This is a genomic window from Streptomyces sp. SID9727, from assembly GCF_010550605.1.
GTDB lineage: Bacteria > Actinomycetota > Actinomycetes > Streptomycetales > Streptomycetaceae > Streptomyces.
Genome location: NZ_JAAGNI010000363.1, coordinates 56,933 through 105,441 on the forward strand (window position 1 = coordinate 56,933; position 48,509 = coordinate 105,441).

Genomic DNA, 48,509 nt, shown 5'->3' on the forward strand with positions numbered 1-48,509 from the left:
CGGCCCGGCCCGCCCCTGCGGCGAGCCGGTCGAGGACCATGTCGGGAGAGGGGCGGGAGCCCCCACTCCCCGGGGGTCGACTGGGGCGTTGATTCTTGGCCATCGGCACCGAGTGTGTCACTGGCGAGGCGGACAATGGTCCGAAGGCGTCGTGCATGGCTGCCGGTAAGTGATTGAATGCCATCGCGGCTGGCGATCCGTCCCCCGGCTCCGTCGGGGAGACCGAGGGGCGACCGCTCGATAGCAAGGTGCTGGAGGATCCGTGGACCTGTCCTTGTCGACTCGCAATGTGTCCGGCCCTGGTGGCGACCGTACGGTCGTCGAGGTCGGTGGCGAGATTGATGTGTATACCGCGCCCAAGCTGCGCGAGCAGTTGGTCGAGTTGGTGAATGACGGCAGCTACCACTTGGTTGTCGACATGGAAGGCGTCGACTTCCTCGACTCCACCGGCCTCGGCGTGCTCGTGGGCGGCCTGAAGCGGGTGCGGGCCCATGAGGGCTCGCTGCGCCTGGTGTGCAACCAGGAGCGCATTCTCAAGATTTTCCGGATCACCGGTCTGACCAAGGTGTTCCCCATCCACACCACGGTCGACGAGGCCGTCGCGGCCACCGACTGACCTACCGGTCCGGCGCCGGGCCGGTTCGTGCCGGTCCGGCGGCGGGCGGCCCGCGGCGGCTCCGGAGGGAGCCTGCCGGGGCGGGTTGCCTCTGTACCGCCGTGAGCAGTGCGGTTGCCCTGGCTGCCGGGATCACCCGGTCGGCGGCCCGCGGCCGGTTTGTTTGTCAGCCGTCCGACCCGTCCGGGCGGGCCGCTCCGGTGCCGGGAGCCGACGGCCGCAGGTCTGGCCGGGGCTTCGAGCCACGGCCTGGCCGGGGCATGCACATACGTACGTTCGAGGGGGATCGCATGGCCACCGTTGAACTCCGCTTCAGCGCCCAGCCCGAACACGTCAGGACCGCCCGTCTCGTGGCGGCGGCCGTGGCGCGCAGGGCCGGAGTCGACGAGGCCGTGCTCGACGAGGTCCGCCTCGCCGTGGGCGAGGCGTGCAGCCGTGCCGTCGGCCTGCACCGTAGCCACGGCATCACGGCTCCCGTCATGGTCCGCCTGATCGAGGAGGAGAAGGCCTTCGCCATCGAGGTCGGGGACGAGGTGCCGGGCCCCGGCGCTGACGGCTCCGTTCCCGGAGGCGTCTCCGGGCGACGCGGCGCCACCTCCGGGGGAGGGCTGGACGAGCCCGAGGCCGAGGCCGACGACGAGGACGAGATGGGCCTCGCGGTCATCAGCGGTCTCGTTGACGACGTGGAGGTCCGGTCCGGTGCGGACGGCGGAGTGATCCGGATGAGCTGGCCGAAGACGCCGGTCGCCGTCCTTCCCTGAGCGGTGCCGGTGCGCCTCGAGGGCGACGTGTGATCAGTTCGTGTGCAGCCGCGGCCTTCTGACGCCGTGCCCGCTCGGCTGTCTTCCCATGAGGGTGAAGATTCGTTCGCGTGTTCGCCTCGGTGAGGGCTGTCCGGGTGAGTTGCGTATCCCTCATTTCCCTTGGTGCAAATGGCTGCAAAAGGCTGCGTAACGGACGCCTGGCCCCCGGATGGAGGGCGTTCGGCGTGTAAGTTCCGGGGCCGAGAGCCTTGGAAGGGACCAAACCGGTGAACAAGAAGCTTGCAGCCGCGCTGTCCGGCGGTGCGGTACTCGTACTGGCACTGTCGGGCTGCAGCGACGACAGCGACGACAAGGTGAACGACTGGGCCAAGAAGGTCTGCGACCAGGTTCAGCCCCAGCTGCAGAAGATCGCGAACGCCAATGCGTCCATCCAGCAGCAGACCTCCGACAACAGCAAGCCCGCCGACGTCCAGAAGACCGACTCCGCGGCCTTCCAACAGATCTCGCAGGCGTACAAGGCACTGGGATCGGCCGTCGATTCGGCGGGTCCGCCGCCGGTGGACGATGGCGAGACCACGCAGAAGGAGGCCGTGAAGGAGCTCAACGCCTCCTCCGCGGCCTACGCGAAGCTCCAAGAGAAGGTCGACGACCTGGAGACGAAGGACCAGGGCAAGTTCGCCGACGGCCTCAAGGGCGTCGCGGAGGAGCTGAACAAGATCAGCACCAGCGGTGACCAGGCGCTGCAGAAGCTCCAGTCCGGTGAGGTCGGCACCGCGATGGCCAAGCAGGAGGGCTGCCAGAAGCCGACGGCCTCGGCGTCGCCCTCGGGCGGCTCGGCGGACGACTCCGAGCCCTCCGCCAAGCCTTCGACCGAGCCGTCGAAGGAAGCGTCGCCCTCCGCGTCCGCCAGCAAGAAGGCGTAACCGGGCGGCGGGCGTCACGGCCCGCGGAGACCGTACGGAAACCGGGTGAGCGGCCCGGCCACCCCGGGAACACCCGGTGCGATGGCCGGGTCGCTGCCGTTGTCAGTGGGAGCCGTCACAATGGAGCACGTGAGTAACACCAGCCTTTTCGCAGCAGACCTTCCCGCGGCGGACCACGCGCACCGGCTCCGCGAGGCCCTGCTCGCGTCCGCGTTCACGGCCGACGGGCTCCTCGACCTGCTCGGCGCGTCCGCGTATGCCGCGCTGGCGCGCAGCGAGACGGTTCCGGCCATGCGGGCCACGCGTGGCGACACGCCGCTCGACACGCTGGTGCGCCTCTTCCTCCTCCAGCGGCCCGTGCCCATCGAGCGGGCGGCGGCGGTGCTCCCGCTGAAGGAGTGCGTGGCGGACGGCTGGCTGACCGAGACGGCCGGGGAGGTGCGGGCGACCGTCGATGTGCGGCCGTACGGCGGCCCGGACGGCGAGGACTGGTTCATCGTCTCCGACCTGGGCTGCGCGGTGGGGGGCGCCGGCGGGATCGGCTCGCGCGAGGAGGGCGTCGTCCTCGGTATCGGCGGGGCCTCCACCACTCTGGCCGGGATCACCGTCCGCAAGGCCGTCGGCTCCGCCCTCGACATCGGTACGGGCTCCGGCATCCAGGCGCTGCATGCCGCGCAGCACGCCACCAGGGTCACGGCGACCGACCTCAATCCGCGCGCCCTCGCGTTCACCCGCCTCACCCTCGCCCTGTCCGGCGCTGCCCCGGCCGATCTGCGCGAGGGCTCGCTGTACGAGCCGGTGGGCGCCGAAACCTTCGACCTGATCGTCTCCAACCCGCCGTTCGTCATCTCGCCGGGCGCCCGGCTCACGTACCGCGACGGCGGAATGGCCGGGGACGACCTGTGCCGGACCCTGGTGAGGCAGACCGGCGACCGTCTCAACGAGGGTGGTTTCGCGCACTTTCTGGCCAACTGGGAGCATACCGAGGGCGAGGAGTGGCAGGACCGGCTGCGCACCTGGGTCCCGGAGGGGTGCGACGCCTGGATCGTGCAGCGCGAGGTGCAGGACGTCACGCAGTACGCCGAGCTGTGGCTGCGCGACAGCGGCGACCACCGCACGGACCCGGCGGAGTACGAGGCGCGGTACGACGCCTGGCTGGACGAGTTCGAGGCGCGGCGGACGAAGGGCGTCGGCTTCGGCTGGATCACGCTGAGGAAGTCCGCCCCGGCCGCCGCCGGACATCCCTCCGTCGTGATCGAGGAGTGGCCGCACGCGGTGGAGCAGCCGCTCGGCCCCGCGATCGAGGCGTACTTCGCCCGCCTGGACTATCTGCGCGAGCAGGACGACGCCGCGCTCCTCGCCGCCCACTTCACCCTGGCCGCCGAGGTGGTGCAGGAGCAGGTGGGACTCCCCGGGGCGGAGGATCCGGAGCATGTGGTGCTCCGTCAGAACCGGGGCATGCGCAGGGCCACCAAGGTCGACGCGGTCGGGGCCGGGTTCGCCGGTGTCTGCGACGGCTCGCTCCCTGCCGGTCGGATCCTCGACGCCATCGCCCAGTTGATGAACGAGGACCCGGTGCTGCTCCGGGACCGCACCCCGCAGGCCATCCGGCTGCTGGTCGAGGAGGGCTTCCTGGAGCCGCTGCCTTCGGGCGGGCGGACGGTGACCGGATGAGCCGGATCGAGTTGGGCGAGGTGTCCCTCGGCACGGCCCGCATCGCGATCAGCCCGCTGTAGGACGCCGCCCTCGGTGGCTCGGGGCGTTCTACGTGCTGCTCGCCGTCGTCGTGCCGGGACGGGGGACTTCACCCCCGGCTACGACACGCCGTCGGCGGGTACGGCATCGACCCTCGAACAGCGGGCGCGGGCCGCCGCGGCCCGCGTCGTTGCCCGAACCGGCACGGCGGCCCGCGCCGGACCTGCGTCCGCAGTCCCCTCCGCCGCCCGGGTGTTGCCCGCCGCGTACCCGTCCGTGCCCGCCACTCGGATTCCGGTTCCGCCCCCCGGGCTCTGCCGCCGGACCGTTTCCGCAGGGAGGCACGCGCTGATCGGTGTCGTCCTCTCGTACGCGCGCTTCCACGGGACGACACCACCCGTGTCCATCGGCGCCCTGCGCGTCGGCCCGCTGCTGCAACCTCTCTTCTCCGCCGTCCCCGGACGGCAGCCGGCCGGCGCCGACGACCGCTTCGCCCTGCTCGGTCCCCACATTCCGCTTGAGGCTTCTTCCGGGGCACCGGCGCGGTCCTGCTCGCCGCCGCTGCCGGTCGCTCCGCGTTCGGCCTGGCGCTGGGGCGCCCGGGCTGCGGCTCCGGGACGTCTTCCTCGTATCGAACGTGGCCGCTTTCGTTCTCCTGCTCCCTGACCGGTACCGGTGCGAACGTGGTGCGGAAGAACCCGTCGGCAACGTGCTGCCGCTGACTCACGCCGCCGACACAGTGCGTCAGTTGGCCCCCGGTGCGGCTCGGCGGTCGGGGGATCGCCGCGTAACTGCTGACGGGCGCCGGGAACGCCCTGCTCGTCGGCGTGCTGCTCGCTCTGTTCGAACGGGGGAGCAGGCCGCGCTCGACGCGATGTGGCAGGGGCTGCTGTTCACCCGGTGTTGGCGCCCGCGACGTTCCGTGGTGGGAGCCTCCCCGCGTACCCGAGATGCGGCAGGGAAAGAGGGAGGCGTAACGGAATGGAGAGCGGGCCCGCTGTCCTCGCCGGAGCGACGTTCGCGCTGTTCGGTGCGGCGCTGCTGCTGTGGACGGGGGCGCGCGTGCTGAACCGCGCGCCGGTGGCGTACGGGGTGCGCCCTCTCGTATCCACCGCACTCGCCACTGTGTTCGGCGTACTTTTCCTCGTCCTCGGAATGTGGTGCTTCGGTCGCGTGTGAGTGCGTCCGCGCGCCAGGCGTACGCGACCGGCCCTGCCCGATCGCCGGGCGGTGGGGCCGGGAACACGCCCGGGCCGGCCGACCCTCGGGCCCCGCGTCGGCAGGGCGGTCCGGACAGTGCCGAAACCCGCAGGCGGCGGCCGTGTGCGCGGCGGACCGAGCGGGCCGGGCGGCAGGAATGGCGGAAGTCGGGTTACCGTTCGAGTGGCCGTTGCGGGCTTTTGCCGTTTGACACGGGGGCGGGTTGTACCGTCACACTCCGCAGCGACAGCACTGTCGGCAGCGCCCTCGCGCTGCCCCGGATGCCCACCGAGCGTCGACCGGAGAGAAGAGCGAAGTTGTCCCCGACCAGCGAGACCGCACAGGGCGGCCGCCGACTCGTCATCGTCGAGTCGCCTGCCAAGGCGAAGACGATCAAGGGCTATCTCGGCCCCGGATACGTTGTCGAGGCGAGCGTCGGGCACATCCGCGACCTCCCGAACGGCGCCGCCGAGGTGCCCGACGAGTACACCGGTGAGGTGCGTCGGCTCGGCGTGGACGTCGAGCACGACTTCCAGCCGATCTATGTCGTCAACGCGGACAAGAAGGCCCAGGTCAGGAAGCTGAAGCAGCTGCTGGCCGAGTCCGACGAACTCTTCCTCGCCACCGATGAGGACCGCGAGGGCGAAGCCATCGCGTGGCACCTCCAGGAAGTCCTGCGGCCCAAGGTCCCCGTGCACCGGATGGTCTTCCACGAGATCACCAAGGACGCGATCCGCGCCGCCGTCGCCAACCCGCGCGAGCTGAACCAGCGCATGGTCGACGCCCAGGAGACCCGCCGCATCCTCGACCGCCTCTACGGCTACGAGGTCTCGCCGGTCCTGTGGAAGAAGGTCATGCCGAAGCTCTCGGCGGGCCGCGTCCAGTCCGTCGCCACCCGGCTCGTCGTCGAGCGGGAGCGCGAGCGCATCGCCTTCCGCTCCGCCGAGTACTGGGACCTGACCGGAACCTTCGCCACCGGGCGGGGCGGCGACGCCTCCGACCCGTCCACGTTCACCGCCCGGCTCAGCGCGGTCGACGGGCGCCGCATCGCCCAGGGCCGCGACTTCGGCGCCGACGGGCGGCTGAAGTCCGCCTCCGGCCAGACGCTGCACCTGGACGAGGCGAACGCCCGGGCGCTGGCCGCCGCGCTCGCGGACTCCGCGTTCGCGGTGCGGTCCGTCGAGTCGAAGCCGTACCGCCGCTCCCCGTACGCGCCCTTCCGTACGACGACCCTCCAGCAGGAGGCGAGCCGGAAGCTGGGCTTCGGGGCGAAGGCCACGATGCAGGTCGCGCAGAAGCTGTACGAGAACGGCTTCATCACCTATATGCGTACCGACTCCACGACCCTCTCGGACACCGCGGTCTCCGCGGCCCGGGCGCAGGTCACGCAGTTGTACGGGGCGAACTACCTCCCCGAGAAGCCGCGTACGTACGCGGGCAAGGTCAAGAACGCGCAGGAGGCGCACGAGGCGATCCGCCCCTCCGGCGACCGCTTCCGCACCCCTGCCGAGACCGGCCTCACCGGTGACCAGTTCCGGCTGTACGAGCTGATCTGGAAGCGGACCGTCGCCTCCCAGATGAAGGACGCGACCGGTAATTCGGTCACCGTCAAGATCGGTGGCCGGGCGAGCGACGGGCGGGACGCCGAGTTCTCCGCCTCCGGCAAGACGATCACCTTCCACGGCTTCATGAAGGCGTACGTCGAAGGCGCCGACGACCCGAACGCCGAGCTGGACGACCGCGAGCGGCGGCTGCCGCAGGTCACCGAGGGCGACGCGCTGTCCGCCGACGAGCTGTCCGTCGACGGACACGCGACGAAGCCGCCCGCCCGGTACACCGAGGCGTCGCTGGTCAAGGAGCTCGAAGAACGCGAGATCGGCCGCCCGTCGACGTACGCCTCGATCATCGGGACGATCCTCGACCGCGGCTACGTGTTCAAGAAGGGCACGGCCCTGGTGCCGTCGTTCCTCTCGTTCGCCGTGGTCAACCTGCTGGAGAAGCACTTCGGCCGGCTCGTGGACTACGACTTCACCGCCCGCATGGAGGACGACCTCGACCGCATCGCACGCGGTGAGGCCCAGTCCGTGCCGTGGCTGAAGAGGTTCTACTTCGGTACGCAGGAGGGCGACGACACGGCCGGAGTGGGGGCGGCCTCCGACGCGGGCAACGGCGACGGCGACCACCTCGGCGGGCTCAAGGAGCTCGTCACCGACCTCGGCGCGATCGACGCGCGGGAGATCTCGTCCTTCCCCGTCGGCAACGACATCAAGCTTCGCGTCGGCCGCTACGGCCCGTACATCGAGCGCGGTGAGAAGGACGCCGAGGGCCACCAGCGCGCGGACGTCCCCGAGGACCTGGCGCCCGACGAGCTGTCCGTCGAGTACGCGGAGGAGCTGCTGGCCAAGCCGAGCGGCGACTTCGAGCTCGGCGCGGACCCGGTCAGCGGGAACCAGATCATCGCCAAGGACGGCCGCTACGGACCGTACGTCACCGAGGTGCTGCCCGAGGGAACGCCGAAGACCGGCAAGAACGCGGTGAAGCCGCGGACGGCTTCGCTGTTCAAGTCGATGTCGATCGACACGGTGACGCTGGCCGACGCGCTCAAGCTGATGTCGCTGCCGCGGGTGGTCGGCGTGGACGCCGAAGGCGTCGAGATCACCGCGCAGAACGGGCGCTACGGGCCGTACCTGAAGAAGGGCACGGACTCGCGGTCCCTGACTTCCGAGGACCAGATCTTCGACATCACGCTCGAAGAGGCGCTCGCGATCTACGCGCAGCCGAAGCAGCGGGGGCGCGCCGCGGCGAAGCCGCCGCTGAAGGAGCTGGGCACGGATCCGGTGAGCGGGGCTCCGGTCGTCGTGAAGGACGGGCGGTTCGGTCCTTACGTCACCGATGGGGAGACGAACGCGACGCTGCGCACCGGTGACAGCGTCGAGGACATCACGCCGGAGCGGGGGTACGAGCTGCTGGCGGAGAAGCGGGCGAAGGGGCCGGCGAAGAAGAAGACGGCGAAGAAGGCCGCGGCCAAGAAGGCTCCGGCGAAGAAGGCTGCTGCGACGAAGAAGGTCGCGGCGAAGAAGACCACGGCGAAGAAGACCACCGCCAAGAAGGCCACGGCGTCGAAGGCTGTGGCCAAGAAGGCTGCTGCGGAGGAGTAAGCGGTCCGGGCGGGGGAGCGCCTGCGGCGGGCTTGTTGCCTCCCCGCCCCTTCTCGGAACCGGGTCTCCGCCCCGGGCCCCCCGCCTCATGCGCCGGCGGGGCCGGTTTGCGCGATGGGGCGGGTTTCGGGGCTCCGCCCCGGGCCCCGCGCCTCATGCGCCGGCGGGGTTGGGTCGTGCGGCTGCCGCTGGAGGGTGCGGCGGGGCTGGGTGATGCGGCGGCGCCGGATGACGCGGCCGGGCTGGACCGTGTGGCTGGGCTCGTGGGTGTTTGTTCGGGTGGGGGCACAGGGGATGTGGGCGTCCCGTTAGGCTGGGCGGATGACGCGAGCCGAGCAGCCTACGGTCGTGAGCCCCACCTCCGACGCACTTGCCGCAGACTCACGCGAGCGCGCCGTACGAGCCCTGTTGCGTGTTCAACCGCTGAAGCGGTTGTGGAGCGCCCAGCTCGTCGGCAGTACCGGCGATGCACTCGCCCTTCTCGTGCTGGTGCTGCTGTCGCTGCAAGCGGCGGTTCTCGAGGGCTCATTCGGGACCGGATACCGGGGGGCGGCCTTTGCCGTCGCCGCCGTGTTCGGGGCCCGGATCATTTCCACCCTGCTCTTCGGAGCCGTACTTCTCGGGCCGTTGACGTCGCTCACGGCGCCGGGCGGGCCGGTCGACCGGCGGTGGCTGATGATGGGGGCCGACGGGCTGCGGCTCCTGCTGCTCGTCGTCGCGCCCCTGTGGATCGACTGGACGCCCTCCAACGCGCTCACGATGATCCTCGTCACCGTTTTCGTGGCCGGGGCGGCCGAACGGCTCTGGGCCGTCGCCAAGGAGAGCGCGGCCCCCGCGCTGCTGCCCGCCCCGCCGATCGAGGGCGCCGCCGTGCGCCCCCTGCCGGACCACCTCGACGCACTGCGCCGGCTGTCCCTGCGTACGGACTTCGCGGCCGTTCCCCTCGCCGCGGCCGTCCTGCTGGTCGCCACGGTGATCGGCAGCCTGCTGGGCTCCGGCCTGGACTGGTTCTCCTTCCACCAGGCGGCCCTCGGTTCGTACGTCGCGGCCGGGCTGTTCTCCGCCTCCATCTCCACCCTGTACTTCCTGGAACTGCCGGGTACGCAGACGCCGCGCCCGCGCTCGCCCCTGGAGGGGTTGCGCCGGCCGTCCGCGGGGAACGGCCCCGACAAGGGGCGTACCGGTTCCATCCCGCTGATCGTCGCCACCTGCGCGGCCGTCGCCGGCGCCATCGCGGCCGCGGCCGCCGTCGCCGTGCTGCACGCCAGCGACCTCGGCGGCGGGCCCGTCACCCTCGCCCTGCTCGTCCTCGCCCTCACCGGCGGTACGGGTGTGGGCATCCGTACGGCGGGGAAGGTGCTGCCCACCCTGTCGCGGCGGCGGATGCTCTCGTTCGCCACCGCCGTCACGGGCATCGCCCTCCTGGCGATGGGCCTCGTCCCGGACACCGCGACCGTCGTCCTGCTCGCCGTACTCGCCGGATACGCGGCGGGCGTCGCCGCGAACACCGGTCATGTCCTCGTCGATCAGGAGACCGAGGAGGCCCGCCGGACCAGGATCGCCGAGCACCTCCAGGCCGTCGTCCGGGTCCTCATCGCCCTCGGCGCGGTCGGCGGCCCCCTGGTCGCCGCGGCCATCGGCACCCATCGGCTGACCATCGGCGACTTCCTCTTCGCCCACGGCGGCGCCGCGTTCACCCTGATGCTGGTCGGCGCCCTGCTGCTGCCCGTCGCGGTCATCGTCCTCGCGAAGACGGACGACCGCTCCGGCGTACCGCTCCGACGTGACCTGCGCGAGGCGCTGCGCGGTGGCGATCCGGCCGTCGCGCCCGCCGCGAACGGCTTCTTCATCGCCCTGGAGGGCGGCGACGGAGCCGGCAAGTCCACCCAGGTCGAGGCGCTCGCCGAGTGGATCCGGGCCAAGGGCCACGAGGTCGTCGTCACCCGTGAACCGGGTGCCACCCCGGTCGGCAAGCGGCTGCGGTCCATCCTGCTCGACGTGTCGTCGGCCGGGCTCTCCAACCGGGCCGAGGCCCTGCTGTACGCCGCCGACCGCGCCGAACACGTCGACTCGGTCGTCCGTCCGGCCTTGGAGCGCGGCGCCGTCGTCATCTCCGACCGCTACATCGACTCGTCCGTCGCCTACCAGGGCGCCGGCCGCGATCTGGCCCCGACCGAGATCGCCCGCATCTCGCGCTGGGCGACGAGTGGCCTCGTACCGCACCTGACCGTGCTCCTGGACGTCGCGCCCGAGACCGCGAGGGAACGGTTCACCGAGGCGCCCGACCGGCTGGAGTCCGAGCCGCCGGAGTTCCACGCCCGGGTGCGTTCCGGCTTCCTGACCCTGGCCGCCGCCGACCCGACGCGCTACCTCGTGGTGGACGCCGGACAGGAGCCGGAGGCCATCACCACGGTCGTACGCCACCGCCTCGACCAGGTCCTGCCGCTCTCCGAGGCCGAGATCAAGGCCCGCGAGGAGGCCCGCAGGGCCGCCGAGGAAGAGGCCAGGCGCCGTGCCGAGGAAGAGGCCGCCCGCAAGGCCGAGGAGGAGCGCCTGGAGCGCGAGCGGCAGGAACAGCTCGCCAAGCTCCGTGCCGAGGAGGAGGAGCGCAAGCGGCGCGAGGAGGAGGAAGCGCGCCGACGCGAGGCCGAGCGCCAGGCGGAGGAGGCCCGGCAGCGTGCCGAGGAGGCCCGGCGCCGTGCCGAGGAAGAGGCCGCCCGCAAGGCCGAGGAGGAGCGGCAGCGTGCCGAGGAGGCCCGGCGCGTCGCCGAGGCCGAGCGCGCGCGCCGCGAGGCCGAGGAAGCGGCGTACGAAGCGGAACAGGCACGACTGCGCCGGCAGGCGGAGGAGGAGTCCCGGCTGCGCAAGGAGGCCGAGGCCGCCCGGCTGGAGAAGCAGCGCAAGGCCGAGGAGGCCCTGCTCCGGGCGGAGGCCGCCCGCCGCCAGGCCGAGGCGGAGGCCGAGGCCAGGGCCCGGGCCGAAGCGGCTGCCGCCGAGGAGCGTGCTCGTGAGCGGGCCGCCCGTGAGGAGGAGGCCCGCGCCCTGGCCGCGCGGCAGGAAGCCCGCGCCCGGGCCGCCCGGGAGGAGGAGTCCCGGCGGCGGCAGGACTCCGGGGGTTCGTCGGAAGCCGGCGGTTCCGGCAGCGGTGACGAGCCCTCCGGGCCCGACAACGAGTTGACCGTGCCCACGCCGATCGTCGACCCGAACGAGATCACGCAGCCCGTTCCCGCGCCCGTGGATCCGCCCTCCGGTTCCGACCGGGGTCGCGGCGGGCCCTGGCCGTCCGATCAGGACGAGACGACCGTGATCCCGAAGTTCTCGGACGACTCCGAGGAGACGACCGTGCTGCCCGCCGTGCCGGACACCGGGCGCGGTGGCGGTGCACGGGGGTCCGACCCGTCCGACCGCGTGCCGCGTGGCATCTTCCGGGACGAGCGGCCGACGGAGGGCGACAACGAGCGCACTCGTGAGCTGCCGCAGATCACCGACCCGCACGCGCAGCAGCAGCGGCCCCGGCGACCCCGGCCCGACTGGGCGGAGGAGACCCCGCTGGACGACCTGCCCAGCCTGGCCGACGAGCTGCTGGGCGGTTACGACGACGAGGGCCCGGAGTCCTCGGGCGGCCGGGGACGGCGTCCGCGCCGCTGACCGGTCCGGCGCCGACCGAAGTACGCCGATGGCCCCGCACCCTCCACGGGTGCGGGGCCATCGGCGTCCGCGTTGTCGGACCCGTCCCTCACAATGGGAGACCGGAGCGACGGGAGCCACGCGTCGAGCGAAGCGGAAAGGCGGTGCCCCATGTCCGTGTGGGACGACCTGGTCGGCCAGGACCGGGTGCAGGAGCAGCTGGGCGCCGCCGCCCGGGACGCCGATGTGCTGGTCACCGCCGACGCGGCGGGGGAGCCGGTGCCGCCCGGCTCGAAGATGACGCACGCCTGGCTGTTCACCGGACCGCCCGGCTCCGGACGCTCCACCGCCGCCCGGGCCTTCGCCGCCGCGCTCCAGTGCACCAGCCCTGACCGCGCGCTGGGCGGGGCGCCGGGCTGCGGTTTCTGCGACGGCTGCCACACCAGTCTCATCGGTACGCACGCGGACGTCGACGTGATCCGCACCGACCTTCTCTCCATCGGTGTGAAGGAGACCCGTGAGCTGGTGCGCCGCGCCCAGCTCTCGCCGGCGGTCGGGCGCTGGCAGGTCATCGTCATGGAGGACGCCGACCGCCTCACCGAGGGCGCGGGCAACGTTCTGCTGAAGGCGGTCGAGGAGCCCGCGCCGCGCACGGTGTGGCTGCTGTGCGCGCCCTCGCTGGAGGACGTGCTGCCGACGATCCGGTCGCGGTGCCGCCACCTCACCCTGCGTACGCCGCCGGTCGACGCGGTCGCCGACGTCCTGATCCGCCGGGACGGCATCGACCCGGAGCGGGCCGCCGCGGCGGCCCGCGCCACCCAGGGGCACATCGGCAGGGCGCGCCGCCTCGCCACGGACGAGCGGGCCAGGGCGCGCCGGGCCGCGGTGCTGAAGCTGCCGCTGCGCGTCGAGGACATCGGGGGATGCCTTAAGGCGGCGCAGGAGCTGATCGACACCGCGACCGAGGACGCGAAGCAGGCGTCCGAGGAGGTGGACGCGAAGGAGACGGAGGACATGAAGGCAGCGCTCGGTGCCGCCGCCGGGGGCCGTATGCCGCGCGGCACGGCCGGGGTGATGAAGGAGCTGGAGGACCGGCAGAAGCGCCGCAAGACCCGCACCCAGCGCGACAGCCTCGATCTGGCGCTCACCGAGCTGACCGGCTTCTACCGCGATGTGCTCGCCCTGCAGTTCGGCTCGCGGATCGCGATAGCCAACGCCGACGCCGAGGACGCCCTGGACCGTGTCGCGCGCGCGTCCACCCCGGAGCGCACGCTGCGCCGGATCGAGGCGGTGTCGGCCTGCCGCCGCGCCCTGGATCGCAACGTGGCGCCGCTGCTGGCGGTGGAGGCGATGACGATGGCGCTGCGCGCGGGCTGAGGTGTGGTCATGGCTCTGCGTGCGGGCTGAGGCGTCAGGCGCCCCTCAAGGCGCGCGCCGCGCGCTGCGTCACCCGAAAGAGGAGGGAAACGGGGGTGCGGCGACAGGGCGGCTACGCTCCGGGCATGGACACCAGGCGCCCGTTCCGCACTCTTGCCCTCGCGCTCGGCACTGCCGGCCTGCTCGTATCCGGGTGCAGCGGCGGAGACTCGTCGTCGGAAGCCTCCTCCTCCGCCGGTGCCGCGTCCGCGTCGCCCGCAGCAGTGCCGGCCGGCCTGAAGCCGTACTACGCGCAGCGCCTCAGCTGGCGGGACTGCGGTGTCAGCGGTTTCCAGTGCGCGACGATGAAGGCGCCGCTGGACTACGCGAAGCCGGACGGCGGCGAGATCAAGCTGGCCGTCTCGCGCAAGAAGGCGACCGGTCCCGGTAAGCGGATCGGCTCCCTCCTGGTGAACCCGGGCGGTCCCGGAGGATCGGCCATCGGCTACCTCCAGGGCTACGCGGGGATCGGTTACCCCGCCCAGGTGCGGGCCCGCTACGACATGGTGGCCGTCGACCCGCGCGGGGTGGCGCGCAGTGAGCCCGTCGAGTGCCTGACCGGGCCGCAGATGGACGCGTACACGCAGGTGGACCAGACCCCGGACGACGACGCCGAGGTCGCGAAGCTGAGTGACGCCTTCGAGAAGTTCGCCTCGGGCTGCGAGAAGCGTTCGGGTGAGATCCTGCCGCATGTCTCGACCGTGGAGACGGCACGGGACATGGACATGCTGCGCGCCCTGCTCGGCGACGAGCGCCTGAATTACGTGGGGGCGTCGTACGGAACGTTCCTGGGCGCGACCTACGCCGAACTGTTCCCCGGACGCACCGGCCGCCTGGTCCTCGACGGGGCGATGGACCCCTCGCTCTCGTCGGAGGAGATGAACCGGGCGCAGACGGCGGGGTTCGAGACGGCCTTCCAGTCGTTCGCGAAGGACTGCGTGAAGCAGGCGGACTGCCCGCTCGGGACCACGTCCGCCTCCGACGCGGCGGACCGCCTGAAGAAGCTCTTCGCCGACCTGGACGAGGACCCGATTCCGACGGGCGAGTCGCGCCGGCTGGGCGAATCGCTGGCCACGACGGGAGTCATCGCCGCCATGTACGACGAGTCGGCCTGGCCCCAGCTGCGCGAGGCGCTGACCGGCGCGGAGTCGGGCGACGGATCGGGGCTGCTGGCCCTGGCCGACAGCTACTACGAGCGGGAGCCGAGCGGTAAGTACGCCAATCTGATGTTCGCCAACGCGGCGGTGAACTGCCTCGACCTCCCGCCCGCGTTCACCGGCCCCGAGGCCGTCGAGAAGGCCCTCCCCGGCTTCGAGAAGGCGTCCCCGGTCTTCGGCAGGGGCTTCGCCTGGGCGGCCCTGAACTGCACCCGCTGGCCCGTCCCCGCCACCGGCACCGCCCACCGCATCGAGGCCGAGGGCGCCGCCCCCATCGTCGTCGTCGGCACCACCCGCGACCCGGCCACGCCGTACGCCTGGGCCGAGTCCCTGGCCGGCCAGCTCTCCTCGGGCACCCTGCTCACCTATGAGGGCGACGGCCACACCGCGTACGGACGCGGCAGCGACTGCATCGACACGGCGATCAACACGTACCTCCTGGAGGGCACCCCTCCGGCCGCGGACAAGAAGTGCACCTGACCTCTCCGCCCAGCGCTGACCTGCGGGTTCGTGGTGGGAGCGGGATGGTTCGGAGCACCCCCGGAAACTGTGTAGACTTGGCGTCGCTGCTGATCGCATCATGGTGCGGACAGGGCGCGCCGCCTTAGCTCAGTTGGCCAGAGCAACGCACTCGTAATGCGTAGGTCTCGGGTTCGAATCCCGAAGGCGGCTCAACGGTGAACCCCAGGTCAGGCTTCTGACCTGGGGTTTCCTGTTGGGGATGACCTTGGAATCCTGCCAAATCGGGCGCCGCTCGTCTGTGCATGTAAGGCGCAAGTCTCAGGTTCGTTTTCGCTGGCGCCTGTGAGCTCCGGTAAGGTTCTGACCTGCTGTTTTGGTGCAGTTCAGCCCTCGGTCGCCGCGTAGTCACTTGCTCCGGTGGACAGCCGGTGGACAAGCGTGCGTGACGCTGCGTTCGGGGAACGCTTTCCGAGGGGATGGAAGGGTCCGGGGGCCTGCGGACGGGCAGCTGGCCGGAGGCCTTCTTGCGCTGGCCCGACATTTGGAAGAAGCCCCTGACTAACAGTTGTCTGTCGCTGTTCAACCGCCAAGGCAGGGATGAGGGGTTGCTGCCGCTGACCAGGTCGGCGATCTCTCCTTCGTCTCACACACGCGGTGATCAGGCGCCGGCGGTGGATGTAGGGAGCGGTGTGGCGGAGAAGACCGAGTCCGGGTCGACTGCGGACTTCACGGCGAGCAGGCGTTCGGTGTTCGGCCCGTAGGAGTTCGCTATCTGGTCGGGAGTTTCCGGCCCCAGGAAGTTCACGTAGCCGCCCGGCAGGGAAAACGGTTCGAGGGCTGCGTGAGCTTCTTCCAGCCAGCGCAGGTGCGAGGGCCTACCTGTGTGGTCCTTGTTCTCGCCGTTCTCCCACATGCAGATCAGCTCGACCATGAGGTGCGGTTCGCGTCGGCCGAAAGCCGTGGAACCGAGAGTTGGGCGGGTGGCCGCACCGTGGAACTGGTGCCACACGATCGCGGAGAACGGTGAGGTGAACTCCTGGGCGGCCCGGTCCAGGAGGGTTGCGATGGAGCCCGTGACGCTCTGGACGGTTCGTGTGCGGATCGCGCCCATGCGGCCCGGTGGGAACATGGCGTCCGTCGCTGCCAGTGTTGCGGAACGGGCGGCCGGTCCGATCTCGGCGAGCACGGGTGTGCCGAGTCTGGCCAGGGTGCGTACCGGCCCGTTCTGGGCGTTGCCTGCCTCAAGGTTCCCCGACCAGGTCGGGGCGACGTACACCGTCGGCTTGCCGTCCGGGCCGGGAAGGAACCCCACGTCTACCGTCAGCTCGTCGGGACTGTCCTGAAGGATCCCGCCGAGGTCGGCCAGTATGCCGGCGCTCTGGTCGATCGGGTACAGGATGGTTCCCGAGATGACGGTCGGTACGGGGTGCAGGCGGATCCGTGCCGAGGTCACGACGCCGAAGTTGCCGCCGCCGCCGCGCAAGGCCCAGAAGAGGTCCGGGTGGTGTTCGGCGTCGGTGTTCACTCGTGAGCCGTCGGCCAGGACGACCTCGGCGCTGAGCAGGTTGTCGGCTGCGAGCCCGAATTGGCCCAGGAGGGGACCGTAGCCGCCGCCGAGCGTGAGGCCGACCATGCCGACGGAGCCCGCCGTTCCGGTGACGGCGGTCAGGCCCGCCCGCTCGGCGGCTGAGACGACGTCCGAAGAGAGAGCCCCGCCGCCGACTGTCGCGTAACGGTGGTTGACGTCGACCTGCACGTCTCTCATTTCGGTCAGATCGAGGACCAGCCCGCCGGGTCGGAACGCCCGGCCCCAGAAGTCGTGCCCCCCGCCACGCACGGAGAGTGGCACTCCATGGTTGCGAGAAGCGCGTACTCCCGCCTGCACGTCAGCGGTGCTCGCGCACCGCACGACGACCGAAGGGCGGACATCGACCGCTGCGTTGAACAGCGCCAGGGCTCGCGTGTACTCCGGTCCGCTGGTGAGCACACGGTCCGTAGGAATATGGGACCGCAGCTCGGCCAGGAAGGCGGTATCGCCTGTTTCGTGGGCGTCGGTAGGGGACTGCATGGTCACTCCTGTGTGTCGCTCATCGGGTGCGGCTGTCGAGCGCGTGGTGTGGATGTGGTGGCCGGGTCGGTTCGGTGGCGCTCTGCCCGTTCGGCGAGGGCGTCCCGGGCGCTTCGGACCGCCGGATGGCCGACGGTGTGTCTGGGACGGTGCTCGGTGCCCTGCATGCATCAGGAGGAGGGCGCGCCGGGTTCGGTGCACTGCTGGGCGAGGACGGTGACCATGTCGGGCAGCAGGACGGCCAGGGGGTCGTGGGTCAGCTCCGTCATTCGTAGGCGTCCCCCGCAGGTGGCGACACCCAGGACGTGTTCACCGGCCAGTTGGGTGGTCTGCGCCGGTCCCCACAGAGCGGTGAGACGGGCGCGGCCGTGTGCAGGCGCCTCGACCACTCCGAGATTGGTGATCTGGATGTCGGCGGCGGTGACAGCGGTCATCATCGTCTCGGCCTCTTCGGGGTTGGTCGGCGGCTGCTGGGCCAGCGCCTGCGAACCGGCTTTGAGCAACCCGGGTGTCCGCTGGTGTTCCAGAGCCTGGTGATGATGCTGGGCCAGCTTCCAGAAATCTTCGGCCTGGGGTGCCTCGCTGACTGTCCGCGCTCCGGCGAAGCGATTGGCGACGGCGTCGGGAAGACCCGCGGCACGGCGCAGGTCGACCGGGCTCAGCACCCTCACCCGGGTGCGGCCCGCGCGGTGGAAGAGCGTGCAGGCGGCAGCGCACAGCGCGGCGTGCACGGACACGCCCTCCGCGCGGCAGCGGGCCACGAGGCGTGCGGTCAGACCGCGTTGCAGGGCCAAGGCGGAGACGTGCGGTGCCCGTCCCGAGAACTGAGTCAGCTCGCCGGGCGGGTTCATCAGTTCGTCCTGGGGCGGCCCGACGGGAGGCGTCGCCGCGTCGAGGGCCTGCAGGAGGGCCTCCTGGGAGGGCGGCGCATCCTGCCCCGGGGTCGGCCTACCGCTCTCCTCGTCGCCGTCGAGGGCGGCGACGAGGTCCGACACCACCCGTATGCCGCCGGTGCCGTCGGTGATCTGGTGGGCGAAGGTCAGCACGATGAAGCTGCCTGTTTCCGCGGGAATCAGTACGGTCCGCAGGAGCGGGCCGGGCTCCGGCGCGATGGGGCACGTCTGCTCACGGGCGACGACCGCCTGCCAGGGCGTTCCCTCGGCTGCGGTTTCGATCCTGACCGGGCCCTCTGCCCAGCGGTACCGAGCCTGAGCGGACCGGCGGTCGACCGAGACGCGGAGCAGCGGGTGCTGTGCCTGCACCTGCTTCAGCGCCCGTGCCAGCGTCTGCTCACAGACCTTGCGGTCGATCTCGGCGACCAGGGAGAACTGGACAGGGTTTCGATGCATGTAGAGATCGATGGTCCGCTCGAAAGCTCCGAGTTCCCGCACCGTCTCTGTTTGCGTGTGGCTGATCGACATGAGGTTCCTTCCGCGCTGAGGTGATGTGACTGCTCGCTACCTGGAGGCATCCTGACGAGGAGGGAGTTCGGCCTCGTGCTGAGCGATGGCCGGGACCGGTCGGATGTCCAGCAGACGCTTGGACGTCGCACGGAAGGCCCAGGCGACGACCAGTGCGGCGACCACGGTGAGGGGTGAGCCCATGGCGATCTTCGCGAAGGCGAGCCAGCCGGTGGCGTCATGCACGTAGAGCCACTGCTTTACTACGAACCGGGCGCCGAAGACGCTCGCCGCTGCGAGCGTGGCTATGTCGTGTGCCCGCAGAACCTGACGGTCCGCACGCCAGGCGTGCGCGCCACCGTGCAGGAGGTTCCACACCACACCGGTCAGGGGGCGGCGCAGGAGGACCGAACCGAAGGTGGCGAGGAATCCTGCGAAGGCCACCCAGATGCCCAGCAGGAAGAAGTCCTTGGCGGATCCGGTGAGTGCGACGATGCCCGCCGCGACCAGAACGCCGGTCAGGCTGCCCGAGGCGGCGAGAAGGCGTTCCCCGCGCACCAGCCGGGCCACGGTGAGTACCGCACCGGTTGCTACCGCCGCGATCACGGCTGCCTTCGTCGACAGCAAGGCGAGTGCGATCACGAACACCACGACCGGGACGGTCGAGTAGACGAAGCCCGCGATGCCGCCCATGGACCTGAGAATGGGTGAACCCGGGGCGGGGGGCGGCGCGCTTGTGGTGCCCGGGTCAGGAGTTGGGGAGGGGGCGTGCTCGCCTTCGAGTTGGGTCATTGATCACTCCTGGTCACGTGCTGCGGTTGCAGCGTCTCTCGGGGATTTCTCGTTGCGGTCGTGGTGCGGTTCAGGCGCTCCAGCCGCCTCCCACGGCCCGGCTCGCGAGATAGGAGTCGCGCAGTGCCTTGCGCAGTCCGGGGACGAACGCGTCGAACCGCGCCGCTTGCGCCTTCAGGGCGGACTTGTGGGTGCGGCGGTCCTGTTTGCTCCACACCGAGGAGAGCTCCAGCTCGACCGCCAGGACGGCCATGGCCAGCTCGTCCGTCAGGTCATCGGCGGGAGTGCCGTCGAGCACGATCGCGCGCACCCGGTCCTGCAGGGCGTGCACCAGGTCCGGGTGCACCACGGTGACCCTGTTGGTGGACACGATCCCCAGCTTCTTCCGCCGTTCGATGGCGACATCCCCGGAGGCGAGCAACTGGTCGCGGACCGGGGTTTCGGCTGTGTGCGCCTTGTTGTGCAGGAACTTCAGCCAGCCCTTGGGCTTGTCCTCGGGCAGGTCGTACCAGACCGATGCCGTGAACGGATCCTCAGGCGGATTGCCGGAGAGCCGCCGAACCTTCCCCCCGGTCGCGTCCAGCAGACCGTTACGGGCCAGCTCAGTCATCGCCCCGGCCCGCAGCAGCTGGCCGCGCCCCTGAATGTTGTCGAGCTGGAACTTTTCCTTCTTGACGGTGTAGCAGAGCAGATACAGCTTCTGAGCGAGAGTCGTGGGCATCAGAACTCCCCTTTGTGCTAGCCGAAGTCGGCAGAAGTTTCTATCGCCGACAAGAGAGTGAAATGTGTGCAGAGGAGGGGCTCATCGGTCGCACCCTCCCTTCCTCTAATACCTGTCAAGGGGCAGGTGGAATGAATTGGGCGTTCGCCCACCCATCAGGGAGTAACTGCTGGGCCCTCGCCCCTGATTTGCCTTTCAGTGGTTCTCCTACCTCCGGTCCGAGCCGTGAAACTGGTGACGTTACGGCATAGTTCTGTACGACCTGGAGGATGGACATTTCTGGATCTGTTGCATGGTGTGCACCGAGTCCGCCGTCGTGACAGAGGCGTAACCGGCGTCCGCCTCGCGCCTGGGGGCGTCCCGTCAGGGTGCGCGGGATGCACAGGACCTCTCGTGCCGGGCCCTGGCCGTGCCGCTGGGCCAGTCCCTCAAACCGGGGTGGGCCGGGCGCTCGCGGTGTTGCGGAGACTGGAGTCGACGTCGGCGAAAGGTGTGCTGGACGTGCGGTAACAGCAGTGGGAGAGACCGCTGGTGCAATCGGAGTCGCCGATGACGGGGCGGTCTCCCCTTGAACTGGCCAGGTGGTGTGCTGCGAGCGGGGTGGCGACGAGGGCAAGGCGCGGGTTTTCCTTCTGCCTTGTTTGACCTGCGCCGTCAGCAACTGCGGATTACATCGCCGAGGCCGCCTCGGTTGAGAACGCAGGACCTATTCTCTCTCCGCTTTTACGGTGCGTCGGTTCACCAAGCCGACGCAGAATCACGCACGGGCGGGGCCCTGAAGTGGGCTGCGTGAGGACTGTCCCGCAATTCCCGGTGGATCAAGCGCATGGCGTCCGGACGCGGCGCATCGCAAAGCGAAGGAGCGTCCACATACTGGATGCATGGGGACGCTCCGACAACGTGACGAGGTGCCTTGGCTGTCTTCGGGCACCCGGCGGGAAATGCGGGCCAGCCCTTAGCTGTGGCCTTGAACTTCAGTCAGCCCGCGCGTAAATCCTTCCGCTGTTCTGAGGTCATGCCGTGCGTATGCGTGGGCGAGTGACGGCTGGCTGTGACTCAGCGCTTCGCAAGGACAAGGGGGCGGGTGGTTGCGGGCGTGTCCGTCTTGCATACGGTGCCGTCGGCGGGGCGGGTGCCGTGGAGGAGTGCGGCGTCAACTGCCTTGTTGACACACGAGTTGATGCCATAGGAGCCGTGTCCGACTCCCTCACGTGTGAGCAGGACCGCGGCGTCCAGAGTCCGGGTCATGTTCTCGGCCCAGTGATGGGGGGTCACAGGGTCCAGTCGACCTGCGACCACCAGTGCCGGGGGCGCACCGGCGCCTGTGAGCGGCTTGGTGACGCGGTCCTTGTTCGGCGCGGGCCACCGTGCGCAGTTGAGAGCGGAGTAGGCGGCCCGAGTCCCGATCCGCTTCGCCTCAGCAACAGCCTTGGTGGCTGCGGCCTTGTGCGCGGCGATGCCGGCCGGGGTGTGCCAGTCGGCGCAGCGTACCGCTGTGTGGGCTTCGAACATCGCGGTGGGGACGGGGAAGGGGGATACCGTGACGCTGCTCCACAGGGTATAGAGGGGTGCGCCGTTGCCCTTCTGCGCGGCCAGCAGCGCCGAGGTCAGCAACGGCCAGGTGTTCTGGTCGCCGGCCAGGGCTCGGGTGGTCTCCAGGGCCATGGCACCGTCGAGCTCGCCGCCCGGCGTGGCGCCCTCCTGGGCGGGTGCGATCTTCAGCGGCTTCGCTTCCAACGTGTCGATGAGTGTGTCGAACGCCGCCTCCGGGTCACCTGCCCCGAACCGGCATACTGCGGCCCCTTCGGTGCGACAGGTCTTGAACCAGGCGTTGAGGGTTCGTTCGCTTGCCACAGCGACGTCGTTCTGGAAGGGGAGGGAATCGCCGAACCACTGGTTGGTGTCGACGGGCGCATCGAGCACCATCTGGCGGACTCGGTGAGGGAAGAGCGTGGCGTACATCGGGCCGACCACGGTGCCGTAGGACAAGCCGTAGTACGTGATCTTCTTCTCGCCGAGCGCGGCGCGGACTCGGTCGATGTCGCGAGCCACGTTGTCGGTGGAAAGGCTGGCCAGGAACTTCTTGCTCTGGTGCTTGGCGCAGCCGTCGGTGAACGCGGCGGCATCGGCCAGCAGCCGCGGCAGAGGCTTGCCTCCGGGGACCGCCGGGTCGAAGGAGGTGCCGGCGGCGTCGGCTCGCTGCTGGTCGGTCAGGCATCGAACGGCCTGCGATTGGCCGACGCCGCGCGGGTCCATCGCGATGACGTCGAATCTGGCGAGCACAGCAGGCGAGAAAGCGCCCGGAGTACCGGCTGTCCTGGGCAGATTGCGGAGTGTCTCGGTGGCGGCGACCCCGGGTCCGCCCGGGTTGAAGATGAGACTGCCGATGCGCTGAGCGGGATCAGTGGCCCGGTGCCGCATGACCGCGAGCGGGCTCTGCGCGCCCTCGGGGTCGGTGTATTCCTGCGGCACCTTGATCGTGGCGCATTCCAGGTCCTTCCCACACGTGCTCCAAGTGAGCGGGTCCGGGGAGGGAGCCGGGGCCGACGCGCCCGTTGCGGACGTGCTGCGCAGCCCCGAGGCGCCAGACGAGCATCCCGTCATGACCATGAGGGCCGCGGCGAACGCGGCCCCGTACTTGGCGGCGGTCCGTGGCCTCGACTGGATCATGATGATCTTCCTTTCGTCCTACGTGTGCCATGCCCTGCAGCCCGGCTGCGCCGGTCGCGCGAGAGGCCGGCCGAAGGGGGCGTGGTCGTGCCTTCCTCGCTTCGATGAGTCAGTGACCGGCCGCGTCGAGCAGGGAGGAGTACCGCAGGCGGAGAGCGCGCTCCATGCTCGCCAGAACGGCCCCGCCTCCCAGTGCGAGGTTCAGCCAGATCGGTAGGTGTATCGGCGATACGAAGGTTCCGACCCGCTGTGTGACGGGGGGGATGTGAGAGACGGGTTCAGCGAGCTGCAGCAGGTTCAGGCCCACACCGATGAGCAGCAGCAACACCGATCCGACGGCGACCGCCCGGCTCAGTCCCGGGTGGCGGGTGCCGAAGCGCGCCCTCCGTCCCTCCGCGGAGGCGGGGTCGGGCGTGAGCTGAGACGGCTGTCCGTCCAAGGGGCGATAGTGGCAGCGCTTGATGCCGTAGCTGCTCATCGCCACCTCGATGACGCCCCCGTCGACCGGGAAGACCGCGGGCAACTTCGACTCGGCCACGTGCCTGCCGTCCAGGAACAGATGCGCCCGGATCCTGCTGTTGTCCAATCGCGCCCAGTGCCGTACGTCGACGGCGTACAGGCGTTCCTGCCCGCCGTCACCGGCAAGCCGTAGCCAGAGCAGGGAGCGCGCGGGGAGCTGCCACCAGCGGAACCGCTGCAGTTCCCTGCCGTCGCCCGGCTTGAGGCGCCTTGATGCCGCCCACTGCTTCAACGCCATGCTCCGCGCACCCCTTCGCGCCTCGGCCGCACCCTTACTAGTACAGCGTGCTAGGGAGACGCTAGCACGCCGTACTAGTACGGCGTGCTAGTTGGGTGGGGAAAGCAGGGAGAAGTGAAGGAAGACCTGCTGCCCGGCGACTCGATCCGGGACCGGACACTGTCGCCCCGCGAACGGCTGCTGAACGGCCTGCGGCAGGTTCTCGCACCGCTCGGCACCAACGAGGACGCGCGAACCGCATGGGGCACGGTCTGTCGGAGCTTCATCGAACCCGAACCGGTTCGCACCGCCTACCTCGCCCACGAGCGGGAGGCGGAGCGCCGGGTCGAACACTGGCTGACCGTGCTCTCCGAGGAAAGGCGCAACGCCGGTGGCAAGCGGTACTTACGGGACAGTCCTTAAAGGGTGTTGCACAAGGCCGTGATCTGGGCATCTCCGATGTTTGGTTGGGGTGTTGAGGGCTGAACGGGTGTGGGTGGAGACGTTCGCGGGGCTGTCGTTGGAGCAGTTCGGGCGGCTGCTGAAGACGGTCCGGGACCGGGGCGGCAACGGGACCCTGCGGGGCCGGCCGTGGAGTCTGCCACTGCCCGAACGGGTGCTGGTGGTGGCCGTGTACTACCGCACGAACCTGACCATGCGGCAGCTAGGCCCGCTGTTCGGCATCTCGTCCTCGACCGTGTGCCGGGTGATCCAGAAGCTGGGCCCCCTGCTCGCGCTGGAGCCGGTGACCCGGCCGGCCGATGCGGCGGACCGGCTATGGACCGTGGACGGCACCCTGGTCCCGGTCTGGGACCGCGAGGTCGGCTCCTCCAGCCGTAACTACCGGTTCTCGGCGAACGTGCAGGTCATCGTGGATGCCGACACCCGCCTGGTGATCGCCGCCGCCCGGCCGGTGCCGGGCACCACCGCGGACGCGCACGCCTGGCGGGCGTCCGGCCTGGCCGAGCACTGCCGCGACGTGACCGTCCTGGCCGACGGCGCCTACCTCAACTGCGGCATGATCACCCCGCACCGCAAACGCCCCCGACGGCCGCTGCTGTCGGGCGAAGAGGCCGACAACGCGGCCCACCGCAAGGTCCGCGCCCGCGTGGAACACGTGATCGGCCGGATGAAGAACTACAAGATCCTCCGCGACTGCCGGCAGCACGGCAACGGCCTCCACCATGCCGTCCAAGGCCGTCGCCCAGATGCACAACCTCGCCCTCGCATCATGACCAGAGAACCGTCTCCACCGGCTCTGACCTGCCCGAACGCAGCCTTGTGCAACACCCTTTACGGGCTCGTGCGTGGTTGGCGAGACCTTGATCGTTGAGCACGACCCGTGTGGTGGGGAATCGGACGCGTGCGGCAACCATCCGTAGCCCGCGGATCACCGGGCTGACGCCCGACGTGATCGCAGAACTTGTCACCGAGGTCGGCCCGTTGTGGCACGAGCGGCACCAGGCGGTGCTGACGTCTCGCCGTCGCCGGACCGCTCTCCCGCCGGCAGGCCAGTGGCACGCGAAAGTGAACACAACTGCCGATCGACAGTCCTCGACGCGCTACCGCCAACCATGCACGAGCTCGTCAAGGCCCGCTACCTGCTTCCCTGCCGGCCGTCGCCCGGCGTCACAGGAGGGCGCCGCCGGAGACCTCGATGCGCTGGGCGGTGACCCAGCGCAGTCCCTCGGAGGCCAGCGTGGCGATGGCGTCGCCGATCTCCTCAGGTTCGCCGACGCGGCCGAGCGCGGTCTGTCCGGCCAGAACCTGGCGCATTCCGGCGTCGTCCCGCATCGCTCCGCCGTTGAAGTCGGTGGCGGTCGGCCCCGGGGCGATGGAGTTGACCCGGATGCCGCGAGGTCCGAGTTCTGCGGCGAGGGTGCGGCTCAGAGCTTCGACGGCGGCCTTCGAGGCGGAGTAGACCGAGGTGGCGGGGCTGGTGTGGCGGGTCAGTGACGTCGAGACGTTGATGACCTGGCCGCCCTGGGCCAGCAGCGGCATGAGCGACTGGATGAGGAAGAACGTGCCCCGGACGTTGGTGCCCATCACCGTGTCGAAGTCGTCGATCGTGACGGTCTCCAGCGGCCCGAAGACTCCCAGTCCCGCGTTGTTGACCAGGATGTCGAGCCGCGAAGTACCCCAGCGCTCCAGCTGCGCGCCCAGTTCGGTGGTGAAGGACGCGAAGGAGGGGACGTCGCTGATGTCGAGCCGGAGAGCAGCGGCCGTCCCACCCACGGCCTGCGCCTCTTCCACCGTTTTCACAGCCCCGGCCGCGTCACCGCGGTGGGTGACCACGACCCGCACCCCGCGTGTGGCCAGGGCGATGGCCGCGCTGCGCCCGAGGCCGCGATTCGCACCGGTCACCAAAGCGATCTTGTCGACTGTCATGAACTTCCTCCATCGCGCGACAACGAGGATGCGCCCAGGTGCCACACCTCAGATGCGAGTCACTCGACTCGCCTTACTGCTGCACCGTAAGCGGGCCCAAGAGGCGAGTCAAGTGACTCGCCTCGGGGCTGCGGCATACTCTCCGCATGGCAGCAGAACTCACCGCGCATCACCGCAGGCTCGCCCAGCAGAAGCGTGAGGCGATCACCTCCGCGGCCACAGAACTGTTCTTGGACCGCGGCTACGACGGCACCTCCCTCGCACGGATCGCCGAAGCGGCCGGGGTCTCGAAGTCCACCCTGTTCAAGCAGTTCCCCACCAAGGCGGCCCTCTTCGAGGCCATCGTCACCGAGTCCTGGCAGCGCGACGCCGGCGATACTGCCGCGCGGCCACAGGCGGGAGACCTGCGCTCCGGGCTGACAGCCATCGGCCACCGCTACGCCGACCTGATCGGCCAGCCCCGCATGACAGGCTTGTTCCGGATCGTCATCGCCGAACTGCCTCGTTTCCCCGAGCTGGGACGGATGCAGTTCCAGCTCGGCAAACTGCCCTACTTCGCCTCCGTCCAGCACTACTTGGAATCCGAGCATGAGGCGGGCAACGCTGATGTGCCCAACGCTGAAAGCGCCGCGAACCAGTTCCTCGGCATGATCGCTAACTACGTCCTGTGGCCCCGCATGCTGCTGACCGGCTGGAACCCCGCAGCCTCCGACATCCACAGCGCCGTCGAAGAGGCCGTCCAGACCATGCTCGCCAGATACACCCCCGGCCCGCCGGCCTGACCCGGAGCCGGAATTTCCACACGGCCGCGCAATGCCTGAGACCGCGGCGCTTTCACCCGCGATACCTGTAGGCAAACGATCTTTTGACGACAGGCGCGGCCTGGTGGACGGCCGGCTCAGGTTGAGCGTAGGCAGAAGGGGTGTCCGGCCGGGCTGGCGTAGACGCGGCTGCCGGTGCGGGTTTCCGGGGTGATCTCGTCGGTGGGCCGCAGTCGGGTGGCGCCGGCGTCGGTGGCCGTGCGGTCGGCGGTTGCGAGTGCGTCGACGCCGAAGTCGAGGTGCATCTGCTGGGAGGTGCCGTCCGGCCAGTTCGGGGCGGTGTGTCCGGGAGCGGACTGGACCACGATCGCCGGGAGGCCGGGAGCCTGGACGAAGTGGTGCGTCGGCGTGGGGGTGAGGGAGCCGCCGAGCAGCCGGTGCCAGAACGAGCTCTCCTTCTCGACGTCGGCGGCGTCGATGATCACGGAGGCCAGGGTGATGGGCATGGGGTGTCCTGTTCGTGCTGTCGGTGGTTGCTCAGACGGTCGGGATGATGCCGCCGTCGACGCGGAACTGCGCTCCGGTGAGCCATTTCGCGCGGCCGGAGGCGAGAAAGGCGATCATCTCGGCGACATCCTCGGGATCGCCGGGGCGGCCCAGGGGAACGTTCAGGTGGTCCACGATCTGCCGGGTGACCTCTTCGGTGGTCATGCCCTGCTTCTCGGCCATGTGCTTCAGGTGGGCGGTGGCGCCGTCGGTGACGACGAAGCCGGGAAGGACGCAGACCACGCGCACCCCGTGTGCGCCGACTTCGGTGGCCAGTTCGCGGCTGTAGGTGTTGAGCGCGGCCTTGGCGGCGGCGTAGGGCGCCTCGGTGCGCTGAGGCAGCTGGCTGGCGATCGAGGAGACGTGCACGACGACGCCGGAGCCCCGCTCGACCATTCCCGGCACCAGGGCCCGGTCCAGACGCACGGCGCTGAGGAGGTTCATCTCCAGGTCCGCCTGCCAGGATTCGTCCGACCGGCTCAGGGTCGGCGCCGGGGAGCTCGCCGCGCCCGCGTTGTTCACGAGCACGTCCACGCCGCCCACCTGCTCGACGACGCGGCGGCCGAGTTCGGCCACTCCCTGCTGCGTGGAGAGGTCCGCCGCGAGGAATGTGGCGTCGCTGTCCTCCTCGGGCCGGCTGCGGGAGGCCGTCAGTACGATCGCGCCCGCGGTGACGAAGCGGCGCACGGTCGCCGCGCCCAGGCCCCGGCTGCCGCCGGTGACCAGTACCCGAAGGCCGTCGAGGCTGTTGTCCGTGATGGGCATGGGGTGTCTCCTCCGTAAGATGAACCTGACTCCGGAAAAGGTACACGTAAACGGAACCGGACTCACCTTGTGGAGGTTCTCTTGACGCAACCACGCCCGCTGCGTGCCGACGCGCGACGCAACCGCGAGGCCTTGCTGTCCGCGGCCCGCCAGGCGTTCCTCGGCGGCGACGCCGACGCGCACGTCGAGGACATCGCCCGCAGCGCCGGCGTCGCCGTCGGAACGCTCTACCGCCACTTCGAAACCCGCGACGCGCTGATCGAGGAGGTCTACCGCAAAGAGGTCGACGACCTGTGCGCCACGCCCGGCGTCCTGCTGGACCAGCACGCCCCGGAGGAGGCGCTGCGGCGCTTCCTGCTGCTGCTCGTGGACCACGCGGCGGTGGGCAAGGGAATGTCCGGTGTGCTGGAGAGCATCATGGCGACGGACTCACCGGTCTTCGACGACGCCCGTACGCGTATGGCCGGTGCCCTCTCCCTGCTGCTCGAAGCAGGCAGTGCGGCCGGCACCGTCCGCGACGACGTCACAGGCCCAACTCTGTTGCGTGCCCTGGGCGGCGTCTGCGGAATGCGCGCCACGGAGGGCTGGCTGGTCGAGGCCCGGCAGATCACCGCCCTCCTCTTCGACGGCCTGCGACACGGCGCCTCGCAGTCACCCTGAGCCGGGGGTGCGCGCCACCGGCCAGGCCCTGCCCGTCACTCCTGACCGCTCCCGTCGCCGTCCTCGTACAGCGCGGCACCGCTGCAGTTCCCTGCCGTCGCCCGGGTCCAGGCGTCTTGATGCCGCCCCGCTGCTTCAACGTCGTGCTCCGCCCCTCCTGTGTGCATCGGCCGGCACCGCCACTAGTGCAGCGAGTCAGGAAGGGCGCTAGTGCTGGGACCGCATACGTTCGCCGGTTCGGATGCCTTACAGGTTGTTCGCATAGAAGCTGGTGAGTCGTTCGACGGCGGTGTCGACGTATTCGGGTTCGTCGTACATCTCGTAGTGGCCGGCGCCGTCGATCACCATGAGGTCGACGGGGTTGGGGGCCAGCTTCCACAGTTGCACGCCGGTGTCGTAGGAACCGGTGTTGCCGATGCGTCCGGCGAGGATGACCTGGAGTGGCTGGGTCATGAGCCGATCGGCCAGGTGGAACGCGTCGTAGCCCAGCAGGAGGGAGTCGCTGCGCAAGAGGCGCCGGTTCGTGGAGTGTTCGTTGCCGCCGCGCTCGGTGCGGTAGTAGGTGACGGCCTGAGTGGTGTCGATGTCGGTCAGGCCCGCTGCCGCGGCGTCCTCGGGGGTGTCGGGCAGCCAGTTCACGCGGGTCATCTCGCTGGAGCGGGCCTCTTCGGTCCGTGCGTCCGCGAGGGCGTCGAGTGCTGTGGCCGGACCGTCGGGGGAGAAGCTGCGGAACGCGGCGCCGATGTTGACGGGGGCTACGGTGCCGACCGCCTTGATGCGGTGGTCCGTGCGAGCGGTGTGCACGGCGTAGCCGCCACCGGCGCAGATGCCGAGGACGCCGATGCGCTGCGGGTCGATGCCGGGGGTCGTGGTGAGTACATCGATGGCGTAGGAGATGTCCTCACCTCGGCGGTAGGGGTCTTCGAGGTCGCGGGGCTCGCCCTCGCTCTGACCCTGATGGGCGGGGTCGAGGACGAGTGCCGCGATGCCGCGGGCGGCGAGACGGGAGGCGTAGTTGGCGCCGATCTGCTCCTTCACGCTGCTGCCCGGGGTGGAGAGCACCACGGTGCGCAGCGGTGCGCTGCTGTCGGGCAGGTGGAGGTCCGCAGCGAGGTTGATGGGACCGCGCGGGATCGTGAGGTGCTTAAGCATGCCTGACTTCTCTCGTGAAATTGTTGTTCCATAGGAGCCCAGTACAATGAAATCGATTGTACGAGGTTAAACTAATACGAAACCGTAGTACATGGATGGAGGGGGCGCATGTCGGTTGACGGGGCGCAGCTGTGGACGCTGAACCAGCGGCTGCTGGGCGCTGTGATGGATGCCTGCACGGGTGAGCTGGCCGAGCTCGGGTTGGAGACTAAGGAGTTTTTCGTCCTGGCCGAGGTGGAGGCATCGCCGTACCCGGCCGAGATCGCGACGGCACTGCTGCTCCCCAGAGCGAGCGTGACGGTCTACGTCCGCAACCTTGTCGCCAAGGGGTTCATCCGGCGCGAGATCGACGACGCGGACCTGCGGCGTCACCGGCTCGTACTAACCGCCGAGGGCACAGAGGCACGGGATCGTGCACTCGCAGCCCTCGCGTTGGAGTACGACCGCAGGCTGACGAGGATCACTCCGCGGGACCGCGCCGAGTTGCAGCGCATGCTTCAGGAGATGCTCTCGCCTGTATGAGTCCATGGTCGCCAGCGGTTCGCCTGCCCGGTGAACCCCTGCTCGCCAGTGCTGTGCTCGCGTGGATTCGTTGGATCGTTCAGGCTGCGGTGGCGGGTGTTGACGTTGCGCCGGCGGAGGTAGGTGTGCAGGGCCCGTGACTGCGCAGTGTGGTTGGGGTAGTGCGAGTTGGCGATGGTGAACTGCCGCAGCGGTCCGAAGTGCGCTCCAGCACCTTCTCGGTGCGGTCCAGCTTGGCGTCGCGCTCGGGGCCAGGCGACTCCTTCCACGTCTTGCTCCGCTGGAAGGTGACACCGCTGCGGGCGAGCAGGCACCGTAATGCCTCGCGGCCGATCCGGATGACACGGCCGTGCACTCTCCGCAGGTGGGCGGCGAGCTTGGGGATGGGCTAGCAGGTGAAGGGCTGGCCGAGCTTGCTCGGGCGGGTGGTGGCCGTCCTGACGACGAAGTCCTCGTCGTCAGGACTGGGCAGGCGGGGACGGCCTCCCGCCCACCGAGGGGCCAAGCAGGCCAGGCCGATCTCATTGAACGGGTGGATCACGTCGCGGACGGTGTCCTCGTCGGCCTGCACCAGCTACGCGATCACCGGCACCCGGTTCCGACCGGCCGAGGCCAGCAGCGTCATCGCGCACCGGTAGCGCACCGAACTGGTGCTGCCCCGGCGCACGATCTGCTGCAGCTCTGCCCCTCCAGGTCGGTCAACCTGCACACATGGACAAGTCCAGCCACTGCACCCCCCAGCAGTCAGAGCGGATGTCACCGTGCATCCAGCCGCCCGGACGACCGCCCCGGCGAACCTTCCCGGTCGGAGCACTAGCATGCTGTACTAGTACGGCGTGCTAGTACAGTGAAGGGTGCTGGGAGAAGCGAAGGAGAGCGGGACATGGAAACACGCGAGAAGATCCTCCAGGCCGCCGCGGAGATGATCGCCGAGGACGTAGCGGCGAAGCTGAGCGTGCGCGCGGTCGCCGCGCGTGCCGGGGTGAGCATCGGCTCGCTGAGGTTCCACTTCCCCACCCAGCGCGCGCTGCAGGACAGCTTGCTCAAGCGGATCTACGAACACCTGCTGCCCGGCGACCCGATCCGGGACCGGACACTGTCGCCCCGCGAACGGCTGCTGAACTGCCTGCGGCAGGTTCTCGCACCGCTCGGCACCAACGAGGACGCGCGAACCGCATGGGGCACGGTCTATCGGAGCTTCATCGAACCCGAACCGACCGAACCGGTACGCACCGCCTACCTCGCCCACGAGCGGGAGGCGGAGCGTCTGGTCGAACACTGGCTGGCCGTGCTCGCCGAGGAGGGCGCACTGCCCCCGGGAGACCACACCCGCAACGTCAGGTTCCTTCTCACCGTCCTCAACGGACTCTCGGTCGAACGCGCCCTGCCCACACGCGAATCCGTCCTCATCGCCGAGACCGAGACCCTCAACGCCGCCGTCGACCACGTCCTCTCCACCGGCCCCGCACCATCCGCCGGACTCCCCCGGCCGTGAACCGGACCAGCCACCCCTTCGCGTCGAGGCGCGAGACCACGGCGCGACGGGCGCCGGCGTGGACAGACCGGCATGGTCGGCGGCTATCCGCCCGCCGGGCAGTTGCCGGACTCGAATTCTTGAGGGCGACCGCAAAGAAACACAAAGGCACGGAACCAGACGGCGAGGGAGATCTCGATCATGGCGTGGAGCACCCGGGAGATGGCGGAGCTGGCCGGCGTCAGTCTCAGGGCCGTACGGCATTACCACGACATCGGATTGCTTGAAGAGCCGGAGCGTCGGTCCAACGGATACAAGCAGTACGGCGTCAGCCACCTCGTCCGGCTCCTCCGGATAAAGCGCCTCACCGCTCTGGGCTTCTCCCTGTCCCAGATCGCGGGCATGGACGACGACCCGGATGCGGGCCCCGACCCGCGTGATCTGCGGGCTCTCGACACGGAGCTGGCCGCCACCATCGAACGCCTGCAACACGCCCGCGCGGAGGTGGGCGCCTTCCTGCGCGGACGCGCTGCGAGCGATCTTCCCCTCCGCTTCGTCTCCGTGGACCAGACCGCCGAGTTTTCTGCCCCGGACCGCTCTTTCGTCACCGTCCTCGGTACGGTCCTCGGGCCCGGTGGGATGGACGCCTATGCCGACCTGCTCCATCAGGAGCCGCAGCCGGTGGCACTGGAACTCAACGAGCTTCCGGCCGATGCCGACGAGGTGACCCGCCAGAATCTCGCCGAGCGTCTCGTGCCGTACGTTCGAGGCCTCCGGGTCCGCCATCCCGGGCTCAGCGATCTGGCTTCAGACGCCCCGCGCGGCCGACAGCACACCGCCCGCACCATCGGCGAAGCCATCAGCGATCTCTACAATCCAGCCCAGGTGGACGTCATGAAGCGGCTCGACGGGCTCCTGTCCGATGACGATGCCCCTCGGTGACCGTACTCAGAGCGCCGCTTCGTGACTCGGTGAGTGTGGCCCAGTGCGCGCCTGATGGTGTGACAAGTGCATGCAGGAGTCGTCGTCACTGCCACCACCTGGGCATCAGCGAACCGTGGTCGGTGTGGTCCGCTGACGCACGTGCCTCGTTGCGGTAGGCCGGTCCGACGCTGCGCGGGCGGCACAGATGCGGTGTGCGCCTACCCGGCGCTGCCCTCACCGCTGGGCGTCGTCGCTCTCGCTCCCTGCGGTGCCGTTCTCGACGAGGATGCTGTGAACGCGTCGCAGCACGTCGAGGTGCGCGCGGTTGTAGAACTCGGTCAAGGCGTGCACGGTGACCGAGTCCGCGAGCGCCCTTTCCCGGTGCGAGGCCCGCCCGAGGTCGGCCAGAGCAGGGTGGGCCCGGTGCTGCTCGCGGGCTTCGGGCGCCATCTGCTCGGCCAGCCGCTGCCGTACGTCCTCGGGTGCGTCCTCCTCGAGCGCCGCGAACTCCGCTTCGAGGTCGCCACGGGGTCCCGAAAGCTGTTCCTTGAGGGCGGCAATCGCTTCGGGTGTGAGGATGCTGGAGTAGGCCACCAGCAGGGATCGCTGGGTTTCGGGCAGGTCGTCGGCAAGCGTCTTGAAGTCCGGGGGCATGTCGAGCGCGGCCCGATTGTCCATGATGGCCGCCAGGTCCCGCCGCATCCGCTGTCGGCGTTCGATGTCCGCCGCGAGTTCGGCGTCGAGGTCCCCAAGGATCTGCCGTGCCCTCTCATCACCGCTCTCGACCGCGGGGACATCTGCGAGAGCCACACCGAGGTCGGTCAGTCTGCGGATACGCAGCAGGCGCACCAGATGGTTGACGCCATAGCGCTTGTAGCCGTTGGACGCCCGTTCCGGCTCGTCCAGGAGGCCGATCTCGTGGTAGTGCCGGACGGCCTTGGCGGTCGTCCCCGCGAGTTCCGCCAGCCGACGGGTACTCCACGCCATCAGGAGCCCCCTCTCCAGGATCGTGCCCGGTGGCCATTGAAAACCCTGCCCCTGGGGCACGGTCAACTCCCCTCGGTTCCGGCTCGCCAGCGGTTGACCGTGCCCCAGGGGCAGGGAGTGTGCTGGACGCGACCACGCCCCACGCACCGATATGCGGAGACTGGACATGAAACGACAAAGCGGTGTCGGCCGAAACCTGGCCCTCCTGGCGGTCATCGGCCTGGGCGCGTCACTGATCACTGTGCCCGCCGCCGCCGAGGAGACGAAAACGCCTCAGGTGGTGTGGGGCCAGTGCCCCGACGACGTCGGGGCGGAAGCCGCTCCGACCGTGCTGCAGTGCGCCACCGTGCGCGTGCCGTTGGACTACGCCGAGCCGGAAGGCGAGCAGATCGACCTCACCGTTTCGCGGCTGGCCGCCGCCGACCCGGACAAGAGGCGCGGCGTCCTCATGCTCAACCCGGGCGGTCCCGGCGGATCCGGGCTGGCGCTGTCCGCGCTGCTGGTGGCCCAGGGCCTGCCCAGCAGCGTCACCGACCGCTACGACTTGATAGGCATGGACACCCGCGGGATCGGTCATTCGGCACCGGTTAGCTGCGGTTTCACCATAGACAGCCCCTACTACTCCAACATCCCGCCCTACGCGGTCGATGACGCTGCGGTCACCGCGCAGGCGAAGGTCGCTGAGAAGGCGGCCGAGCAGTGCGCGGACAACGACGACGATGGCAGGCTGCGCCACCTGACCACCGCGAACACCGCCCGCGACCTGGACCGGATCCGGGCCGCGCTCGGCGAGGAGAAGACCAGCTACCTGGGCTACTCGTACGGCACGGCCCTCGGCGCCGCCTACGCGTCGATGTTCCCCGAGCGTTCCGACCGGATCGTGCTCGACAGCAACATCGGAGACGCTCACCTCGACCGCGACGGCATGCGCCGCTACGCGCTCGGCATGGAGCAGACCCTGCCGGACTTCGCGAAGTGGGCCGCCAGCCGGCACGACAGCTACGGCCTGGGCCGCACACCTGGGCAGGTACGGGCGTCCTACCTCGCCATCGCCGGCAGGCTCGACAAGGCTCCGGTCGCGGGGATCGACGGCGGCCTCTTCCGTCTCCTGACGTTCGGCCACTTGTTCAAGCAGACGCAGTACCCCACGCTGGCGCAGACCTGGCAGACGCTGCGCGAAGGCGACGAGGCCGCGGCCCGCGGTCTGACGGCCGCCACCGGGGAAACGGCGGACGGTGCGCTGTCGCCGACCGACAACGCACTGACCGTGTTCCTCGCCGTCACCTGTAACGACGCGGAGTGGCCCGCGGACATCACCACCTACCGGCGAGGCGTCGCCGAGGACCGCGAACGCTACCCGCTGTTTGGCGCCGCCACCGCCAACATCAACCCTTGCGCCTTCTGGCCGTACACCCCCGCTGAACCGCCCGTGGAGGTCGACGCCGAAGGCCCGCGCAACGTGCTGCTCCTACAGAACCGGCGGGACGCGTCGACCCCGCACTTGGGCGGGAAGATGCTGCGGGAGAAGTTCGGGGACCGCGCCCGGCTGATCAGCGTCGACGACAGCGGGCACGGTGTCTACGTCCTGGGCCGGAACTCCTGCGCGCTGAACACCACCACGCGCTACCTCGTCGAGGGGGAGATGCCCACGAAGGACACGTCCTGCCGCGCGGACTGACCACCGGACCCGCGCCGCCGGCACCCCGTCCGCTGTTGACATCTTCCGGCGTACCCGTCGATGCCGGTTTGCGAGTAGTGGGTCAGTCCGCAGTACCAGTCCTCCCTCGGTGAACGGCGCCAGTTGCGGCGCGCCTGACCGAGAGACGCGGCAGTGGGGTCCGCAAGCTGGAGCAGACGCAGGACGGGCCACGGGGCTGACTGCCGTAGTGAAGCTGTGAGAGCTCGCCATTGGTTCGCAGTGGCAGCAGTACGCCCTGCCGACGCGGGATCAGGGCCGGTGAATGGTGTAGCAGCGCACCGGAGGCGTGGCGCCACTGGTGCCAGGGCTCCGGTGCGTTTCGAATGGCGGGTCCTGTGGAGGTGCCAGGTGGCCGTGCGTTGTGGGAAAGGCACAGTTGCCGTAGTGCCTCCGGCCGGTGTGCGTGGTCCTCGGTGAGAGCCGAGAGGTCGGACGGGGACGAGCGGCCGATCGACTTCGCCGTTGGACGTACGGTGGACAGACGCCTTTGGACGGTGCGGCACGAGGTGGCACGGGCCAAGCTGCTGCGGATGCTCTGAACAGGAAGAATGTCACGAGACGGTACGGCAGGGCATTCCCCGGCATGATCGCTCGCGGTCTCGTAATGCGTAGGTCTCGGGTTCGAATCCCGAAGGCGGCTCGGATTAACCCCAGGACTCACTCGCCGTGACCTGGGGTTTTTTCATGTCTGGGGGTGGCCGAGCCGACTCGCCACCGCGGCTGTGTGTTCCACGGCGTTCGCGAGCCCGCCGGTAGCGGTCAGCGCGAGAAGCGGTTCAGCGAGCGGCGGTAGGTGCCCATTCCGATGAGCAGGGGGCTGGCCGGCCTCCTGGTCGTCCGGCGCCGCTCGCCGCTCTGCCCGGCCTGCGGCTGCTCGGGCCCCTCGGGCTCTGCACATTCGCGTGACTCCGGCTCCACGGTCTTTCGCGACCGTTCGAAGCCGGTCCGCCGGTCGCCGATGAAGACTGTGGCGGGGTGGCCGGTTGACCAGGATCTCGTGCGTCTGGCGGACCGCGAGGCCGGCGTCGGTGAGCGCCGCTTCGAACGAGGGGGCCCCGGCGGGCGCAGAGCAGCACGTACCGGCCCTTCTCCGGGTGGAGGACCCGGGCCGGGGAGAGTCCGGTGGTCCGGGTGAACTCCTCGTACGACACGGGCAGTTCCTCGTGCTCGCCCCACGGCGGATCCGTCACGACGGCGTCTACCGAGCCGTCGGGCACGGACGGGAGGGCCATCGCGTCCTCGTCCAGCAGGCGGACCCGTCGGTCGCGCAGGGTCTCGCCGGGCAGTTGTTCGCGGTGCTCCGCGAGGTCCAGGTCGGAGAAGATGACTTCCCGGGCCGGCAGGGCGAGCCGGGCGACCACGAACGAGCCACTGTTGGCGAACGGGTCCAGGAAGGTGTCCTCGGGGGGCGGTTCGGGTGCCAGGACCAGCATGGACGACAGCTCGTGCGACAGGGCGCCGCGGGTCTTCTTGGGCCGGGCAGGCTTGGGCAGCCGTGCGCAGAACATGAGGTCCCGCATGTCCAGGCGGCCGATGACCCAGTACTCCCGGCCCCGGCCGCTGGGTTCGAGCCGCATCCCCGTGGAGGCGGATACCGAGCGCTCGATCTCGCGCTTCGGGGCGCCCGCGATGGAGGCGAGTTAGCCGTCGACGTGAACCATGACGCGGAATCCCCGGGCACGAGGAATGGGGAGCGACGGGAATTGCGCGTTCTTCAGCGAGCCCGCCAGCCGCGCCACATTCTCATCGATGTCACTGCACGGGATCTCGGTGATCACCGCAAAGGCGTTCTTGGCGAAGGGAGTGTCGGCGACGCGTTCCATCGGTGAGCTGGAGGAGAAGAGCATGGCGCTGTCGTCTTGGTACTCCGCGCGGAAGCCGTCGACGAAGCGCGACATGGCATCCGCGACGAGTTCGCCGGCCCCGGCGGGGTACTGGATGAAATAGCGCATCCCGGGATGCGTACCGGACCCCGGAGCCGTCGGATCGGCCGTTTTCGGGGGTGTGGTGGCGCTGCGCGCCGGTGCGGGGACGCGCGCATGTCGGGTTCGGGCCAGCTGTGCAACCGCACCGGCGCCGCAGCGTCCAGCCTTTCCGTTGCTCTGGCGAAGCTGCTCTGATGAAGCTGGTTTGGTGGCACTGGTCCGACGAAGCTGCTTTGGTGAGGCTGGTCCGACGAAGCTGCTTTGGTGAGGCTGGTCCGACGAAGCTGCTTTGGTGAGGCTGCTTTGGTGGTCACCGGATCGGCTGGATGTCCGATCCGGTGATGTGTCCGGCTCGCCCATTCGGCCGGCAGCAGCTCTTAGCCCTCCAGGGCCTCGTACGTGAACCAGTCGAAGTGGACCGTGCCGCTCGCCGCGTACAGGCCGATCACCCGGCCCGTGAAGCCGCCGGTCACTTCCGTGGAGAGGTAGCGCCCGTCGAGGGAGCCGAGCGCGGTGAACGTGCCGTCCGGCTCCTCGACGCCCAGGGACACCGTGTCCGGACCCGTGCACGGGTCGAGTGGGGCCCGGGTGGGTGCGATGTCGATCCCGAGCACCACCGGTCCGGCAGGTGCTGGGCGGGACGCGACCACCGTGCGGAGCGGGCCGATCCGGGCGATGAGCCGGATCTCGCCGCCGCCCGCCTCGACCGCGTAGTGGTGCGCCTCGTCGAGCCGGACCGCGAGCCCGCCGTGGCCCTCCGTCGCGTCCGCCAGCGTGCGCGTCCGGCACGCCAGATGCTGCTGCCGGCGTCCGGTGAAGACCGCGTCGGGGTCGTCCAGCGTGCCGCCCCGCCCGTGCAGGCTCAGCCAGCCGGGCCGCTCCTTCGTCCCGGCCCGGCCGGCGGTGGAGCGGCGCGGCGAGATCCAGTACGGTCGCGGCTCGGCCAGGTCGAAGTCGTCCCGGGCCGGGGCGGCGGGCGCGGGTACCAAGGGCCAGGGCGGCACGGGGAGTTCGGTGGAGACCTCGCCGACGACGGGCCAGCCGTCCACCCAGGTCACCGGGGCGAGAAAGGTCTCCCGGCCGAGGACGTGCCAGCCGGGCGTGCCGCCGCCCGGCCGCACGCCGAGGAGCACCAGCCACCAGGTGCCGTCGGGTCCCTGCACCAGGTCGCCGTGTCCGGTGTTCTGGACGGGGTGCTCGCGACCCCGGTGGGTGAGGACCGGATTCTCCGGGCAGGGCTCGAACGGCCCGGCGGGCGAGGGGCCGCGCGCGACGGACACCGCGTGCCCGCGCTCGGTGCCGCCCTCGGCGATCAGGAGGTACCAGTGGTCGCCTATCCGGTAGAGGTGCGGGGCCTCCGGTGCCTTCGCCCCGGGCGCCCCGGACCAGATGCGGCGCGGTTCGCCGAAGGTCTCGCCGGTGTGCGGGTCGATGCGGACCTGGGAGACCCCGGCTACGGTGCACCAGCAGGTGCCGTCCTCGTCCCAGGCCAGGTCCGGGTCGATGCCGGGCACACCGGGCAGCGGGACCGGGTCGGACCAGGGGCCGGCCGGATCGGTGGTGGTGAACAGCAGGTTGCCCACTTCGACATTGGTGACGACGAGCCAGAACCGGCCGTCGTGGTGCCGGAGCGTCGGCGCGTAGATGCCGCCCGAGGCCCGGGTCCCCGGGGTCAGGTGAAGCTGCTCGGGGCGGTCGAGGACGTTGCCGATCTGCGTCCAGTGGACCAGGTCGCGGCTGTGGAAGAGCGGGATGCCCGGGAAGTACTCGAAGCTGGAGCACGCCAGGTAGTAGTCGTCGCCCACGCGGCAGACGCTGGGGTCGGGGTGGAACCCGGGGATCACCGGGTTGCTGACGGTCGTGCCCGTCTGGTCTCGGACTGGCATGGCATCCGTTCCTGTACGTCGCGCGTGCTGCCGGAGGGAGGCGTCGAAGCACGCCTGTCGAAGCGCTTCGATACCGAGGCGACCCTAGTAACCGGGTGGGCGCGCGACAAGGGGGAGTCCGTAGGGGAAAGCACCTACGCCGAGCCGCCGTTGCTCTTGAGCAGCTGGCCGTTGACCCACTGGCCCTGCGGTGAGCACAGGAAGTCGACCAGGTGCGCGGTGTCCTGCGGGGTGCCCAGGCGGCCCAGCGGGGTGTCCCGCCGGATCAGCTCCGCCAGCTCCTCGTTCATCCATCCGGTGTCCACGGGACCCGGGTTGATGACGTTGGCGGTGACCCCGAGGTGCGCCAGTTCGCGGGCGGCGGCCAGGGTGATGCGGTCCAGGGCGCCCTTGCTGGCCCCGTACGGCAGGTTGCCGACGGTGTGGTCGCTGGTGAGCGCGACGATCCGGCCCGTCCCGACGGGGGCGCGGAAGCGGAGCGCGTACTCCCGGATGAGTAGCCAGGTGGCGCGTGCGTTCACCGCGTAGTGGCGGTCGAAACTTGCGAGGGTGGTGTCGAGGAGTCCGGAGTCCACCGATTCGGCGTGGCTCAGCACCAGCGCGGTGACCGGCCCGATCCGTCGTTCCGCCTCGTCGAAGACGCGGGCGGGGGTGTCCGAATCGATCAGGTCGGCCTCGATCGCGGCGGTGCGGGCGCCGTGCGCGGTGAGCGATGCCTCGATGGCCGCGGTCGCGCCGCGCTCCTCGCCCCAGGTCATGCGCCGGTCGTAGGGCGTCCAGTAGGTGAACGCGATGTCCCAGCCGGAGGAGGCGAGTTGACGCGCGATGCCGGCGCCGATGCCCACTGTGCGGCCGACTCCGGTGATCAAGGCGAGAGGGCGGGACGGAGCGGCTGGCGGCGTTTCGGTGGTGGTCACGGGGCCGATCATCCTGGACGGACTTCCGTCCCCGCAACGGAGTTCGGGCCGCTCCCGGGCCGGGCTCGGGGCCGCCTGGCGGATGCGTACGGCGACGTGCGGCGGCCCGCTCGGGCGGGTGCCGGACCGGCCCTCGGGGAGTGCGGGTCGGGCTGCCAGGGGCAGTGCGGGGCGGGCCGCCGGGGGCAGCGCGGGATGGGCGGCGGTCTCAGCCCGTTCTGCGGCGACTCAGCGCGTACCGGGAGAGGCAGCAGGCGACGAGCACCGCGGCCCCGGCACTCCCAACGCCGGCCGGCGTAGCCGGCAGGTCCGGCGGCGAGTCGCCCTCTTCGAAGCGCTTGCGGAGGTGGCGGCGGCGGTGCCCGGCTTCGCGCTCTTCGCCCAATCGGACGCCGTGAGCTTCCGCCCGGCCCGCCGCCGAATCGGAGGACAGGGCGGTCATCAGCACGCGGTGTGGTGGAGACGTCCACGTCCAGCGAGGGGGGAAGCGCGATCCCCCTTGGCACGGTCGCCCGGTTCGGCGACCTGCGATCTGCGACCTGAGCCTGGGTGTAGTACGTGCCCGGCACGTCGTAGGCGCCGGGCGTTGTAGTCGGTGACGGCCGGTCCGGCGGTGGTGGCGTGCGGGAAGTCGTCGGGGATGTCCGCACCGGCCTCGACCGTCAGCCGCTGCCCCGCCCCCAGCTCGACCCGCCAGAAGGGGGTTTCGCCGACGGCGATGGACTGACCATAGGCGCCCGGCCTGATCGGGGTGGCGCCGTTAAAGAAAAGAAGAGGCCGCCTTCCGCGTCGGCTCCGACGCGGGGCTCCGGAGGCCGGAACCCGGCCTTCCGGGAAGTTGTGTCAGCCCTTCTTCGGGTCCCCTCCGGGGTACGTGGTGCCGTACACGCGCAGGCTCGGCTCGGTCTGGGCGGTCGGTCGCCTCGCCGATGATCCGGGTGCCTGCCTGCCTGCCTGCCTGCTTGGCGGCGGAGAGGGGGCCGGCCCTGCCCGGCGTCCACCTGGTCATCGGCCCGGAGAGATCGACGACCAGGTCGACCCTGGCGGGTTCCGGAGCCTCCGGGGAGGATGTGGTCGTCGCGCCCGCCTGCGTCGCCGACGCCAGGAGGGGGCGGCCAGTAACAGGGGGAGAGCGGCCAGTACGCGGCGTCGCCAGGGCGTCGCGTTCACGGGGGCGCTCCCAGGAGGTCGGTCCGTCTGTCGGCGAGACGGATGGCGGATGGCATTCGCCCACAACAGGCGAAGAGCAGCTGCAAACAGTTTCTTGGTCCGTGAACTTCCCGCCTGACAGGGGTGGATGGCGAACGTGGCGAGGCGTGAGGGTCGCCCGGCCGCAACGGCTCTGTCGATCCCGCTGTGCTGCCCATACGGCTAAAACCTGCGGGCAGCGAGCCGGTATCGCCCCGCCGGTCCGCGCCTCAGCCGCGGCGGCGCAGAGCGGCGGCGCGGACCTTCAGGAGGTTCGGCACCAGCGCGTAGACGACCGCCGGCACGACGACCCCGGTGATCACCAGGGTGCGCAGCGGCATCGGAAAACCCTTGACGTACGGGCCGATCAGCAGCTGCACCACGGTCAGGGCGGCGAACACCGCAATCCAGGTGAGCAGGGCGCGCATGTGTACGGAGGGCGGCGCGACCGGCTGCGCGGCGGCGGCGGAGACGGTGGCGGGGCGGGCGGCGGTGGTCATGAGAAGTCCCATCCAGGTCGGTGTGCGGGGTGTGCGGAGGGTGGTGCTCTCCTCGGCGATGCGTTCCACCATGCCAACCAACTAGTTGGGTGTCAACCATCTGGTTGGTTGGTGATGGCGAAGAGTCGTTCTACGCTGGTGGCATGACCTCGGACACGACCCCCACCAAGGAACGGCTCCTCGCGGCGGCGAAGGAGGAATTCGCAGCTCACGGCATTGCCGGAGCCCGCGTCGACCGCATCGCGGAGCTGGCCGGCGTGAACAAGGAACGGATCTACGGCTACTTCGGCAACAAGCAGAAGCTGTTCGACGCCGTCGTGGGGCGCGCGCTGGACGAGCTTGCTGCGGCCGTGCCGCTCAAGGGCGGCGACGACCCCGCCGAGTACGTGGGACGGGTGTACGACTTCCATCGCGACAACCCGGTCCTCGTCCGCCTCTTCTTCTGGGAAGGCCTGCACTACCGCGACGGTGTCCTGCCCAACGAGGAGGGCCGCCGCGGCCACTACGAGGAGAAGATCACCGCCCTCGCGGAGAGCTTCGGCACCGAGGCGTCACCGCAGGTCGCGGCCTGCCTGCTGAGCCTCATCGGGCTCGCCGCCTGGCCCAACGCGGTGCCGCAGCTGGCCCGGCTGATCATCGGCCCCGACGCGGAGGCGGCCGGAGGCCTCGACCTGCGCGCCCATGTCGTGGCCTTCGCCCGCCAGGCCCTTGCCGACGTCCCGTCCGCGGCCCCGAGTGTCACCGACAAGAGCCCCGGAGCCTAAGTGAGCGTACGGGCGATGAAAGGGGGACCTGACGGGCCCGAATCCTGTAGATCGGGGCAAGAAAGGCTCGAAGATCCATGTGGTCACCGAGAGGACCGGTCTGCCTCTTTCGATCGGCATCTCGGCCGCGAACACCCACGACAGCTTGGGGCTGGAGCCCTTGGTGTGCGGGATCCCGCCTATCCGATCCCGCCGCGGACCGCGTCGGCGCAGACCTGCCAAGCTCCACGCCGACAAGGGCTACGACTACGACCACCTGCGAAAATGGCTCCGCACTCGCAACATCGTGCCCCGCATCGCCCGCAGGGGCATCGAGTCCTCAGCCCGGTTGGGGCGGCACCGATGGACCGTCGAACGCACCGTGAGCTGGCTGGGCGGCTGCCGCCGTCTGCACCGTCGCTACGAACGCAAACCCGAGCACTTCCTCGCCTTCGCCGGCATCGCCGCAACCCTCATCTGCTACCGCCGAGTCACCGAGTGAAGCGATGGTCGGCCGCCCGAGTCAGCGCCATTCCGGTGGGATGTTGGCCAGTTGACTCAGCAGATCCCAATCGACTGGCCTCAGCTGCGGCTTGTTCCACTGGGCACCGTGACCGACCCAATAGCCGCGCAGCTCGCGGACTTGCGTCACGGTGTCATCACCAATGCCGGACTCGTTGTAGCAGCACTCACAGATGACATACCGAGGGAACCCGTGCTCGTAGAGAGCCTCCCCGTCATCCAGCCCACAGATGCGGCAAGCGGTCTCAACCGTGTTCTCCATCCACACAGACTACCGATCCCACCAAAAGCAACGGCGTCTAAGGCAGATTCCCGCCCGGCGGCCGGAACGCGGTTGGCTGGGCTGGGCTGCCTGGCCGGAGGGGTCAGCCCCTGAGGTACGCCAGGACCGCCAGCACCCGGCGGTTCGTGGTGTCGTCCAGCGACAGGCCGAGCTTGCCGAGGATGGAGCCGAAGTGCTTGCTGACCGTGCCCTCACTCACTGAAAGCGCCGCCGCCACTGAGGCGTTGGACTTGCCCTCCGCCATCAGTGCCAGCACCTCCAGCTCGCGCACGCTCAGCCGGGACAGTGGGTCCCGGCGGTGCCGGATCAGCTGCCGGACCACCTCCGGGTCGACCACGGTGCCCCCGGCGGCGACCCGGGCGAGGGCGTCCACGAACTCCTCGACGTGTCCGATGCGTTCCTTGAGGAGGTAGCCGACGCCCCGCCCGTCCGCCGAGTCGAGCAGGTCCTCCGCGTAGGCGCGCTGCACGTACTGGCTGAGCACAAGGACCGGCAACTCCGGTTGTTTGGTGCGAAGTTCGAGCGCAGCGCGCAGGCCCTCGTCGGAGAAGCCGGGCGGCATGCGGACATCGGTCACCACGATGTCCGGGCCGTGCTCGGTGACGGCCGCGACCAGCTCGTCCGCCGTGCCCGCGCCAGCCACCACCTGGTGGCCGAACCGTTCGAGGAGGCCGACGAGCCCTTCCCGCAGGAGCACGCTGTCCTCGGCCAGTACGATCCGCACGCTCAGGGCCTCCCGCTCGCACCCGGTACGGGGACTTCCAGGCGGAACACCGTGGGCCCGCCGGGGGGACTGGACAGTATCAAACGGCCGTCCAGCACCGAGAGACGGTCGGCCACCCCCTGGAGCCCCGTCCCGTCGTCCGCCGACGCGCCGCCCCGCCCGTCGTCCGCCACCTCCACCACCAGCCGGCCCCGCGCCACCCGCCCGGACACCCGGACCCGCGCCGCGTCACTGTGCCTGGCCGCGTTCGCCAGCGCCTCGCACACCGCGAAGTACACTCCACTCTCCACGGCCCCCGGCAGCCGCTCCGGCAGGTCCAGGTCCAGATCGACCGGCACCACCGAGCGGTCCGCCACGTCCTCCACGGCCGCCCCGAGCCCCCGGTCGGTGAGGACCTGGGGGTGGATGCCCCGGATCAGCTCCCGGATCTCCACCAACGCGGTGTCCGCCTCACCGTGCGCCTTCGCCAGCAGCCCGGCCAGGGGCTCGGCCGGGCTCTCCAGGCGGGCCAGACCGAGTGTCATCGACAGGGCGACCAGTCGCTGCTGCGCCCCGTCGTGCAGATCGCGCTCGATGCGCCGCCGTTCCGCCTCGAAGGCATCGACCAGCCGGCTGCGGGAGCGGTCCAGTTCCCGCAGCCGCGCCCCCGCCCCGGAGTCCGTGAGCAGCGCCCGGGTCAACGTCGCGCGCCAGGCCGCCAGCACCCCCAGCGGATACGCGAACACCGGGAGCAGCGCCAGCCCGGCGAGCAGCGCCCCGAAGGCGGCCGGATAGGAGTGGACGAGCCACAGCTTCAGCACCCGGACCTCCTCGCCGCCGCTCGCGGCGAGCACCACGGGCGCCGCAATCAGCCCGCCGCACACCGTGAGCGCCGTCCCCACGGTCACCGCTTCCAGCGGCCACAGGACGACCGCGGTGAGCAACGCGTACGCCAGTTCCCGCCAGGTCGCCCGCTCCCGCAGCCGGGTCCGCAGCCAGGCGGTGAGCCCGGTGCCGTTCGGCTCGCCATGGACAGGGGCGAGCGGGCAGGGATCGACGAGCCGCAGTCTGCGACGCTCCAGGGCGGCGAGCGGGATGCCGGAAAGGGCCAGGGTGAGCAGGAGCGGGAGGCCGACGAGGAGCACGGCGAGCGCGCCGCCCGCGACCGCGAGCAGAAGGAGGACGGCGAGCGTCAGGACGCCGGTGAGCACGCCGGTCAGCAGGTAGAGCGCCGCCCGCCACGGCCAGGGGCCACGCACGTACCGCCGCTGCCACAGGGCCCCGTGGAGGCCGGGGGAGGAGGACATGCGGAAACGGTAGGCGGCGCGCACGGACCTGGGCCACCCGGCGGTGTCCACTCTTGAGGTGGAGCTACCTCCACCTCAAGAGTGGACACCGCTGCGATGTGCCGGGCGTGCGGCGGCGGTTGGCTGAGGGCATGAATCACGCAGCCGTCCGACTCCGTTCGGTCACCCGGTCCTACGCAGGCAGATCCGGTGCCGTCACCGCGCTCGACGCGGTCAGCCTCGACATCCCCCGGGGCTCCTTCACGGCCGTCATGGGCCCCTCCGGCTCCGGCAAGTCCACGCTGCTCCAGTGCACCGCCGGCCTCGACCGGCCCAGCGCGGGGCGGGTGTTCCTCGGCGACACGGAGCTGACCGGGCTGAGCGAGCGCCGGCTGACCTTGCTCCGGCGCAGCCGCATCGGCTTCGTCTTCCAGGCGTTCAACCTGCTCCCCGCGCTGACGGCCGAGCAGAACGTGGCCCTGCCGCTCCGGCTCGCGGGCCGCCGTCCCAAGCGCGCCGACGTCCTCGACGTCCTGGACCGGGTGGGCCTCGCCGGGCGCGCCGGGCACCGCCCCGGCGAGCTGTCGGGCGGGCAGCAGCAGCGGGTGGCGCTGGCCCGCGCCCTGGTCACCCGGCCCGACGTGCTCTTCGGCGACGAGCCCACCGGTGCGCTGGACTCCACGACCGGCCGCGAGGTGCTGACCCTGCTCCGGACCATGGCGGACGACGGCCAGACCGTGATCATGGTGACCCACGACCCGGCCGCCGCCTCCTACGCGGACCGGGTGCTGTTCCTCGCGGACGGCAGGGTGCGCGACGAGCTGCACGCCCCGGCGGCCGAGGAGATCGCGGCCCGGATGACGCGGATGGGGGCCGTCCCGTGCTGAAGCTCGTGCTCCAGGGCATACGGACCCGCTGGGTCACCCTCGCCGGCTCCTTCCTCGCACTGGCCCTCGGCGTGGGGATCATCGCCACGACGGGGCTGGCCCTCGCCGCCACCTTCGACGGCCCGGACCAGGCACCGGAGCGGTTCGCCGCGGCACCGGTCGTGGTGCGGGGTGAGGACGAGGTGCGCGTACGTACGTCGATAGGCGTCCGTACGCAGAAGCTCACCGATCCCCGGCCCGTCCCGGCGGAGGCCGCCGCCCGGCTCGCGGGGTTGGGGCGCACGGCGGTGGACCGGTCGTTCGCGGTCTCGGGCGGCGAGGCGGTCGGGCACCCCTGGGCCGTCGCCGCCGCGACCCCGTACCGGTTGCTCTCCGGGCGTCCGCCCGCCGCGTCCGGCGAGGTCGTGGTCGCGGCGGGGGACGGGGTCGTCGGCGACCGGATCACCCTCACCACGCCTGCGGGCAAGGGGCGTTGGACGGTGACCGGGACCGTTCGCCCCGCTTCCTTCGAGCACGCCGTGTTCTTCACCGAGGCGGACGCCGCCAGGCTCTCCCCGGACGTCGAAGCCGTCGTGGTGCACGCCGACCGGGCGAAGGTCCGCGCGGTTGTGGGCGCCGGTTCCGGTCTGGCCGTCCTCACCGGTGACGAGCGGCGCAGGGCCGACCCCGACCCGGACCGGGACGCCCAGGCCCTGGTCTCCGTCAATGCCCTGCTGGGCACGGCCGCCGGCATCACCGCCTTCGTCTCCGTGTTCGTCGTCGCCTCGACGTTCTCCTTCGCCGTGGCCCAGCGCCGCCGCGAGTTCGGCCTGCTGCGCATGGCAGGCGCGACGCCCGGCCAGATGCGCCGCCTGGTGTACGCGGAGGCCGCGCTCGTCGGCGTCCTCGCCTCGGCGGCCGGCTGCCGGCTCGGACTCTCCGGGGCGCCGCGGCTCGCGTCCTGGATGGTCCAGGAGGGCCTGGCCCCGCGGTGGTTCACCGTCGGGGACCAGTCCTGGCCGCTGCACACCGCCTTCTGGACCGGCCTCGCCGTCGCCCTCGCCGGAGCGGTCGCCGCCGCGCACCGCGCCGGACGGGTCCGCCCGGCCGAGGCGCTGCGCGACGCCGCCGTGGACAACGGCACGATGCCGCCGGTACGGGTGGCGCTGGGCGCCGCCGTCCTGCTCACCGGGGCGGTACTGGTGGTGCTCGGGCTCGTCCAGGATCCGGCGGGGCTCCTCAAGCGCAAGACGTACACCACGCAGCCGATGCTCCTGATCGTCGGATGCGCCCTCTTCGCCCCCGTCCTGGTGCGCCCCGCGATCCGCCTCCTGGCCTGGGTGCCCACCCGGCTGCCGGGCGCCACCGGCCTCCTGGTCCGGGAGAACGCCTCGGCCGGGCTGCGCCGGACGGCCGCCGTCGCAGCGCCCGTGCTCGTCACCGTCGCCCTGGCCGCCTCGCTGATGGGCACCAAGGCCACCATCGACGCGGCCAAGGCGGCCGAGGCGCGCGGCCAGGTCACGGCGGACTTCCTGGCAGTGGGAGAACACGCGGGTGTCTCCGAGGGGTTCGTGGACCGAGCCCGCCGTGTCCCGGGCGCCCGGGTCAGCACCTCGCGCGCCACCTCGGTCAGCGTGCTCGAAGAGGGCACCGCCCTCATCCGCTCCGACGCCCGGGCCGTGGACCCGGCCGATGCCGCCGCCGTCTCCGCGCTGCCCGTGGTCGCCGGCCGGCTCGCCGACCTGGACGACCGTTCGATCGTCGTCAACGAGGAGTGGGCCGAGCACCGGGTCGGCGCCCGCGTCCGCGTCTGGCTCGGCGACGGCCGCGAGGCCACCCTGCGCATCGCGGCCGTGCTTGCCGTCGGCACCGGCGACAACGGCGTCTACCTCACCCCGCGCAACGCGGCCGGCGCTCCCGTCGACCGCGTCGCGATCGCGGTGCGCGCGGGGGCCGACCGGCAGGCCGTCGAACGCGGGCTGCGCGCTGCCGGGCGGGCCACCGGCACCGAGGTGCTGACCCGTGAGCAGTGGACCGCGACCCTCGTGCCGGGCGGCGGCAGCACCCGGACGGGGCTCTTGATGATCCTCGCGATCGCCCTGGTCTACACGGGGATCGCCCTCGCGAACACCCAGGTCATGGCCACGGCGGACCGGGTCCGCGACTTCGCCGTGCTGCGCCTCGCCGGAGCGACCAAGGCCCAGGTGATACGGCTGGCCGGGGCCGAGGCGCTGGCCGTGGTCGCGGTGGGCGCGGGGCTCGGCGGGGTGGTGGCCGCGCTGAACCTGCTCGGCGTACGGGCCGCGCTCGGCCGGCTCGACGTCCCGGCGGCGGTCGTCGTGCCGTGGGAGGCGGTCGGGCTGGTGGCGGTGGTGAGCGCGGCGCTCGCGGTGGCCTGCGCCGTGCT

Annotated in this window: 40 protein-coding genes, 1 tRNA gene and 2 pseudogenes (1 of these 43 cut by a window edge); 22 read left to right on the top strand and 21 right to left on the bottom strand. The window is 70.6% G+C overall.

Translation table 11 applies throughout. From position 1 onward, the window contains the following. Positions 1-184, bottom strand: the start of a protein-coding gene (locus G3I41_RS25575; RefSeq protein ID WP_164402720.1) for a DEAD/DEAH box helicase. It extends 2,309 nt beyond the left edge of the window; 184 of the gene's 2,493 nt are visible here — the first part of the coding sequence; it begins with the start codon at positions 182-184; the stop codon falls past the left edge of the window. Between the two features lie 78 nt (positions 185-262). Between G3I41_RS25575 and G3I41_RS25580 the strand changes: the two genes are divergently transcribed. The 10 genes from G3I41_RS25580 (at position 263) to G3I41_RS25625 (ending at position 15,228) form a co-directional block, all read left to right on the top strand. Further along, the gene (locus G3I41_RS25580) at positions 263-616 is read left to right on the top strand and encodes an STAS domain-containing protein (RefSeq protein WP_003967428.1); all 354 of its coding nucleotides are present in this window, start codon (positions 263-265) and stop codon (positions 614-616) included. A 290-nt stretch (positions 617-906) separates the two neighbouring features. After that, positions 907-1,377 carry an ATP-binding protein gene (locus tag G3I41_RS25585; RefSeq protein WP_164402721.1) on the top strand — a complete coding sequence of 157 codons (471 nt, stop codon included), beginning with the start codon at positions 907-909 and terminating at the stop codon, positions 1,375-1,377. A gap of 269 nt (positions 1,378-1,646) precedes the next feature. Then, entirely contained in the window at positions 1,647-2,303 is a 657-nt protein-coding gene (locus G3I41_RS25590) for a small secreted protein (RefSeq protein ID WP_164402722.1), read from the top strand. Between the two features lie 120 nt (positions 2,304-2,423). Then, entirely contained in the window at positions 2,424-3,977 is a 1,554-nt protein-coding gene (locus G3I41_RS25595) for a class I SAM-dependent methyltransferase (RefSeq protein WP_164402723.1), read from the top strand. A gap of 1,002 nt (positions 3,978-4,979) precedes the next feature. Then, positions 4,980-5,177: a hypothetical protein gene (locus tag G3I41_RS25600; RefSeq protein ID WP_164402724.1), complete on the top strand. Its 198-nt coding sequence runs from the start codon at positions 4,980-4,982 to the stop codon at positions 5,175-5,177. A gap of 338 nt (positions 5,178-5,515) precedes the next feature. Then, on the top strand, positions 5,516-8,356 hold the full coding sequence (topA, locus tag G3I41_RS25605) for a type I DNA topoisomerase (protein WP_164402725.1): 2,841 nt from the start codon (positions 5,516-5,518) through the stop codon (positions 8,354-8,356). Between the two features lie 321 nt (positions 8,357-8,677). Beyond that, positions 8,678-12,004 (top strand): dTMP kinase, encoded by a 3,327-nt coding sequence (gene tmk, locus G3I41_RS25610; RefSeq protein WP_203601637.1) that lies wholly within the window; start codon positions 8,678-8,680, stop codon positions 12,002-12,004. 150 nt (positions 12,005-12,154) lie between these two features. After that, on the top strand, positions 12,155-13,360 hold the full coding sequence (locus G3I41_RS25615) for a DNA polymerase III subunit delta' (protein WP_164402726.1): 1,206 nt from the start codon (positions 12,155-12,157) through the stop codon (positions 13,358-13,360). 125 nt (positions 13,361-13,485) lie between these two features. After that, on the top strand, positions 13,486-15,036 hold the full coding sequence (locus tag G3I41_RS25620) for an alpha/beta hydrolase (protein WP_164402727.1): 1,551 nt from the start codon (positions 13,486-13,488) through the stop codon (positions 15,034-15,036). 118 nt (positions 15,037-15,154) lie between these two features. Continuing rightward, a tRNA-Thr gene (locus tag G3I41_RS25625) sits at positions 15,155-15,228 on the top strand. Between the two features lie 448 nt (positions 15,229-15,676). Here the strand turns inward: G3I41_RS25625 and G3I41_RS25630 are convergent. From G3I41_RS25630 to G3I41_RS25655, 6 genes are all read right to left on the bottom strand, one after another. Then, a complete protein-coding gene (locus tag G3I41_RS25630) occupies positions 15,677-17,086 on the bottom strand; it encodes an FAD-binding oxidoreductase (protein WP_164402728.1) in 1,410 nt (469 codons plus the stop codon). 170 nt (positions 17,087-17,256) lie between these two features. Beyond that, positions 17,257-18,507: a peptide synthetase gene (locus G3I41_RS25635; RefSeq protein WP_164402729.1), complete on the bottom strand. Its 1,251-nt coding sequence runs from the start codon at positions 18,505-18,507 to the stop codon at positions 17,257-17,259. Positions 18,508-18,543: 36 nt separating this feature from the next. Then, positions 18,544-19,179, bottom strand: coding sequence for a DUF3159 domain-containing protein (locus tag G3I41_RS25640; RefSeq protein ID WP_239081839.1), 636 nt, complete (start codon positions 19,177-19,179; stop codon positions 18,544-18,546). A gap of 169 nt (positions 19,180-19,348) precedes the next feature. Next, complete coding sequence (locus tag G3I41_RS25645) at positions 19,349-19,999, bottom strand: GPP34 family phosphoprotein (RefSeq protein WP_164402731.1); 651 nt, start codon at positions 19,997-19,999, stop codon at positions 19,349-19,351. A gap of 1,056 nt (positions 20,000-21,055) precedes the next feature. Further along, the gene (locus tag G3I41_RS25650; RefSeq protein WP_343242226.1) at positions 21,056-22,471 is read right to left on the bottom strand and encodes an alpha/beta hydrolase; all 1,416 of its coding nucleotides are present in this window, start codon (positions 22,469-22,471) and stop codon (positions 21,056-21,058) included. 307 nt (positions 22,472-22,778) lie between these two features. Beyond that, entirely contained in the window at positions 22,779-23,426 is a 648-nt protein-coding gene (locus G3I41_RS25655; RefSeq protein ID WP_164402732.1) for a hypothetical protein, read from the bottom strand. A 114-nt stretch (positions 23,427-23,540) separates the two neighbouring features. Between G3I41_RS25655 and G3I41_RS25660 the strand changes: the two genes are divergently transcribed. Both G3I41_RS25660 and G3I41_RS25665 read left to right on the top strand, forming a co-directional pair. Next, positions 23,541-23,828, top strand: a complete 288-nt coding sequence (locus G3I41_RS25660) for a hypothetical protein (RefSeq protein ID WP_239081840.1) — start codon at positions 23,541-23,543, stop codon at positions 23,826-23,828. 40 nt (positions 23,829-23,868) lie between these two features. Next, positions 23,869-24,640, top strand: a pseudogene (locus G3I41_RS25665) (transposase family protein). A 394-nt stretch (positions 24,641-25,034) separates the two neighbouring features. On the opposite strand, the gene G3I41_RS25670 reads toward G3I41_RS25665, so the two are convergent. After that, on the bottom strand, positions 25,035-25,793 hold the full coding sequence (locus tag G3I41_RS25670; protein WP_164402733.1) for an SDR family oxidoreductase: 759 nt from the start codon (positions 25,791-25,793) through the stop codon (positions 25,035-25,037). 146 nt (positions 25,794-25,939) lie between these two features. Between G3I41_RS25670 and G3I41_RS25675 the strand changes: the two genes are divergently transcribed. Beyond that, complete coding sequence (locus G3I41_RS25675) at positions 25,940-26,575, top strand: TetR/AcrR family transcriptional regulator (protein ID WP_164402734.1); 636 nt, start codon at positions 25,940-25,942, stop codon at positions 26,573-26,575. 116 nt (positions 26,576-26,691) lie between these two features. Here G3I41_RS25675 and G3I41_RS25680 read toward each other — a convergent pair whose 3' ends face one another. Together G3I41_RS25680 and G3I41_RS25685 are read right to left on the bottom strand one after the other, a co-directional pair. Continuing rightward, positions 26,692-27,060, bottom strand: a complete 369-nt coding sequence (locus G3I41_RS25680; protein WP_164402735.1) for a VOC family protein — start codon at positions 27,058-27,060, stop codon at positions 26,692-26,694. A gap of 31 nt (positions 27,061-27,091) precedes the next feature. Continuing rightward, positions 27,092-27,865 carry an SDR family oxidoreductase gene (locus G3I41_RS25685; RefSeq protein ID WP_164402736.1) on the bottom strand — a complete coding sequence of 258 codons (774 nt, stop codon included), beginning with the start codon at positions 27,863-27,865 and terminating at the stop codon, positions 27,092-27,094. An 81-nt stretch (positions 27,866-27,946) separates the two neighbouring features. On the opposite strand from G3I41_RS25685, the gene G3I41_RS25690 reads away from it, so the two are divergent. Then, the gene (locus G3I41_RS25690; RefSeq protein WP_164402737.1) at positions 27,947-28,525 is read left to right on the top strand and encodes a TetR/AcrR family transcriptional regulator; all 579 of its coding nucleotides are present in this window, start codon (positions 27,947-27,949) and stop codon (positions 28,523-28,525) included. 246 nt (positions 28,526-28,771) lie between these two features. Here G3I41_RS25690 and G3I41_RS25695 read toward each other — a convergent pair whose 3' ends face one another. After that, positions 28,772-29,677, bottom strand: a complete 906-nt coding sequence (locus G3I41_RS25695; protein ID WP_164402738.1) for an alpha/beta hydrolase — start codon at positions 29,675-29,677, stop codon at positions 28,772-28,774. 108 nt (positions 29,678-29,785) lie between these two features. On the opposite strand from G3I41_RS25695, the gene G3I41_RS25700 reads away from it, so the two are divergent. Then, positions 29,786-30,199: a MarR family transcriptional regulator gene (locus tag G3I41_RS25700; protein ID WP_164402739.1), complete on the top strand. Its 414-nt coding sequence runs from the start codon at positions 29,786-29,788 to the stop codon at positions 30,197-30,199. A gap of 388 nt (positions 30,200-30,587) precedes the next feature. Here the strand turns inward: G3I41_RS25700 and G3I41_RS37085 are convergent, their stop codons facing one another. Next, positions 30,588-30,770 (bottom strand): helix-turn-helix domain-containing protein, encoded by a 183-nt coding sequence (locus G3I41_RS37085; RefSeq protein ID WP_343242227.1) that lies wholly within the window; start codon positions 30,768-30,770, stop codon positions 30,588-30,590. A 312-nt stretch (positions 30,771-31,082) separates the two neighbouring features. Here G3I41_RS37085 and G3I41_RS25710 point away from each other — a divergent pair, with 312 nt between their 5' ends. Continuing rightward, positions 31,083-31,694 carry a TetR/AcrR family transcriptional regulator gene (locus G3I41_RS25710; RefSeq protein ID WP_164402740.1) on the top strand — a complete coding sequence of 204 codons (612 nt, stop codon included), beginning with the start codon at positions 31,083-31,085 and terminating at the stop codon, positions 31,692-31,694. 180 nt (positions 31,695-31,874) lie between these two features. Continuing rightward, positions 31,875-32,615, top strand: coding sequence for a MerR family transcriptional regulator (locus tag G3I41_RS25715; protein WP_164402741.1), 741 nt, complete (start codon positions 31,875-31,877; stop codon positions 32,613-32,615). A gap of 216 nt (positions 32,616-32,831) precedes the next feature. Here G3I41_RS25715 and G3I41_RS25720 read toward each other — a convergent pair whose 3' ends face one another. Beyond that, positions 32,832-33,584 carry a MerR family transcriptional regulator gene (locus tag G3I41_RS25720; RefSeq protein WP_164402742.1) on the bottom strand — a complete coding sequence of 251 codons (753 nt, stop codon included), beginning with the start codon at positions 33,582-33,584 and terminating at the stop codon, positions 32,832-32,834. A 166-nt stretch (positions 33,585-33,750) separates the two neighbouring features. Here G3I41_RS25720 and G3I41_RS25725 point away from each other — a divergent pair, with 166 nt between their 5' ends. After that, positions 33,751-35,262, top strand: a complete 1,512-nt coding sequence (locus tag G3I41_RS25725; RefSeq protein ID WP_203601639.1) for an alpha/beta hydrolase — start codon at positions 33,751-33,753, stop codon at positions 35,260-35,262. A 797-nt stretch (positions 35,263-36,059) separates the two neighbouring features. Here the strand turns inward: G3I41_RS25725 and G3I41_RS37530 are convergent. From G3I41_RS37530 to G3I41_RS25745, 5 genes are all read right to left on the bottom strand, one after another. Next, on the bottom strand, positions 36,060-36,860 hold the full coding sequence (locus tag G3I41_RS37530) for a hypothetical protein (RefSeq protein WP_275408449.1): 801 nt from the start codon (positions 36,858-36,860) through the stop codon (positions 36,060-36,062). A 63-nt stretch (positions 36,861-36,923) separates the two neighbouring features. Further along, entirely contained in the window at positions 36,924-37,235 is a 312-nt protein-coding gene (locus G3I41_RS37095; protein ID WP_239081841.1) for a hypothetical protein, read from the bottom strand. Positions 37,236-37,585: 350 nt separating this feature from the next. After that, entirely contained in the window at positions 37,586-39,094 is a 1,509-nt protein-coding gene (locus G3I41_RS25735; RefSeq protein ID WP_164402743.1) for a glycoside hydrolase family 43 protein, read from the bottom strand. 134 nt (positions 39,095-39,228) lie between these two features. Next, positions 39,229-40,011: an SDR family oxidoreductase gene (locus G3I41_RS25740; RefSeq protein WP_164402744.1), complete on the bottom strand. Its 783-nt coding sequence runs from the start codon at positions 40,009-40,011 to the stop codon at positions 39,229-39,231. Between the two features lie 1,418 nt (positions 40,012-41,429). Further along, positions 41,430-41,771 carry a hypothetical protein gene (locus G3I41_RS25745; RefSeq protein WP_239081842.1) on the bottom strand — a complete coding sequence of 114 codons (342 nt, stop codon included), beginning with the start codon at positions 41,769-41,771 and terminating at the stop codon, positions 41,430-41,432. 71 nt (positions 41,772-41,842) lie between these two features. Here G3I41_RS25745 and G3I41_RS25750 point away from each other — a divergent pair, with 71 nt between their 5' ends. Both G3I41_RS25750 and G3I41_RS25755 read left to right on the top strand, forming a co-directional pair. Continuing rightward, positions 41,843-42,463: a TetR family transcriptional regulator gene (locus G3I41_RS25750; RefSeq protein WP_164402745.1), complete on the top strand. Its 621-nt coding sequence runs from the start codon at positions 41,843-41,845 to the stop codon at positions 42,461-42,463. Beyond that, positions 42,464-42,944 (top strand): annotated as a pseudogene (locus tag G3I41_RS25755) (IS5 family transposase); the annotation flags it as partial. A gap of 21 nt (positions 42,945-42,965) precedes the next feature. Here G3I41_RS25755 and G3I41_RS25760 read toward each other — a convergent pair. The 3 genes from G3I41_RS25760 to G3I41_RS25770 form a co-directional block, all read right to left on the bottom strand. Beyond that, entirely contained in the window at positions 42,966-43,226 is a 261-nt protein-coding gene (locus tag G3I41_RS25760) for a hypothetical protein (protein ID WP_164402746.1), read from the bottom strand. A gap of 103 nt (positions 43,227-43,329) precedes the next feature. Continuing rightward, a complete protein-coding gene (locus G3I41_RS25765) occupies positions 43,330-43,971 on the bottom strand; it encodes a response regulator transcription factor (RefSeq protein WP_164402747.1) in 642 nt (213 codons plus the stop codon). A gap of 2 nt (positions 43,972-43,973) precedes the next feature. Beyond that, positions 43,974-45,257: a sensor histidine kinase gene (locus G3I41_RS25770; RefSeq protein WP_203601641.1), complete on the bottom strand. Its 1,284-nt coding sequence runs from the start codon at positions 45,255-45,257 to the stop codon at positions 43,974-43,976. A 131-nt stretch (positions 45,258-45,388) separates the two neighbouring features. Here G3I41_RS25770 and G3I41_RS25775 point away from each other — a divergent pair, with 131 nt between their 5' ends. Further along, positions 45,389-46,123: an ABC transporter ATP-binding protein gene (locus G3I41_RS25775; protein WP_164402749.1), complete on the top strand. Its 735-nt coding sequence runs from the start codon at positions 45,389-45,391 to the stop codon at positions 46,121-46,123. Then, on the top strand, positions 46,117-48,509 hold a 2,393-nt coding region (locus G3I41_RS25780; RefSeq protein ID WP_164402750.1), incomplete at its 3' end, for an FtsX-like permease family protein. The genes G3I41_RS25775 and G3I41_RS25780, both read left to right, overlap by 7 nt.

Coding starts and splice junctions, on each gene's coding strand:
- G3I41_RS25585 (WP_164402721.1), top strand. CDS start 907: ATGGCCACCGTTGAACTCCGCTTCAGCGCCCAGCCCGAACACGTCAGG.
- G3I41_RS25595 (WP_164402723.1), top strand. CDS start 2,424: ATGGAGCACGTGAGTAACACCAGCCTTTTCGCAGCAGACCTTCCCGCG.
- G3I41_RS25600 (WP_164402724.1), top strand. CDS start 4,980: ATGGAGAGCGGGCCCGCTGTCCTCGCCGGAGCGACGTTCGCGCTGTTC.
- tmk (WP_203601637.1), top strand. CDS start 8,678: ATGACGCGAGCCGAGCAGCCTACGGTCGTGAGCCCCACCTCCGACGCA.
- G3I41_RS25615 (WP_164402726.1), top strand. CDS start 12,155: ATGTCCGTGTGGGACGACCTGGTCGGCCAGGACCGGGTGCAGGAGCAG.
- G3I41_RS25620 (WP_164402727.1), top strand. CDS start 13,486: ATGGACACCAGGCGCCCGTTCCGCACTCTTGCCCTCGCGCTCGGCACT.
- G3I41_RS25630 (WP_164402728.1), bottom strand. CDS start 17,086: ATGCAGTCCCCTACCGACGCCCACGAAACAGGCGATACCGCCTTCCTG.
- G3I41_RS25635 (WP_164402729.1), bottom strand. CDS start 18,507: ATGTCGATCAGCCACACGCAAACAGAGACGGTGCGGGAACTCGGAGCT.
- G3I41_RS25640 (WP_239081839.1), bottom strand. CDS start 19,179: ATGGGCGGCATCGCGGGCTTCGTCTACTCGACCGTCCCGGTCGTGGTG.
- G3I41_RS25645 (WP_164402731.1), bottom strand. CDS start 19,999: ATGCCCACGACTCTCGCTCAGAAGCTGTATCTGCTCTGCTACACCGTC.
- G3I41_RS25655 (WP_164402732.1), bottom strand. CDS start 23,426: ATGGCGTTGAAGCAGTGGGCGGCATCAAGGCGCCTCAAGCCGGGCGAC.
- G3I41_RS25670 (WP_164402733.1), bottom strand. CDS start 25,793: ATGACAGTCGACAAGATCGCTTTGGTGACCGGTGCGAATCGCGGCCTC.
- G3I41_RS25675 (WP_164402734.1), top strand. CDS start 25,940: ATGGCAGCAGAACTCACCGCGCATCACCGCAGGCTCGCCCAGCAGAAG.
- G3I41_RS25680 (WP_164402735.1), bottom strand. CDS start 27,060: ATGCCCATCACCCTGGCCTCCGTGATCATCGACGCCGCCGACGTCGAG.
- G3I41_RS25685 (WP_164402736.1), bottom strand. CDS start 27,865: ATGCCCATCACGGACAACAGCCTCGACGGCCTTCGGGTACTGGTCACC.
- G3I41_RS25695 (WP_164402738.1), bottom strand. CDS start 29,677: ATGCTTAAGCACCTCACGATCCCGCGCGGTCCCATCAACCTCGCTGCG.
- G3I41_RS25700 (WP_164402739.1), top strand. CDS start 29,786: ATGTCGGTTGACGGGGCGCAGCTGTGGACGCTGAACCAGCGGCTGCTG.
- G3I41_RS25710 (WP_164402740.1), top strand. CDS start 31,083: ATGGAAACACGCGAGAAGATCCTCCAGGCCGCCGCGGAGATGATCGCC.
- G3I41_RS25715 (WP_164402741.1), top strand. CDS start 31,875: ATGGCGTGGAGCACCCGGGAGATGGCGGAGCTGGCCGGCGTCAGTCTC.
- G3I41_RS25720 (WP_164402742.1), bottom strand. CDS start 33,584: ATGGCGTGGAGTACCCGTCGGCTGGCGGAACTCGCGGGGACGACCGCC.
- G3I41_RS25725 (WP_203601639.1), top strand. CDS start 33,751: ATGAAACGACAAAGCGGTGTCGGCCGAAACCTGGCCCTCCTGGCGGTC.
- G3I41_RS37530 (WP_275408449.1), bottom strand. CDS start 36,860: ATGCGGCTCGAACCCAGCGGCCGGGGCCGGGAGTACTGGGTCATCGGC.
- G3I41_RS37095 (WP_239081841.1), bottom strand. CDS start 37,235: ATGCGCTATTTCATCCAGTACCCCGCCGGGGCCGGCGAACTCGTCGCG.
- G3I41_RS25735 (WP_164402743.1), bottom strand. CDS start 39,094: ATGCCAGTCCGAGACCAGACGGGCACGACCGTCAGCAACCCGGTGATC.
- G3I41_RS25745 (WP_239081842.1), bottom strand. CDS start 41,771: ATGGTGGAACGCATCGCCGAGGAGAGCACCACCCTCCGCACACCCCGC.
- G3I41_RS25750 (WP_164402745.1), top strand. CDS start 41,843: ATGACCTCGGACACGACCCCCACCAAGGAACGGCTCCTCGCGGCGGCG.
- G3I41_RS25760 (WP_164402746.1), bottom strand. CDS start 43,226: ATGGAGAACACGGTTGAGACCGCTTGCCGCATCTGTGGGCTGGATGAC.
- G3I41_RS25770 (WP_203601641.1), bottom strand. CDS start 45,257: ATGTCCTCCTCCCCCGGCCTCCACGGGGCCCTGTGGCAGCGGCGGTAC.
- G3I41_RS25775 (WP_164402749.1), top strand. CDS start 45,389: ATGAATCACGCAGCCGTCCGACTCCGTTCGGTCACCCGGTCCTACGCA.